The organism is Bartonella eidoli (genome assembly GCF_036576145.1).
Classification (GTDB): domain Bacteria; phylum Pseudomonadota; class Alphaproteobacteria; order Rhizobiales; family Rhizobiaceae; genus Bartonella.
On the sequence record NZ_JBAFWX010000003.1, the window covers coordinates 17501 to 75171 of the forward strand.

Below are 57671 nucleotides of genomic sequence, written 5' to 3' on the forward strand. Positions count from 1 at the left end.
AAAGTGTGTAGAAAAGTAATGCCTTTTATAATTACGTAACTTACATACCGAATCCTAGGTTACATCACTGTATTTTTTCTTGAAAAACTCTTATAGCTTCTGTTAAAAGTACTAGTTTGTGTAGTTTTGAACAATATCAATTTATTCTTTGTAATTTATACCTTGAATTGAAAGTATAAAATCCATGTCCATATCTGAAACGACTGTTTCATCAAAAAATCGCTTTAAAAAGGTAAAGCGAGAAAAAATAATTGCTGTTCTTCTTATTATTCTGACCATTTTTATCTTATGGTTCAGTTATAAATGGTTAACACAATGGCGGTATATAGTCACAACCGACGATGCTTATGTACAAGGAGATATTGCAGCTATTGCCCCTAAATTAGCTGGATATATTGAAAAAGTTTCTGTTCAAGCAAACCAAGTTGTTAAAAAAGGTGATATCCTATTTCATTTAGAAAGTGGAGATTACCAAATCGCATTAAATCAAACAAAAGCACGCCTAAATACACAACAAAAAACTCTCATCCGTGTAAATGCACAAATTATCGCAGCCAAAAGTGCTCTAGATGATGCTCAAGCACAAAAAGCCGCTGCTGCAGCAATAGCAAAAAATGCACAACTCACTTTAAAACGGACAACAGAGCTGAAAGCTGACCGTTACGCTTCTCAATCCAACCTTGACAATGCTAAATCGGCATATGAACAAGCTGTCGCCAATGTCACTCGTGCAGATGCACAAATAGCCACAGCACAAGCTAACATTCACGTCCTAGAGGCACAAAGAAGTGAAGTAGAAAGCCAAACAAAAAGTCTTGAACTCGCGCGCGATAAAGCAGAACGTGATCTTGATGCAACTATTCTACGCGCCCCATTTGACGGAGTTATTGGAAATTTAACCGCAAAAACTGGCGATTTTGTTGCCAATGGGCAACGTCTTGCAGCGTTGGTTCCTATTAATACACTTTATATCGAAGCAAATTATAAAGAAACACAGTTACAAAATATTTATAGCGGGCAAAAAGCCTATATTTCTATCGATGCTTTCAAAGAAAATGTTTTTGAAGGTGTGGTACTTTCTGTTTCTCCTGCAACTGGATCTGTTTTTTCTCTTCTGCCTCCGCAAAACGCTACCGGAAACTTTACAAAAATCACGCAACGTATTCCTGTGAGGATTTCTATTCCAGAATATGCATTAAAAAGCGGGCGCATCAAAGCAGGAATGAGTGTTTCCGTAAAAATTGATACCCGTGAAAAACCACATGATAGAGATCTCTTATAACATATAGCCTTGCCATGAAAAATCCCATACCAGAATCTGACAATCAAAACAAAAACATAGGAATACGAGAAATCGTTGTTTTCGTTGCTATGGCTTTTGGTATGTTCATGGCTATTTTAGATATTCAAATCGTTTCTTCATCTTTAGCTGAAATTCAGGCTGGTTTATCTGCTAGTTCTACCGAAATTTCGTGGGTTCAAACTTCTTATCTCATTGCTGAAGTTATTATGTTACCTCTTTCAGGATTTTTGGGACGTTTACTCTCAACACGGATTTTCTTTAGCTTATCAGCTGCTGGGTTCACTATAACCTCCATCCTTTGTGCAACTGCAACATCTATTGAAGAAATGATGGTATATCGAGCCCTTCAAGGTTTTATTGGTGGTGGTATTATTCCTAGTGTCTTTGTTGCCTCTTATACACTTTTCCCTCCTTCTAAACAGCCAATTATTTCACCAGTTATTGGATTAGTGGCAACTTTAGCGCCTACCATTGGCCCAACAGTGGGAGGATATCTTAGCAACATTTTATCATGGCATTGGCTTTTTCTTATTAATGTACCTTTTGGAGTTATTATTTCAATTATATCTTGGAAGCTAATCGATTTTGACAAAGCTGATCTATCTTTAATGACAAAATTTGACTGGTTTGGCCTTATTTCTATGGCAGTTTTCTTGGGATCTTTAGAATATGTTTTAGAAGAAGGAGCGCGTAATGATTGGTTAAAAGACGACTTAATTTTAAGCTTTTTTATTGTTATGGTCCTATCTGCTGGTCTCTTTTTCTGGCGTATTTTTACTGCAAAAGAGCCTATTGTTGATCTTTCTGCTTTCACCGATAGTAATTTTGCAATTGCATCCATTTTTTCTTTTATACTTGGAATAGGCCTATTTGGACTGACTTACCTTTACCCTGTTTATTTAAGTCAAGTTCGCCATTATAACGCGCTGATGATTGGAGAAACACTGTTTATTTCAGGCTTAACCATGTTTCTGACGGCTCCTCTTGCTGGATTCCTTTCAACAAAAATCGACGCACGATTCATAATAGCATTAGGATTCGCGGGCTTTGCATACGGAACATGGCTTGCGACTTACATTACAGATGATTGGGGGTTTTGGGAGCTATTAGAACCTCAAATCTTTCGTGGTATTTCTATTATATTATGCATGGTTCCTATTAGCAATATTGCATTTGGATCCCTCCCAAAAGAGCGGCTAAAAAATGCCTCTGGACTTTTTAATTTGACACGCAACCTCGGTGGTGCGGTAGGGCTTGCTATTATTAACACTCTTATAACGCGACGAACAGATTTTCATTATGGGCAATTAGCAGAAACAGTTCACTGGGGAAATGCACAAGCAACTGAAACGCTTGCAAAGCTTTCCATATATTTTAATTCTTCCACCTTTGATCCACACAATCTCGCCCTATTACAACTTTCTAACATGGTGCGCAAACAGGCAACAGTTATAGCTTTAAGCGATATCTTTTTTATAATAACTACTCTCTTTGTTATTTTAACTTGTTTATCCATTTTTCTGAAAAAAATACCACCATCAACCAATACTCCTACGCACTAAAAAATTCCTCTAAGCACAAAAAGTATTGTTTCCCTTGTGTGATGTTGTACTTAGTTCATATTTGAAGAATTATAACGCCAAGATTCGTTATTATTACATAAATGTACCTCTTGGATCCCCCCAATGAAGTTTTTGTTCTTCTAATTTCTCATAAATGCTCGAGCCATAATATCCTTTTTAAAATTTAATATAATTTTGTTATTGTAGAATTATCTAGATAATCTCCCACTCATTTTTAAAATTTAAGATGCATATCTTTCATAAAATAGCCTCTCCTTTCTTGATATCCGTATTATTATAAATAACACTATAACCACTTTAAAATTTTTCTTACCCCTGAAAAATTCAATAAAGAAAGCTCCTCTATAACTCTTAAAAAATAAAGAAAATTAAAATCTGAGCAGCAAAAACACTTTATCATCACCCCTCCCCCTCACACGCATTTGAATTATAAAAGATTCTCAATGATAGAATTCCCTATAACAGAGAAAGATTTATCTAAAAAAATAATCTTGATAATTTGAACCTTCATTATGGATCATATATCTGAAAGAAGGAAACAGAAAAAAAGCATAAATGATTTTTAGATTTAGTAGTTTATTTTAAAAAAGCTCATTATAAATCAAGTATCAATATTTAATGAAATATTTAAGCAGCATAATAGTAAACTATCCGCATTTTCAACAATGGTGATGTTAACTATTTAATTTTTCTTAAAAGATGAATCGTATTTTTATCAAAACATTTATATCTTTTATATTTTCCTACTCATCATATAAGCTCTTTTGTGAATATTCACTGTTATAAAAAATAATATCCAAAGCAGTCACTAAAAAATAAACTTACACTACAAAATTTAAGCCAATATTTTCAGATAATATTTTTTAATTTTTAGAATATTTGATATATAAAGATAGTTTTTTATCAATTAATTTTTAAAAAAGAAAATATTAATCAAAATAAAATGTATATTTTTATATTCACACTTATAGAATAACAGTATCTATTAAACTAGAAAGAAAATGAGTTGGTGATAAAGAAGAAAGCGACAACAAAACGAATAAGCTATTTAAGCAACTTTATGATTCTGGAAAGAGCTCCACTCTTCTAACTCCCCGCTTGGTGCTAAAATGCCATGACATGCAGTAAGATACTTTGGAATTAACTCCAATGCTTGAAAGCGGTGTTTTTCATAAGGACCTGGCATCGCTAAATCTTTCGTAAGACTATTTGAAAAACCAAAACGCTGATAAAATTCAAAATCTCCTACCAAAAAAATAGCCCCGTATCCTAATTTTTTTGCCACGTCAATCGCATGCCGCATGAGAATAGACCCAATTCCCATACCGGAACATTTCGATGAAACAGCAAGAGGCCCCAAAAGCAAAGCATTCTGGATCCCATCCTGCCCTTTATTACAATGAACATGCCAAAGGCGTACACTTCCCACAAGTTCTCCTGGCACATTTTTAACGACAAAAGAAAGACCCTGTGCAGCCAAACGGCCACGACGTAAAATTTCTGACGATTTACGCTTGCGTCCCTTTCCTAGAGTCAAGTCCAGCAAACTCTCCCGGTGAAGTTTATCAGCATCTTTCTCAGATTCCAATGTAAACAATACACCATTTTTTGCTTGAATATTAATCACATCACTCATCTTTATCCTACGCCCCACTAAAATTTTCGTCATTACACATGAAAAACTTAAATCACATAAGATCTCAAAGGTTCAAAACCATTAAATGCAACAGACGCATAAGTCGCTGTATAAGCACCAGTTCCATGAATTAATAACTCATCTCCCACTGTAAGAGCTAAAGGTAACAGATAAGGTGTTCTCTCATATAAAACATCCGCTGAATCACATGTTGGACCAGCTAAAATACATGGCTCCATAATCTTATCATTATGAGGTGTTTCTATAGAATAACGAATGGCTTCATCCATTGTTTCAATAAGACCGTTAAATTTTCCAACATCAAGATAAACCCAGCGGACATTATCATTATCAGCTTTTTTAGATATAAGAACAACTTCTGCACGAATAACACCAGCATTGCCCACCATTCCGCGACCTGGTTCAATAATTGTTTCAGGAATACGATTACCAAAATATTTTTTTAATGAATCAAAGACAGCAGTACCATACGCCTGTGCTGTAGGAACATCTTTTAAATAACGAGTTGGGAAACCGCCCCCCATATTGACCAACTTCAAAGAAATTCCTTCTTTCTCTAAACATTTGAAAACTGTCGCTGCATCCGACAAAGCGCGATCCCATGCACTAATATCTGTCTGCTGTGACCCCACATGAAAAGAAACCCCATATGCCTGTAGACCCAATTGATGCGCTCGACATAACACATCAACAGCCATAGAGGGAACACAACCAAATTTACGTGATAATGGCCATTCTGCACCTTTTCCATCCGTAAGAACCCGACAAAAAACGCGAGCTCCTGGAGCAGCACGAGCAATTTTTTCCACCTCTTCAACACAATCAACCGCATAAAGAGAAATGCCAAGTGCATACGCACGCGCAATATCCCGCTCCTTTTTTATAGTATTCCCAAAAGAAATACGTTCAGGCGTTGCTCCTGCTCGTAAAACCATTTCAATTTCTGGTATGGAAGCTGCATCAAAAGAAGACCCTAAAGAAACAAGCAAACTCAAAATTTCAGGCGCAGGATTCGCCTTTACCGCATAAAAAATACGAGACTGTGGAAGAGCTTTTTCAAAGTTTAAATAATTTTCACGAACAACATCAAGATCAACAATTAAACATGGACCCTCAGTACGATGTGTTGCAAGAAAATTACGAATGCGTTGTGTTGCCATCTGCATATTCTCCCAAAAAATATTCCCACACTTGGACAGCGTACAGCCGCCAATAACCAAAAGACAAAATACACACAACACATATCCTGACTTGTTTAATATCAAGAAATCAGCATTGCATGCGACGAAAAAACAGCGCGAAAACGCGTTGTTCCACTTTAATCTGCCTTTTTGATTGGAGTTGAGAAAACCACTTCCGCACTGAAGGCAATGAGGTGTGCCTCTATAGTTATCCCAGCATTTCTATAGCTGGAAGACACCAGAAAGGCCCGCACCGTCGTTGCTTCAAGATGTCCTCATTCTTTCAGTTGGCCGAAAAAATGACTGGAGCGGTTAGTTCCAGGTACCGTACCGGTTTATCTCACCATTTGAGAACCAGCGGACACCCACAGGCACGCGCGACTTTGGGCAAAATTGTTTATAGGACAAAGCTTTATTTATTTCAATCACTTTTTTATTATTTATTTATTATTCAAAAGAATAATGATGAAAAACACCAAAGCATCCCAAAACAAAAAAGCCCCTCATCCTTTTATGCATCAAAAAAAGATCAAACAACATTCAGCTTTAGAAATATTTGCCCACCTAATAAACTCTAAATGTTGCCTTCATAATAATAAAAGAGAAAGCTTTAAACAAAAAACAAGAAATATTTACTGCTCTTGACAAGAAGAAAGAGCACGTGATTTTAATAATTGAAACTGCTTATGACGTTCTCGAAAACGCTGTCTATCAGTTTCACTCCGTACGCTATAACAAGAATCACACGAAACACCCTCTTCATAATGAGGTGATAATTTGCTTTCAGCATTCAGAGGGCTGCGACATCCATGGCATAACTCTCGCCCACATTCTTCAAGACCATGTCTAACAGAAACACGCTCATCAAAAACAAAACATTCGCCCCGCCACAAACTATCTTCTTCTGAAACTGTTTCTAAATATTTCAGAATACCTCCTTTTAAATGATAAACTTGATCATAGCCGAGCTCACGCACATAAGCAGTTGATTTTTCACATCGAATACCACCTGTGCAAAACATAGCAATTTTCTTTTTCTTTTTTAAATCAGCTTCATGCTCAGCAACCCATGCAGGAAATTCACGAAATGTTTTAATCTGCGGATCAACCGCCCCTTGAAAACTTCCAATCGCATATTCATAATCATTACGCGTATCGATCAAAAGTGTATCTTCATCTTGGATAAGAGCATTCCAATCCTCAGGTGCTACATAAGTACCAACAACCTTTAATGGATCAATACCCTCAACCCCCATTGTAACAATTTCTTTTTTCAACCGCACTTTCATACGGTGAAAAGGCATTTTTGATGCCCATGAATATTTAATTTCCGGCATTTGAAACGCTGGTTCAGCTGTAATAAAATCTATCAGCGCCTCAATCGAAGTACAAGAACCAGCAACAGTTCCATTAATCCCCTCTTTTGCTAAAAGCAAAGTACCTTTAATATCCTTTGCTTGACATAAATCTTGCAAAGGCTTCTGTAATTGACGATAATGCTTCAAATCTGCAAAGCAATAAACAGCAGCAACTTTAATTTTCTTTTCCATAATTTTGCCATAACGCGCGTTTCATTCAATTTCAATATTTATTCATCTATTCTCTACATAATATGCTTTATCAAAGCTATAACTTGTAACGCTATCTCCAAGAGAAAGTGCATAAAACAACAAACAGAAATATGCCCTCAAAACAGATTACTTTGCCAAAAACAAACCACCTATTAGTTCTGTTAACTTGTTCATTTACACAAGGTCTTCCTGTTAATACAAGCCATGATCTCAAGAAAAGTTGAAAATAATTGACATTATACTGTAAACGCTAAATACATTTAACATTAAGTTAAAGCCACTTCAAAAAATACCTAAATCAATTTTTGAATTAAATACTCATTCACAAATTAATTCAACAGATAGAAAAATGAATTGTAAGGTAAAAATTTTTTACTTTTAAAATGAATGGGTAAAATTAAAAAATAGCAGATATTCTTGGCTCTCCCATACTTATTACTTGGATAAAAATACTGAAAAATAATTATTCATAGCTTACACTTTTCTTACTAAGAAAATCAGTGATATTGCCTCTCGACAAACTCCGACATCCATTTTAACAAAAACCAAATTGTCACAATAATGACTTATAAAAATAACTTATAAATAAGGCAATCTACAGATTTTAGGCTACCCAATTTTTTCTACGTGCATAAGCCCTAGATACCCTTTTAAGGGCTTAATCACAAAAAATAAAAAGACGAAACAACATTAGCCATGCACAGCAATAAGGTCGCTCCCCATTCACCCAACAAAAGCACGCTCTACAACATAAGTAGCAGGTGCATTATTTGCACCCTCAATAAGACCAAAAGCTTCACACATCCTTGCACAATCTTTTAGCATCGCCATAGAACCACATATCATCACACGATCTTCATCAGGATTAATTGGGGGTAAACCGGTCATTTCAAAAAAAGAACCGCTCTCCATAATAGTAGTAATACGCCCCATATACTCAGAAGGTTCACGAGTCGTCATAGGGTAAAACTTTAACTGCTGTGCATATTCACCAATCAATAAATCTTGTTGTAAAGAAGCAACAAGATCCTTTGCATAAATGAGTTCATCTTTCTTACGGGTAGTTTGAATGAGCACTACCTCTGAAAATTTTTCATATGTTTCAGGATCACGTATAAGACTTGCAAAGGGAGCGACACCTGTACCCGTTGAAAGAAGATAAAGACGCTTTCCAGGAATAACAGCATCAAGAACGAGTGTTCCTGTAGATTTTTTACGCATTAAAACTGTATCACCAATTTTTATCTTTTGGAGATGCTCAGTTAACGGACCACCAGGAACTTTTATTGAAAAAAATTCAAGTTTCTCATCCCATAAGGGACTCGCAATTGAGTATGCGCGGTAAATTGGTTTTTCTGAATTTGGCAAACCGATCATGACAAATTCACCTGAACGAAAACGAAAACTTTCTGGACGATTCAGGCAAAATTTAAACAAATGATCCGTGTAATGACGAACCTCCTGAACAGTAAGGGCGAACACATTTTCAGGAATCTTAAAATTTGATGCAATGTTACTGACATTTGATTGAATGCTGGGAGCAGAAGAATTCATACAACTTTTCCTTATATCTTTATTAAACATTGTATCTTATATTTTAAAAATGATATGTGATAACCTATCAATATTTTTCTTTAAACATAAATTTCTTAATGAAGTTTTTTCATCACAATGAACCAAAATAAGACGTACTATACAAAATCAGAACAAAAATATCTTAAGAATAAGCATGTTCAATATTATTTTCAGTATTAAAACGTAAACAATGATATACACTCTTCTGCCATTACCGAGCATTTTTTCACTTTACGACCTTTACAAAAGACGACATTAAAATAAAAGAAATATTTTTCTGTTTAATAAAGGTAAACTTGTCATTTCTCAACAATATATACCTCTCTTCATAAAACTTCATGCTACTCCATAACAGTTAACTATATATTTTCTTATAATAAATATTTTCAAAATAAATTATAGATACATAGAAATAATATTTTGTCATTATTCTATATACTTAAATTATGATAAAATTTATATTTGCGTATAACAATTATTATCAAATATAAATTTAAAATTATCTATTTATACTATTTATAGTACTCATTTTTCATTAAAGCATTGCCTTCATAGTGCATATTTCTGTATAAGTATAAAATAAAAGCTTTTGAAAGTAATCAGCAATACTCATGTCACATAACATAAAACACATATGCAATAAGCCAAGAAAACTCCATATCTCAATCTCATCAACACAAACAGAATTTTAAAATGAATAAATCCATGAATAATGAAAAAAGTGCATTATTAACCTATACAGCTATAGCAACCATTAATTTGGGTGCTCTTGTTGCTAATTATAAATCTTTAGCCCAACGCGTTGCCCCAGCAGAATGCTCAGCTGTAGTAAAAGCAAACGCCTACGGGCTAGGCGCTGACAAAATTGCTCCTGCACTTTATCAAGCTGGCTGCCGAACTTTTTTTGTGGCCCACATTGAAGAAGCTCTCCAACTAAAAGCCATTTTACCATCAGATGCCACACTTGCTCTTCTTAACGGCCTTCCATACGCTGCTGAAGAATTTGTGGCTCAATCAAATATTGTTCCTGTTTTAAACTCTTGGAGTGCAATCGAAAGCTGGCAAAATATTTGCCAAAAAAAGGATAAAAAGTTCCCAGCAATTATTCAAATTGATACAAATATGAACCGATTAGGGCTTGACAAAAAAGAATTGCAACAGCTGATTAAACAGCCTACTCTTTTCGAAAAGGCAGAGATAAAATATATTATTAGCCATCTTTCTAACGGCAATGATGAAACAAACACTTCTAATTATGCTCAATTAACTTCTCTCAAAACTGCACTTACACAACTTCCCCCTTCTAAAGTCTCACTCGCTAACTCTGGGGGTATTTTCCTTGGTCCAGATTTTTATTTTGATCTTGTTCGCCCAGGTATTGCAATTTACGGAGTAGATCCCCACGGGAAGCACCCAACCCCTCTTAAACCCGTTTTAAAACTTGAAGCCCACGTCATTCAAAACCGCAACGTTGGTGCGGGAGAACCAGTCGGTTACGAAGCCAGTTTCATTACGCGCAGACCAAGCACTCTCGTAACCCTTTCTATTGGCTATGCAGATGGCTTACTACGCGCTCTTTCTAATAAAGGAACCGTTTATTTTAATGGACACAAACTGCCCATCATTGGACGCATTTCTATGGATTCCACCATTGTTGACGCTACCGATCTTAAATGCAAAAAACCTCAAAGAGGCGATTGGATGGAACTCATCGGAACACATCAAACCATTGAACAAATATCCGCAGATGCAAACACCATTCCTCATGAAATTTTAACTTCTCTCAGTTCTCGCTGTAAACGCATTTACATTTAGCGACACTATTATACTATTCGAGAAATGATGTACTGAAAATTTCAACCTTTTAAACGGCCCTTAAGGACTTATCACCGCACTCATCTCTCTAAAGAATAACGGTTTAGAAATAACACTCAAAACGAATTTGCCGCGAATAAATTAATCTCTCGATAAAAAATATTTCTATCATGCAGAATAATGAAATTCGCTTAACCCGTTGTTCATAACTTATTTGCTTATCAATCTTATGGAGCAACGCCAACTAAGATAATCGGTACAGCTGGAATACCGCGTCCCTGCCTCATTAAATTAAATAAATCACGTTCGTAGTAAGGAACGCCAGAAGACATATGCTTTTCCATAGACTTCATAGGCACTACCTCAATGCCAACATCAATATCATTCGAAATAAAAAATGACATGTGCTTTACAAATAAATCATGCGCAACAAAAGAATATTTTCCAAACTGAATTTCAACCGCAACTCGATCCTTTACAAAATCAGTTTGGTTATAGGTCATGATCGGTTCTAACCCTTTTTCCTCAATCGTTTTCTTCTGTTCTTCTGCATTCAAATGCACAATCTCACGAAGCAGAGTGATATCATCAGAAATCCAATTATTCACCCTTTTCTCAGACCAATTATACTTATTGAAAAGACGCCTAAATTCTTTATTCATATCAATAGGAGAATAAAGCATATAACCTTCTTTACGAGCTTCAGAAGATCTTTTAATTCGAAACTTCTCAGCATTCAACTCACCAACGACTTTGTTTAATTCTTCCCAAATATGCGGACGATGGTATTGAATATATTCAAAACCATTCAAATGAGAATAAAATTTAGCGATCTTCATCCCTGTCCACCTCTAGGTAAGGAAGGATCATAAATGGGTCTATTCATCGGCCTAGTTTCAAGTTTCCCCGCTCGCAAAGCATGAACTCGCTCCCACGCAATATCTACATACTCTTTAACCACATCACACCCATAACCAATACGCTGATGCTTTAAGGCCGCAATCACCGAAGAGCCAACCCCCATATAAGGATCCAAAACACTATTCCCAGGATTCGTAAGAGAAAGAACCAATCGTTCCACAAGCTCTACTGGAAATTGACAGGGATGTATTGTTTTTTCAACGTGATTACTTTTTACGTTTGGAATCATCCACATATCACCAGGATTCTTTCCTAATGGATTGCTAGACAATTTTCCAGCATTTGGTCCCTTGTAATACTTTTTATTTGGATATTTTGAAGGAACGCGGATCGGATCTAAATTAAAAATATAGTTATCACTTTTAGTAAACCACATAATGGTTTCATAACGCCCGGACATACGCTTTCTAGAATGCAGCCCATGTTCAAAATGCCAAATAATCCTGTTTCTCAACTTAAGACCATGATCCTTAAAGATATGATAAAGCACAATATCGAGAGGAAAAATTTCACCATTTTGAATGTGATTACCAACCTGCCAACAAATAGAACCATCTTCATCCAATAAACGTACGCATTCCGCAATAACCTGAGCTTGATTACGCACATATTTTTCAAGAGATGTACGTTTTTCATAAGATTTCCCAATATTGTATGGCGGTGAAGTAACTATCAGCTTCATCGAACTACTTTTCATCGAACGCATGAACTCTAGGTTATCCTGAACAACCATTACTGCATTACTATCTTGTTCAAACCTTAATATTTTTTTTGTTGTCGTCATTTTCTACCTCTCGATTCTACCGCATCAGATTAGAGAGATACAGCTTCATATTTAGGCTACATTGGATTTTTCTATGACGATAGTAACAATATATTATTCATCAATATCATCCATGCAAATATCTAACAAAACAACGTTAATGGAAATCACCAACTTTTTAAAAGCATTGTCTACAAAATGAAAAATATGAGCCAGCAAAAAATAAAATAATACCCCTGATGCAATTCAAAAAGCCCACACATTATGCGTAGGCTTTTTCTTTTAATATGGAACAAATAAATTTAATATGTGTTCCCTAACGGTGGACAAGAACAAATTAACATTCTATCTCCTGCCACATTATCAATGCGAGAAACAGGAGGCCAATATTTATTCTCTGGCTTGAGAGAAGAATGCGGAAAAGCAGCCTCTTGTCGCAAATAAGGCCGTTCCCAAGCATCATTGACAGTATCAACCAAAGTATGTGGTGCATTGACCAATGGGTTATCTTCTTTGGGCCAAACACCAGCACCAACTTTTTTGGCTTCCTCAGCAATTGAAAGCAAAGCATCGCAAAAACGATCAATCTCTTCTTTGGGCTCTGATTCAGTTGGTTCAATCATCAAAGTTCCAGGAACCGGAAAAGACATAGTCGGCGCATGAAACCCATAATCAATTAAACGTTTTGCTACATCATCAACACTAATGCCATATTTTTCTTTTAATAGTCGTGTATCTACAATACACTCGTGAGCAACACGCCCACACTTACCTCTATAAAGGATAGAATAAGCCCGAGAAAGCCGCTCAGCAATATAGTTTGCGTTCAAAACTGCTATTTGTGTAGCATATTTTAAACCATCAGCCCCCATCATCCGAATATACATCCACGTAATAACAAGAATAGATGCGCTTCCATAAGGAGCTGCTGAAACAGCATATGTTGTCTTCTCTTGTTCGTGACCTGGTAGAAATGGCTTTAAATGCTCGGCCACCCCAATCGGTCCAGCACCAGGACCTCCGCCTCCATGAGGAATTGCAAATGTTTTATGAAGGTTCATATGACAAACATCTGCTCCAATATCCGCCGGACGAGCAAGTCCAACAAGTGCATTAAGATTAGCACCATCAAAATAAACTTGCCCGCCATTTTCATGAATAATAGAGCATATGTCCTTAATACTTTCTTCATAAACACCATGTGTTGAAGGATAGGTAATCATCAAAGCTGCTAAACGATTATTATATAATTGTGCTTTTTCTTTCAGATCATTAATATCAACATTTCCGTCGCTTAAGCATTTTACCACAACAACTTCCATACCCGCCATATGGGCTGAAGCTGGGTTCGTACCATGCGCTGACGCAGGAACAAGACAAACTGTGCGCTGATAATCTCCACGCGATTGATAATACCGACGTATCGCCAAAAGCCCGGCATACTCACCTTGAGCACCAGAATTTGGTTGAAAAGATACCTGCGCAAACCCTGTAATTTCACACAACCACTCGTTGAGCTGACTAATCATTTCCTGATAGCCCATAGTATCCTCTTTAGGAGAAAAAGGATGTATATTAGCAACTGTAGGCCAACTTATAGGCATTAATTCAGCTGCCGCATTCAATTTCATCGTACATGATCCAAGCGGTATCATGGCTCGATCTAATGCCAAATCTTTATCTGATAAACGACGTAAAAAACGCATCATGTCTGTTTCTGAATGCACCGCATGAAAAAAAGGCTGTGAAAGAAAAGCAACATCACGCTCTTTCCCAAAAAGTCGGGAAGAAACATGATCCACTAACTGTGCTCCAAAAAGCTGAGCCAACGCACAAGCATCCTCTTCTGTTGACAGTTCATCAAAATTGATTGCAATTCTATCATCATCAAGAATACGTATAAGATACCCGTTCATTTTTGCTTTTTGAGCAATTTCTTGAGCTTTTCCTTTCACAAAAATGCTTACACAATCAAAAAAGCTCTCACCTTCACAATGAATACCTGCAGCCTCTAAACCACCGACAAAACGACACGTTAAATTATGAACTCGCCGAGCAATTTCCTGCAAACCTTGTGGTCCATGCCAAACAGCATAAGCTGTTGCCATATTTGCTAACAAAGCCTGTGCTGTACAAATATTGGATGTTGCTTTATCACGCCGAATATGTTGTTCACGCGTTTGCAAAGCTAAACGAAAACTAACACGTCCTTTCGTATCCACTGACTGACCAACTATGCGCCCTGGGATTAAACGCGTTAAAGCATCACTAACTGCAAGATAACCTGCATGAGGGCCACCAAATCCCATTGGGACTCCATAACGCTGCATAGATCCAACGACAATATCAGCTCCCCATTTAGCTGGCGCTTCCATTAAGGTAAGTGCCAACGGATCTGCAACAACGATCACCAAAGCTCCTTTTGCCTTTGCTTGCCTAATGACTTCAGTGTAATCATTAAAATTACCTTTAGTATCTGGCCAAGACAACACAATTGCGGCTGTATCAGCGCAAATTTCACTATTTTCGCCAATATGAATACCTTGTGTTTCAGCACGTGTTTTTGCAACATTTAAGGTCTGGGGATGTAGAAAACTCTGTACAGAAATCTTTGTTTTTTTTTCACGAGAAAAACGCACAGCTATCGCATTAGCCTCAGCTAAAGCTGTTGCTTCATCAAGAAGCGAAGCAGCAGCAACAGGTAGCCCTGTTAATTCACTAACCAATGTCTGAAAATAAAACAAAAGCTCCAAGCGTCCTTGGCTAATTTCAGCTTGATAAGGAGTATAAGCGGTATACCAAGCGGGATTTTCAAAAAGATTTCTTAAAATAACGGGAGGAACAAATGTTCCATGATAACCTTGCCCAATAAAGCTTTTATATACGTGATTACGCCCCATTATTTTAGATAATTCTTCCAAAGCTTGCTCTTCGCTTATGGCTTTTGGCAAACGAAGAGAACGTCCCAAATAAATAGACTGTGGAACAGCTTGAGAAATTAACGTATCAACTGAATCAATACTCAAAACATCAAGCATTTTTTGTATTTCATCAGAACGTATACCAATATGTCTAGAAGAAAAAGAACGTTCTTGCATAGCACTCATCCAATCAGTGCTTTATAAGAAGCTTCATCCAACAACCCCTCAAGTTGCATTTCATCTTGTAATTTCATTTTCCACAACCAACCTTCTTTTTCGGCTTTTTGGTTTACCAATTCAGGATGATCAGCCAACGCTTCATTAATTTCAATGACTTCCCCATCAAGAGGTGCATAAACGTCTGAAGCAGCCTTAACCGATTCCACAACAGCCGCAGAATCTCCTTTAGAAAGGAGCGTTCCACTTTGCGGCAAATCAACAAACACTAAATCACCTAATTGTTCTTGAGCATAATGAGTGATACCAACAGTTACCACCTGCCCTTCAACGTTGAGCCACTCATGATCTTGTGTAAAATAAATTTTAGACATAAAAATTATCCTTTGAAATAACGTTGTTCAACAAAAGGAAGTGAATGAACGGACAACGCAATCTGTTTGCCACGCAACTCAGTAAAAACTTCTGTTCCTTGTTTTTTCCAATCAATAGGAACATACCCCATCGCCACAGGACCATCAAAAGAAGGGCCAAAACCACCTGATGTAACCTCTCCAATTTGATTCCCCTGATCATCTAGCAGCAATGCTCCTGCGCGAATAGGTTGACGCGTTTGCGGTTTTAAACCAACTCGACAACGAGAAGGACCTTTTTTGAGAGCGTCAAGGAAAGCCTCCGCTCCGTAAAATTGTGCTTTTTCTCGAACACTTTTAGAAACGGCCCATGTCAGTGCAGCATCAACAGGTGTAGTCTCAGGTGTAATATCATTTCCATGAAGACACAACCCTGCCTCCAACCGAAGACTGTCACGCGCAGCAAGCCCAATCCATTCAACACGAGAATCACTCAGCAGTTTTTCAGCCAAGGAGTGAGCTTGATCTTCTGGAAGAGCGATCTCAAAACCGTCTTCCCCTGTATAACCAGAACGCGTCACAAACCAATCTTGTTGAGGTTCAAATCCTTGCATAAAAAACAATTCATTACCTGCCAAACCTGCATCAGCTATAACAGCCGCAGCTTCTGGCCCTTGAAGAGCAAGCAGTACTCTTTCAAGAGCAGTTATTTGACACTCAAAGCCAAGAGCACGTTTTTTAAGTTCAGCAAGATCAGATTGTGCATTACCGGCATTAGCAACCAGCATAAAACGGCATTCGCCTAAACGGGTAAGAATAAGATCATCCAAAATACCCGCTTTCTCATTGAGTAAATAGCTATACCGTGATTGACCTATCTTTAACAACGATGCATCAACAGGCAGAGCATATGATAAAAATTCAACAGCTTGTGCACCTTCAATAGCAATCAATTTCATATGAGAAATATCAAAAAGTCCTGCGTGAGCACGCGTATGAAGATGCTCTTTTAAAACGCCTAAAGGATAGGTTAAAGGCATCTGCCAACCAGCAAAAGCACCAAACTTTGCCCCAGCCTGTTCATGCAATTTATGTAGAGGAAGTATTTTAAAAGAAGAAGATGTTTCTTGTAATGTGCCCATAATATCTCCAAGGTTGCGCTAATGCCTACAAAATATAGTCATCTCTGCACCCTTCTGTCACAAACCTGAGAGACTCACGAAAGATTTCGTTTACACCTTCGGCGCGGAACCCCCGACTTTCCAGATATGTCTTCTTCCTTTTACGGTCCTTCAAGCCTGAGAGATTATGGGTTGCTTTCCCCTTCGGCGACAGATCGAAAAATCACAACCTGCACTCTCCCGCAAAAGAATAAAAGAAACAATAACGCTCTTTTCGACACGTTGTGATATATAAACTATCTTTTTCATACTGTCATCTTCAAAATGAATACAAAGTTTTGATTTTTAGACTTGCATAGGTTGTTTGTAAAAGATTATAATGTCCACTACTTAAACGTTAAAAATTTGAGTGGTCACAATTGAGTGTACAAGGAGAAAAAAATTGTAATAGCCACAAACTAAGATACCACTAGAGAGTAAGGCAAGATTGCGCAGATAGACAGAGAATTAGAAGAAGAATATGCTCTCTTACAATCCGATCACAAATACAGTTGACCATCTTCTAGAATACTTTAGGTAGTTTTTTCATATGCAATTGTTTTTTACTACTGGGTAGTATGAAACTGTTACTATGTGCAATAAAACCTCATCGGACAAAGGCTAAAAAACACTGATGAAAGCTGGCAATGCTCATTATAACGATAAAAATGATCTACCAGAGCAAATTGCTCTCTTCCCTTTAGAGGGTGCACTTTTGCTTCCAGGGGGAATTTTATCGCTCAACATTTTCGAACCAGCAGCACTCGAAATGGTTGAGGACGCGATGCTATCTAACCGCTTGTTAGGTATCATTCAACCACTTGTCTCAAATACAGATTGCTTATCTACAGAACTTTATAAGACGGGCTGCATAGGTCGTATCACGAACTACAATGAAACAGGAAATGGAAGGCTTTTTATAATATTACAGGGCATTTGCCGCTTCACATTAGAAAAAGAACTTGTGAGCCCAAAATCCTATCGGATTGCTCTCATAAAATTAAATACGAAAGACCTGCAAGAACCAAATGTTTCAGAAACCATTAATCGAGAAAATTTATTAAATATCGTTGAAAAATATCTAACAACTCATGAAATAGAATATAATTGGAGCAGTATCATACAAACGCCTACACCTATCTTAGTTAATGCTTTTTCAACGCTTATCCCTTTTACACCCGCAGAAAAGCAAGCCTTATTAGAAGCCCCAGATATTGGAAGCCGCGCTCAAACTCTTCTTGCCTTAACTGAACGTTCTCTTATGAAACAAACAGGAACGCACTATCATTTAAATTAATGAACTTATAACAAATGAAAAAAATAACTACTGATCCTAAAATGCTTGAACTGCTTGTCTGCCCAATCACCAAGGGGATGCTCTCTTTAGACCGAAAAACTCAAGAGCTCATTTCATCTAAAGCAAAAATTGCTTATCCTATTCGCAATGGCATCCCCATCATGCTTCCCTCAGAAGCACGTCCTTTGCAAAAACAAACAATAAAAAAATAACATAAAGAGTTTTCTAAAATTTTTTAACGGTCAACTATATTATTAATCAATTCCATATCAGTCAATTTTTTATGACCAATCTTTTTTAACCTGTATTTTGCAATAAACAGACCCATAAAATAAGAAAAAAATCCCCATATTAAGCCAATTTCTTCTTTCAATCTTAATTAAATTGAAATCATGGAACGGATATAAAAATTAATCCTCTATCTTAAAGAAAAAACCCAATTTTGTTTTTAATAGAGTAAAAAACAAAATTAAATCATATTAGAAAAAATCATACCACCACTCTCTCATATTAATCTGCTCGTCAAAACGCTAGAATATAATAGAATACAAAATGTCATCGACACGATAAATTATACAATCATTACAAATTTTATACCTATGAAGGGAAAGAATTGACAGAAGATAAGCGATTCACTAGATTGAAAAGTTGTCAAGAAGATGCTTAAAAAATTTGACACCTAATGATTCAAGCTTTCTCAGCTTTCAAAAAACCATAAGGACGATGCATTCAAAATAAGCCGGCTTATTGTGCTGAAAATTATGGTTAATATAAGCTAAGATTGAACCTAATAAAACCAACGATTATTTAATACTCCTTAGCCTCCTCCCTCTCCTGGGTATAGCTTAGGAAAGAAAAATGGAGAGGGATAGGAGTATAAAAAATGAGTTTTAAAGTTGTAGTTGTCGGTGCAACTGGGAATGTTGGTCGTGAAATGTTAACAATTTTAGAAGAACGAAATTTTCCTGCTCGTGAAGTTGTTCCATTGGCGTCACGGCGTTCATTGGGACAAAATATTCCTTATGGCGACAAAACTTTAAAAGTAAAAGCTCTTGATACTTACGATTTTTCTGACACAGACCTGTGCCTCATGTCTGCTGGGGGAAGCATTTCACAAAAATATGCACCCAAAATCGCTGCTGCAGGCTGTGTAGTAATCGACAATTCATCTACTTGGCGTTATGATGCCAATATCCCTCTGATTGTACCTGAAGTTAATGCAGAGGCCATTCGTGGATTTACCAAGCACAATATTATAGCAAACCCAAATTGCTCAACAATTCAACTTGTTACAGCTTTAAAGCCTCTCCATGATGCAGCAATCATTAAACGCGTTGTTGTATCCACTTATCAATCAGTTTCTGGAGCTGGAAAAGATGGAATGGATGAATTATTTGAACAATCGCGAGCAGTTTTTGTTGCAGATCCAATCACGTCAAAAAAATTTACAAAACGAATTGCCTTTAATGTCATTCCTCATATCGATGTTTTCATGGAAGACGGATATACAAAAGAGGAGTGGAAAATGGTAGCTGAAACAAAAAAAATTCTTGATCCTAAGATTAAATTAACAGCTACTGCCGTTCGTGTCCCTGTCTTTATAGGACATGCTGAGGCCGTTAATGTTGAATTTGAGAAACCAATAAGCGCTCATGAAGCAAAAAATCTTTTGCGCGATGCACCTGGCTGCCAGCTAATCGATAAACACGAAGATGGCGGCTATATAACTCCTTATGAATGTACCGGAGAGGATGACACCTTTATCAGCCGTGTTCGAGAAGATATCACTGTAGAAAATGGCCTAACTTTCTGGGTTGTTGCTGATAATTTAAGAAAAGGTGCAGCATTAAATGCAATTCAAATTGCCGAATTACTTCTCTCTCATAACTTGGTAACTCCTAAGTCATCGCTCTAAATAAAAATGGCAGTATGAGACATTTTGTTCGTGCTGCCATATTTTTTTACCATTTTAACCGGTTACTTTACCTTTATGGAATAGGATATGTTACAACACGGTAACGCGTTTCATTGCGTTCAAAATTTTTGAAATTAACATCATCAATAAACATTGGATTATAAGCAGTAACATGCTTTACAGATATATTTTGCGCTTTTGTATTCGGTAACGGATTCAAAATCGTTCTTTCATCCCCTTTTTTTACACCTGTAGGATCAACATTTGCATTTCTTCTGTATCTTTTTTGCATTTGTTTGTGTATTCTTTTAGGAACTTTAATAATTTGAATACTAGAAACAGGCTGCTTTACTCCTTCCTGTGTGGATATTTGCATCATAGGGTTTTTATTCACATAATGCATAGGTTGTTTGAAAAAAACTGTAGGAATATTATTAACATTTAAATAGCGTGCGGACGTCCAACCAACTCTTCCATTATATTGAAGTGAACACCAACTCTTATTGGGTAAACAACCGTTAATTTTTACTTTTGCTCCAACTGGCGCTATTGCTATAATTTTATAAGTTTTAGCTGGTCCTGTACGTAAAACCGCCTGACCCGCCGCTACATGAGCAACTGTTCTAGCATTCACATAAGACACAGATCCCCCTAATCCAAATCCTATCAAAGACGATATGATCACTGTAGTTGATAAAAAATTTTTATTTGACATTATTTCTTCTCCCTCTCCATAAAGTGTGTAAGACAACGTATTGCAAAGATTTTCCGTGTTTTAATAAAGTGATTGATGTCCAGTTTTCTGTCTCTTAAAAGAGTTCACATATTTCGAGATAATTTTTTTCTTATTCTCTACAGACCCTTATAAACACGACAAATTTTCTTCTTGCAGTGTTCATGTTTTGATACACTGCTATCAGTCATACAATCTGATTACCTGCTTATTCAGCTAATCATTACTTAAAGAAGTTTTGAAACTGCTATTTGTTCCCCAAGGCAGATTATTACTACATAAAATTTTATGTTCTGAATTTGAAAAATAGCTTTTTTTCAATATATGCTGCTATACTCGAGGGTCCAAACAATGTAGGAGAAAATGATATTAAAATAAAAATGATTGAATATTCAATTTAGCTTTTATACTCTTTATTCTCCTCAAAAATAATACAAAATATACTAGATGTTCCCTAAAAATCTATTGGAAAAGAAAGACCAGCGCATATGATATCAAAAAAATTATTGAATGCTAATATTGGATTACTTCTCTTTCTCTCTGCATTTTTTTTATCAGCAGCTCTTTCTGTGGCAGCAGATAAATCAAGCATCAAACTCGGTGTTATGGAAGGAGAAGAAGCTACTATTTGGGAAGTAGCTGTTAAAGAAGCAAAAAAAGAAGGTTTAAACATAAAACTTATTTACTTTTCTGATTACACTTTACCCAATGATGCTGTTCATACAGGAGATATTGATGCAAATGCTTTTCAGCATACGCCTTATCTTAATAATCAAATTGAACAACATGGTTACAAACTTTCAATTGTCGGGGACACATTTATTACCCCAATGGGTATTTATTCACACAAGATAAAAGATATAAAAGAACTAAAGAATGGGGCAAATGTTGGTATTCCTAATGATCCATCAAATGGTGCAAGAGCCTTATCTCTTCTTAACTCTTTAAACCTCATAAAACTAAAAGATCCTCACGATATTCTTGCATCTCCGCTTGATATCATTGAAAATACTAAGAATTTAAAAATCCGTGAATTAGATGCCGGTATTTTAGGCCGTGCAATTAATGATTTTGATATCGTCATTGTAAATACAAACTGGGCCTTGACAACTAAATTAAATTTACAAAAAGATGTCATTGCATGGGAAAAAATAGAAAATAATCCTTATAATAATGTTATCGTTGTACGTAGCTCTGACAAAGACAAGCCATGGGTGAAAAAATTGGTAGCTGCCTATAATAGCGAACCTGTTCGTGCAAAAATTAAAGAAATTTTCGGCACAGCAGCCCAAACATCATGGTAGTTGCCAATGGAAAATTCCGCTCTTATTTCTTTAAAAAATGTTAGCTGCCGTTTTAAAAAAACAGAAGATATTCCAGCAATAAATCAACTTTCTCTCGATATCCATGCTGGTGAAATTCTTGGTGTTATCGGGCGTAGTGGAGCAGGAAAATCTACGCTCATACGTTGTTTAAATGGATTAAAACGCATCGATGAAGGGTCAATTTTTTTTGAAGGTACTAATATTTCAAATCTTTCAGAAAGAGAATGGGCATTTTATCGTCAACGCATTGGTATGATTTTTCAACATTTTAATCTTTTATCATCGCAAAATGTTCTTGATAATGTTGAATTACCACTAAAGTTGGCGGGTATAAGCAAAAAACAGCGTCGTAAGCGTGCCTTTGAACTCATTGAATTAGTGGGATTACGCGATAAAGAATATCGCTATCCTGCAGAACTGTCAGGAGGACAAAAACAACGTGTTGGTATTGCACGCTCTCTTGCAGCTAATCCTAAAATATTGTTATCAGATGAAGCGACATCTGCTCTTGATCCAGAAACAACACAATCTATTTTAGATCTTCTTGCTGATATTAATCGTCATCTCAATCTTACTATTGTGCTTATTACTCATGAAATGGAAGTTGTGCGCGCCATTGCACACCGCGTTGTCGTTTTAAATCAAGGACGTATTATAGAAGAAGGATGCGTGAAAGATATTTTCACATCACCGCAAGAAGAAACAACCATTGCTATGCTCAAACTTGTTACTCCACAACTTCCTGAAAAATTTGCAAAAAAACTAAAACCTATGGGTCAAGAAGCCATCATTGAAATTAATATTGCGGGTGAAATTGCTCAACAACCTTTTCTCAATATTCTTGAAGATGAAATCGGCTTGAGAGCGCGTATTCTCCACGGAGGTATTGATACAATTCAAGGAGAAACTATTGGACGTTTATTCCTCGGTCTTCCTGGACAAGATAAAGAAGCCTTTAAAAAAGCTATCAAATGGTTAAGCGAAAAAAGTCAATATTGCGAGGTTTTAGGCTATGTTTAATATTCTATCTCATGAACTTCCTATTGCAATCTTTGATACATTATTGATGACAACCTGTTCTTCTTTGATAGCGCTTATTATCGGACTGCCACTTGGACTCCTGCTCTATACAACAGCACATGGAGGACTTTTGGCATCGCGCCTTATAAATCGCCCTTTGAGTATTATTATTGATAGTATTCGCGCTATCCCTTTTATTATTCTTGCGTTTTATCTTTTACCTATCACCCGTATAATTGTGGGAAGTGGTGTAGGGATATCTTCAGTTATTTTTGTTCTTACCATTTCAGCCATCCCCTTTTATGCACGCATGGCTGAACTTTCTTTTAAAGCGGTTGACAATGGCTTAATAGAAGCTGTTCGTTCCATGGGAGCCAATTACCTTCAAATTATCAGGTATGTTCTTATCCCTGAAGCACTGCCTCACTTAATAACAGGCTTCACGATCATGATTATTTCTCTTATTGGAGCAACTTCACTTGCTGGGTATCTCGGCGGAGGTGGTTTGGGGGATATGGCGATCCGCTATGGCTACCAGCGCTACAATACATCCATCATGACAATAGTTATTATCCTATTGATCGTTTTAAATGTTATTATCCAATGGTCTTCTGATAAAATTGTGCAAAAATTTGATAAAACAAAGCATTAAAAAACTCACCAGCTTTATTCTTCCTTCTTAACCATAGCAATGATAAGCCACTGGGCAGTAAGAGCTGGCTTTTTAAACTGTTCAATTTCCATACTAACTTCATAATGAAAAACAACCCGACCTGAAGGACGTATCTCAGCATCATTTAAAAAAAAACGAGCACGCACCCGTGTTCCTGTCTTTACAGGGCTCATAAAACGTACTTTATCAAAGCCATAATTGATCCCCATTGTGGCACCTTCCAATTCTGGAAGTGCTTCATAAGCCAGTGTAGATAAAAGAGATAACGTCAAAAAACCATGTGCAATGGTGCCACCAAAAGCTGTTTTTTTTGCTTTCTCTTCATCCACATGGATCCATTGATGATCATCTGTTGCACACGCAAATTGATTAATCATATCTTGTGTAATAAGACGCCACTGCGATACACCTATTTCTTTCCCGATGAAACTCTCCACATCTTGTACTGCTATTCTTCTCCGCATAATATCATCCCTGTTTAATGTGATAAAAGCTTATACACCCTCTTGCTTTTATAAAGTTCATTGATTAGAGCATCAATCATAAAAGGTTAACAGTCTCAAGAATAAACGCATTTCTCAAATAGGAAAGAACCCTTTTACTAACATAATTTTTAAATGGGAAAAAACAATGGCAAGCAATGTCAGCCTCACAGGTTTAGCACGTGACTTGAAGCAACGAACAGAAAACAACAAGCCTATCCGTATTGGATTGGTTGGCTGTGGTGAAATGGGAACTGATTTATTATCAAGCGTTGCACATATGGACGGTATAACAGTTGCAGCTGTAGCCACTAGAACACCATCACGCATTTTTGATGCTGCCACCTTAGCCTATGGTGAAGATGGTCATGCAGAAGAAGTGGAAAATATCAATGCTTTAACAAAAACGATTGAAAAAGGTTTGATAGCAGCCACAGACGATATTGACCTCATTTTATGCCACGAACAAATTGATATTATCGTTGATGCAACAGGATATCCTGAAGCTGGTGCGGAAATTGGATTCAAAGCACTTGAAAATAATAAACATCTTGTCATGATGAATGTTGAAGCAGATGTTACGATTGGTGCTTATTTAAAATATGAAGCAGAAAAAAGAGGCCTTATTTATACGCTTGGTGCCGGTGATGAACCTTCTGCCTGTATGGAGCTTATCGAATTTGTTTCAGCCCTTGGACACAAAATTGTTTCTGCTGGTAAAGGAAAAAATAATCCACTTATCTTTGATGCAACGCCTGATGCTTATGAAGAAGAAGCATTACGACGTAATATGAATGTTCGTATGTTAGTGGAATTTATAGATGGTTCCAAAACGATGGTTGAAATGGCAGCAATTGCCAATGCAACCGGACTTCTACCCGATTGCCCTGGAATGCATGGCCCACAAGCAACGCTGAAAAATTTAAATAAAGTACTTATCCCAAAACGAGATGGAGGTATTTTAGACAAATATGGTGTTGTAGATTATTCAATAGGTCAAGGGGTTTCCCCCGGTGTTTTTGTAATCGCAGAAATAGCACATCCACGTCTACGCGAACGTATGGAAGATTTAAAAATTGGTGAGGGCCCTTACTTTACCTTTCATCGCCCCTATCACTTAACAGCCATGGAAGTTCCATTAACCTGTGCTCGTGTAATGCTTTATGGAAAAAAAGATATGGTCCCACTCAGCCAACCAGTAGCAGAAGTTTGTGCTGTTGCTAAAAAAGACTTATATCCCGGTGATCAATTAGACTTTATCGGCCTTTACAGCTACCGCGCTTGGTTAATGAGCACTACTGAAGCACGTTCTTACCAAGCCATTCCTTGTGGTCTTCTAGAAAAAGCAACGGTTACAGCTAAAATTAAGAAAAACGAGCTTATCACAGCGCATAATACCGCTATTCGAGAAAATCAATGGATTGCGCGACTTCGAGCCCAACAAGATATTTTGCTAAACCATACTCTTCCCGCTAATATATAAAGAGAATTTTATCACCTTCTTCACAAGAGGCTATAATAGAAAATTTAAAACCACATCTCTTTAAAAAAGGTATATACTGAAGAGCCCCAAACATATATCAGTATATACCCAATTTAGCTGCAAAACTACTTTATCTTTTTCCAGGAACCTCCTTCCCCCCCCCGTCATTAATACCTTCCCCTCAAGATATTAATTCACTTACGCAATAAATAATTATTGAAATTTACCAATAAATGTACTTTATCATATTACTGTGAAAAGTAATGCCACAACAGTTATGGCAGCTCCAGTTACATTCCCCACAGCGAGAGAAATCAACAACGATACAACACCTACTCCGCCCCAAAACAATTGAAATGAAGACATATCTTAACCCCTCAAAAAGAAAAATTCACATTGTTTTTAATAGTTATACTGTTGTTATTTTGTCACTGTAATTTTCCCCATCTTCCTGCTCATAATTGTATTTTTCCCTAGAAAGTAATTTTTTATAAAATTTGCATTACTTTCTACAATTCGTAAAAAATAAAGAGTAAACAGTGTAAAATTTTGTAAACATATACAATCTTTAAGTATTAAAAACATAACTTTCTTTGCTCCTCTTTTTCTTCACTGAAAAAGTTAAAGAATATTTTCATATAAAAATCATAATCTGTGTTAATTTAACATATAATACATTTTGTATACAATGTAAAGACATAAAAAAAACATAATCAAAACTTTTTACAAAAAATACAGATTCTAAAAGAGAAAAAATATTTATAGCTAAAGAATGCATTTATGAATTTCTCACACTAAAAAAGTTAAATTAGCAAAAAATCCAATGTTGTTGAAAAATCATCAAGCGACAAGAACACCCCAACCCTCACCGTACTATGTCTATTGCTTAAGTATGAAAAGTAATATTTTTTCTCAATTGAAGCTCAATAAATAATGAGTAATTGACCTATTGTAATGAAGAATATTCAATAATTTTAAAAAGCTAAAAATAAAAACGCTAATCAGAAATTTGAAAAACACTGAAATTTTAACATCCAAGAATGCAATATTGCATTTTCATGATCATGACATCATCTTGAATAAAACTTCTTCTCATCCTTGGTATATATATTTGATTGAAATAATATCATTATTTGCGTTTTTTCTACATATATATTAAAATTTTCAATGATCCTACATTTATTTAACTTTCTTTTGAGCAATAATTTAAAATGTCTGATATACCTTTCCTTGCTTTATTGCCCTTAGGTGCACATGAGTATCATGGGGATCACCTTCCCTTTGAAACTGATTGGATTATTGCCGAAGCTTTTGCAAAAGCACTCGCTCTACGAGTGAAAAGTAAATTCCATATCGAGCTCTTACCAGTTGAAAAGATTGGCTATTCAGTTGAACATATGGATGTTACTGGTACGCAAACACTCACATTTTCTAACGCTATAGATCGATGGATAAATATTGGTGAAAAAGCCTACCATAAAGGAATTCAGCGTCTTCTTCTTCTAAATGCCCACGGAGGTAATTCGCCTTTAATGAGTATTGTCATTACCGAACTACGACGGCGTTTTGCAATGCTGGCAGTTGCAACCAGCTGGAGCCGTTTTGGTTTACCAGAAGGTTTAATGAGCCTATCTCAACAGCATCTTGATATCCATGGTGGTTTTATTGAAACCTCCTTAATGCGTTACTTAGCACCGGAAAAAGTACAGATGAAGAAAACAAAAAATTTTCATAATAAGCAAGAAGATATGATTGCTAATTATAAATACTTACGCGCTTATGGTCCTCATGCCTTTGGATGGACGATGCGCGATCTTAATCCGCAAGGAGCAGTAGGAAATGCAAACGAAGCAACACCACAAGCAGGAGCAGCAATTTTTTCTCATGTCCTTCATGGGCTCTGTGGTTTATTTGATGATATTAGCCAATTTAAAATAGATTCATTACAATAAAATACGCCTAATAAACTCCTACAACTCTTGCAAATCCCTTGAATTAGAAAAGACTATTCTTATCATTGCATTTTCAAAAAAATTATAACAAATTTTAAATGACTAATATCAATGAATTTAACAGCAATAATAACTTTACTGTTAAACTAAAACAGGAAGTCTAAATTCAGCGACGAATTATATTCTCTTATCTATACTGTGTGCAGAAACTTTATTTGTGCTTTGGACACTCTAGTACAACACTCTTATAGGCTTTATACATCATTATGAAATAATACGTCTTTCTCAACCTCACTCATATTGTACAAACCTTTTAAAAACAATACGTCCTATAAAGTTGTCCTTGGTCATATCAAAAACCCATTGATGTAAAGCGTCTAACGCCTTAGCTTTAAAAGAACTGAAAAGAGAACTATATATCCTCACATTGCTTTATCAAATTTTTTTAACCATCTTTGTCATTCCAAAATGATACGTAGAAACTCTCTTTTTTTTGCGTTTATCCCCTGATCTATATTTTATACTATAGAGAATATACAAACATATATCTTTCGATAAACTCCTTATTCATAATATATTTAACACTCAATGTTTTTTTAAATATCATCTTTATTTTTTTAACACCAAGATTTATTCCTGTATATCGTTTTAATTTCCAATAATAAGCACAAACATCCCCCTATATTCACGCTATCCGTGGCATTATGACGACCATTGCAAATTTTAAATGATACTTTTCAAGTAAAAATATCTTTTTTATGATAAAAAGCACACAGAAATGAAAAATTTTGATATCGACTTTTTAACCACAATCCCCTCCAATCACGCTTACTTCTGTATTTGAAGGACGATTTGACATAAAATTCTGTACTAATTTAAAAATAAATCATTTCTCTAAAAAAGCATTTTATCAAACAAAATTTTGACACCAGAAATTCAAAAAAATAAGAAAAATAAATAAAACCCCCTTAATAAACTATTTATCCTTAGAACTTTTCTAAAAATGGCTTTCCATGATATTTTCTAACACGCTCTATTTAAAATAATCCCCTGAGAAATCTATATCTCGATATAATCTCCTGAGAAATTTACATCAATAAGATGCTCAAAATATCTCACAGCGCTTATGACCATTCCTCTAATAAATGTCCAAACTTCACTCACTCTGTCTTTCACCTTGCTCATCATACCGTCATTTACCTGCCCCACTCTTTCAATTACAAATCTTTCTTTCTCAAAAGTTTTATTTCTAGCCCCTTCTTGTTCAATGCGTTTATCCCTAACACTGATAATTGCTGCATTCATTGCTCTACTATCTTGTATTGCTACAGAAACAAAAATGCCTTGCTGATCACTTTCTAAATTTGCATTAGCGCTTATAATTTGCAAAAAAAAACCAACAACTATTAAAAAAGCATATAAAAAAACATTTTCAAATTTGACCATAATCTTACCTCAAATTCTCTTCTTTTCTTTTTAATTAAAAAGCGAAAACAAACATATTTTTTTGGAAAGCCACAATCATAAGTTGTATATTATAAATAGGTCAAAAACACGGATGAAAATAGCAACATCACTTTCCCCCGATTAATCTATCCCTAAAAAATCTAGAAAATTAAACTTGAAAATATCTGCTAAACAAACGCCCCTCCCTCATTTCTAGAGACAATGTAAAAGAGATAAACCTATAAATGATAAGCCATTTTTTCAAAAAAGTCTAGCTAAAAACGGCTTATCATAATCATCAATATATTTTAATACATGCCATTCAAACTATCCGTAAGATGAAAATTCAACGCTATTGTTCTAAAATCATCTTGGCAACGCCTGATAAATACTGCAAAAGGATTGAAAATAAACCACTAAAAATACTTCAATATCCTTTTCCACAGCAGCTTATTCACATTAACATAATCTACTTTTTCCATCCTTCTGATTTTAAATTACTCATTTTTATAAAAGTCTTCATCTAAAATATAAACAATCATTGTCCTCATAGTGCCAATATCCTGTATTGTTGTACAATAGGAAAAGCATATTGAAGTTTATTTTTGCAAAATCTGCATTAGCACCTACAACTTGAAAAACAGGGAGACACTGCAAAAACATACACAGCATATTTTTTTTAAGCATTGTAGTCATCATTTTACCTCACAGTCTTTTTTCTTTTTAAAAAATCAAAGAACATCCAAAGAAATAGGCTCATTTGTATATTGGACTGCATAAATATAATACATTTATAAATCGCATTTATTTGAAATAACACTAAAAGCGATAACTTAAACCACCAGAAAAAGTTGTTCCCATAAAACCAGCCTTTGTTAACTTATGCTGATAAGCTAAATCACCATAAAGCGTAAGCTTAGGAAGTAACTGAGCGTTAAAGCCCAAACCAGCTTCTAAAGAAGAACCAGAAGCGCCTAACTGAAAAGCATCTTTAAAATAAACAGAGTGTTTATTTTCAAAATTATGCGTCAAGTGAAGTTTTCCGTAAAAAGAAATAATATGCGCTTCTTTAGTTACAGAAAGCGTCTTAGTTAAATGTCCACCAACACGCATCGTCAATTGATCAGGTTTGCCCATATTAATATCAAAACCATCAATATCGCGCGCTTTATTAAACTGAAAAAGTTGATAAATAAACTGAACTTGTGGATCAAAAACAATGCTTGCGTCCTCTGTCGTAAACGCTCTACCAGCAGTCAATGACGTACTCAACGGGTTTCCCTTTAATGATGCCGTCTTATTACGTGCAAGAGTGAAAACATCACCTTTAAACAAACCATAGGATAAAAGACCGTCTACATAAAAGCCTGTGTCACATTCTAAGCTACCATATGCAGTAACTGACCATTTATCAAATATACTCTTCTGACTTTGTTTAACATTCAAAGGCTGCAAAGAGAATTTTCCATAGTTCCCCATCACTCCAAAAGATATAATACCATATATGTTTTCAATTGTTTTCAACACAGCACCCGCCTCTACAGCATTATAATCAAGATCACCGCTATACCCATACTCTAGTAAAGATAAATCTGAATTATAACGGTGATGGCCACCATACCCGTGTATAAATAGAGCGGGATTTTTATCAATTTTCAACAATCGGCTAGAAATAGTGCGCATAGTTTCTAACTGCTTGTTTTGATTATTAATATCCATCAAACCAGAATGAAGTAAAAAATTTGGCAAAAGAAGATAGGTTGGAATTTGTGGAACAACGGCCCGCACATTATTATCTAAAGACGCAACATGTTGCAAAACTGATATAAGGCTAGGCCTTACCGGGGAAATGGCGGGAGAATTAGGCTCAGATACGGCAGGAACGGAGGCAGAAGATGTAACAGGAATAGTATCAAACTCAGATACAGTGGGAGCAGTAGGTCTAACAAGAACGGAATCAGTATTAGACGTAGAAGAGTCAGTAGGTCTAATAGGAAATTCGTCAGACTCAGGTTTAACAAGAACAGTAGATGTAACAACAGTGGCATGAGGATCAGATGATGTAGGAGGAACATCAGGCGTCATAAAAGTGGAACCAGTATCAGGGACAGTAGAAGGAGGAGCTATAGGGTCCGATGATGTGGAAGGAACATCAGGCGTCATAAAGGTGGAACCAGTATCAGGGACAGTAGAAGGAGGAGTTATAGGATCAAATGATGTAGGGGGAAAATCAGGCGTCATAAAAGTGGAACCAGTATCAGGTATAGAAGGAGGAATTATAGGAATATCAATTATAGTCGGATGTATAGACGAAACATTGATATTGGGATCCGATTCCGTAGAAGAAGAACCAACATCAGATCCAGTATCATCAGGATTGACATTTGTTACAGAGTTAAGAACATCATCAATAAAAGTATTGTTAGACTCATCTGGATCAACAACAGGAGGGACATAAGGTAAAACAGCCTTACTTTCGAGGCGAAAATCCCAAAATGGTTTAGTGCCTTCAACCAATCTCTGATCAGAATTTGCTAGTCCCAAAGTAGAACTTGGACCGTAGGCAACAAGATGATATTGATAAGGTGATCCTACGAATACAGTATAACCACCAGCAAGCTTAAAAGAGTCCTTAGTAGCATTTCCAGAAACTTGAATCAATGAAATGCCTTTATTATTACCTTTACCAGTACTTTTTCCTGGGTGTCCTAATCTAATTGGAACACCTTGCACATATACTGTTGTTTCTCCTGCAACATCCCCATGAATTAAAAGCCTGTCAGTTTTTTGGCGTTGGATATCCCCTCCCTCCCCCAAGCATGTATTAAGATAAAGACGGGCTTTACCTTTCGCAGTGTAAACAGTACCAACCCCTTTTCCGATACGAAGTGTTTGATAATCACTGGCTTTGTTAGATTCTATTTTATCAAAATGAACAGAGCTATTATCAAGATATATTGATGAAATATGCATAGAATTCAAATTCTTAGACAATAATTCTTGAATTTCTCTGCCTGCTGGCCTAGATAGCACCCATTTCGAGTTATTAGTTAATGTAATTTCTGCGGTAGAACTATCATCAATATAAGCTTTACCTACAAGTATAGAAGCATCAGCATTAATCTTCACAGATGACGTATCTTCAGCCTTTAACAATAAATCTCCAAAAACCGTTGAACCTTCTGAGAGTTGAACAGTACTACCAAATTTTCTGCTATAAATAGCTATACCACTTGGAGCTATAAACATTGTCTTCTTTAAATTAACAGAGCCTCGTCCAGCTTGAAATGTTTTGTTCCCGTTAAATGCTGTCTCCCAAAAAAAACCCATCCCATACAGTGAGGTATTCCCCTTCACTATAAAAGCAGAGTTTTTAATATCAGCATGGTTCGCAATACCCTCTAATAAAAGGCCATGAGCATTAACAGCATCAACTGTACTTTTATAAAGATTAATACGACTATTGCCTTGAAGCATATGCAAAGCTGCATTTTTGTCACTCCCATCTGGACTTCTCATTTGATTACTTTTTTCAGTAACCAAAACTTTATTTAAAGTGATCTCCCCAGATCCTGCCGCTTGCGCCCCTATACCGTCGGTAACATCAATGCTTCCCCCTTCCATTTTAACTTTCGCATTATTATGACTAAAGAGACCTATAGCATTCGTACCCATCTCAATTTTTGAATTGGTTAAAGTAATAAGAGATTGACGACCACCGACACTGACGCCTCTTCTTGTTGCTTCTATCAACCCAATATCCATCTCAAATGTTCCATAATCAACATCTACCCCAATTGATACACCCTTCAATTTTGATTTTTTTAAAGAAACCTTTCCTTCCTCAAATATCCTGACACCATACCGCAACCCGCTTTCTTCTGAATTTAGATTACTGCTTATATTTACACCATCAATGGTTACATTTTCTGCATTAATCGATGTATTTTTTTTCGATGCAGTTATAGCTCCATAAATATCTTTTCCAGGGTTATAGGTTCTATGGCTAATGTCATGCTTTTTACCATCATTACATCGATACGATGGAGCATTCTCATTACATGTAAATATATCCTCTCTGGGAGGTTTTACATTACTGTTAGCAGCATTGGTGTGAGCGACATTAGTATTAGCGGCATTGGTGTTAGCGGTATTGCTGTTAGCATTATGTGTGAAGAAAAGAAACGCCGTCGTAAAAGTACATAAAGATAATTGATTTTTAGACATTTTGATCATTATTTTTCTACAAACTTTCTTCCCCTTCTCATGAAAAACAAAACACGCCTTCTGCTTAATAACCTTCATTGCGTGCGGTTAATATAATACATTTTGTGTTCTATTAATACGTTTTGTGTTTTATGTAAAGATGAAATCAAAAAAATACTCAAATGTCATAGTTCCAAATATATAGCTCTTTTGTACATCATCAGTCGAAAAATAAACAAAAACAGTAAACTATCACCCTCACAACAATTACAAAAAGCACTGAATTTATAAATCGTTACGAAATGTGTACATCAAAAAATAATGCGCATAAAAACCAAACTATTTTCTAAGAAGAACAAAAAATGCACCTTTGAATAAAAATATATCTTCAAAATTTTTGAACAAATAAAACTTATATAATATAAAAAAAGCCACAAGAAAAACTCATGGCTTTTTACCTAAAATGATTAATCAAAATACAATCAAATTAGAAATGATAGCGCAGTCCACCTGAAAAAGTAGTCCCTAAGAAACCCGCCTTTGTAAGCTTATGCTGATAAGCTAAATCACCATAAAGAGCAAGTTTAGGAAACAACTGAGCATTAAAGCCTAGCCCAGCTTCCAGAGAAGAACCAAAAGAACCCAACTGAAAAGCATCCTTGAAATGCACTAAATGTTTCTTTCCAAAACTGTGGGCCAAATTAAGCTTTCCGTAGAAAGAAATCACATGCCCTTCTTCATTAGAGGTAAGAACTTTAGTTAAACGCCCACCAACACGTGCTACCCACTGATCAAGCTTTCCCATTTGAACATCAAAGCCGTCAATATCACGCGCCTTATCAAAATTGAGATACTGATAGACAATCTGAGCCTGCGGATCCAAAAAAAGGCCTTCACAATTTGTCATAAACATTTTACCAGCAGTCACTGAAGCATTTAAAAGATCACCCTTCAATGTCGCTGTCTTTCCCCTTGCAAGCGTTACAATATCACCTTTAAATATACCGTAAGATAACAGACCATCGATATAGAAGCCCTCATCATGTTGAATGCCACCATATGCTGTAATTGACCATTTATCAAATGTACTCTTCCGACTTTGTTTAACATCCAGAGGTTGCAAAGAAAGCTTTCCATAAGTCCCTATGATACCCAAAGACGCTGTGCTTTCCTCATTCTCAATTGTTTGCAATAAAATACCCGCTTCTCCGGCACCATAACTTAGATCACCTTTATAACCATATTTTGATGCAGATAAATCAGGAACATAACGCTGATTACTCCCATAACCGCGTATAAAAAATGCAGGAATTTCATCATCTTTCAGTAATCCGCCAAAATTATTCCTCACAGCTTCTAAACGCTTATTTTGATTGCTTACATCAACTAAACCAGCGTGAAACAAAGCATTCGATAAAATTAAATAAGTCGGAACCTGTGGTACAACTTCTCTTACTCCTGGCTCTGGGATCGGACGCGGTCCTGGCCCTGGCTCTGGTCCTGGCCCTGGCTCTGGTCTTGGTCCTGGCTCTGGTTTTGGCCCTGGCTCTGGTTTTGGCCCTGGCTCTGGACTTGGTTTAACATATGCACTATGAAGACGGAAATCCCAAAAATCCTTTTTACTTTCTTCTTCTGGATTTTCTCCTTCAGGGGCAACCGCTGCAACCTGACCCTCTGGTAAACCTTCTTCACCGTGCATTATTTTAATTTTCTGATTAGGATCAGCTTTCCCTAAAAAAGAATCTGGACCATAAGCGTGAAGCCTATATTGGTAAGGCGCATTCTCCAAAGTAACATACTCACCATATAACTTAAAAGAATCCTGCTTAGCTTTCCCAGAAACTTGAATAATTGAAATCCCTTTATCATTACCCTGCCCCGTGCTTCCTCCTGGACTTCCTTCAGCAGCGCGCACATAAACCATAGTTGGCCCACCCGAAACATGACCACGAATTATAACACGATCCGTCTTTTGATTCTCTAAGGAACCACCTTCATTCAAATATGTGCGAAGACTAATCTTTGCACTATCTTGAGCTATGTAAGCAACACCCCCCCCATGTCCAATAAAAAGTGCTTGATAATCATTATTTAAAGGGGATTCAAAAAAATAAACAGAACTATCATCAAGAAGTAAACGTGAAACAAATGAATTATTTGAACCATTTTTCCTAAATTTACGCTGTAAAATCCATTGCGACTGCCCACTCAAAACCACATTAGTATACGACATACCATCGAGATAACTTCCCCCCACAAGAAAAGATCTCTCAGAAGCAAAAACATCAATAGAAGCGCCGTTCTCAGCTTTTAAAAATAAATCATTTGAATCTATAATACTTCGCTTCAGTTCAATAATACCATCTATAGAATCATTTCCATAAATAGCTGTATCTTCAACAAAAAATCTCGTATCGTTTAAGTGGATGAAACTTAATTGAGGTAAAGTATTCTCACTCTCTTCAATGGCAGGGATATACCCTTTTGCCTCATGTAGTTTTTCTTTTTTAAAATATATACCATAGGATTCACTACCTTTCACATAAAAAGTAGATCCCAGCATACCAACTTCTGCTGCAAAATATTCCTCTCCCTCATATGCTTCTGTTCCTTTTCCGTTCGAATAAGACATACGAATAGAAGTATCTTTCATCACTATACCATGGGTATTAATAGCGATAACTTCTCCATATTTAGAATCAACATAACCACCCGCTTCTAAAAGAAAAGCCGCGTAATTTTTCTTATTGTCTCGTGCACCATCCCTTTGAACTAAAACATTTTCAAGAAACACAGCCCCATCCCACGACGCAAAAACCCCATGATTCTTTTGAAAATCAATTAGCCCCCTTTCAATTACAACATATGCACCACCGACACTAGAAATAGTTGCGAGATCACGTTCCTTAACACTAAAATTACCGCCTGTCTTAATTGTTACATCGCTTAAAGTAACCAACGTGGGCACTCCGACTGCCTGAACCGCAGTCTCGACTTCCTCAATAAGCCCCCCACTAACAGAAACTGATCCATTACTCACATGAATCCCTACCTCGGCATTTTTAATAGTAGAATTAATCAAATCAACATGTCCACCCTCTGATACAGATACACCACGTTGAAAAAACACTTCTGGGTCTCTACTGAATATAAATACACCCTCCCCTTTTACCACTGTTGGTGTAACTGCTGGCCTAATAACTCCTGGTTTTTTATCTTCTTCACTAGACCCTTTAACAGTTATAGCAACACGTCCTAACCCCGAAGGAAAATGGGTCATCTTTTCTTTTGTTATCATATATATATTATTATTAAGTACAGTCTTATCTCCACAGTTTTTGCACGAATAATGCAAAGTAGTGTTTGTATCATCAAAATGATGCGGACTAGGGATTACACCATAATAATCAGCATCATCTTCATCAAATACCTCTTCAACTTTCACACGACCAGAATTATCCCCTTTTAAAACGCTATCACCAGAAATATTATGATTATCAGAAACATCTGGAGAAAGACTATGAAAGGACGAAGAAGAGCCATAGGCCTCATTAGGGAGGTGAAGGGAAGCATAAATGGAATTGGGATCAAAATCAGGATGAAGAGAATTGCTATCCTTAGAAAGCACAGTAATGTTATACCTAGGATTTTCAGCAACTCCTACTGGTACTGAAAATGGAATTGTATCAACTCTTACTGGCACTGAATCTAGAGTTACAGCAGCTGGAGTTACACCAGTTGGAGTTACAGTAATTTTTATTCCGTTAGCATAATGAACACTCCCAACAGAAGAATCAAGACTACTGTCAACGATACCGTGCATTGCTCTACCAGTTGCTTCTTCCGCATTTGCGTATCCCCATATACCATTTTGTAACACAGAAAGAATAGCCGTTGTCAGAGTACATAAACGTACATGCTTTTTAAACACTTTAATCATAGCTAATCATAGCTCCATCGAAACTTCCTTTCCCCTCTCATTAGAAAATAAAAGAACCCCTTAAACGCATCTCAAAAGAAACTAAAAGATGCATTTAGTGCTCATTTGACACGTGCAATAAGCTATCCAAATCGATTGGGCAGAATATCTACCTGCAGCGAACAACTACCTATAAGCGAACAGTTACTTAAAGCACTTAATAGGTGTATAATACATTATATATTAAGTGTAAAGAAAAAATAAAACCATTGCGTGTAATTTAAATGATTTATTTACCCTTATGCTCTGCAAAATATTGACACCAGATAAGTAAAGAGTGAAAAAATTTTAAAACGCATTTTTTACAATATGGTTTTGAGAGTTAGTTAATTAATAATAAAGTGAAATAAGACATTGAGGCGGATATAGAACTTCCCATCATTAAATATCTTCTCAAGTAAAATAATCTAAATATATCGTGTTATTATCACTGATAATTTTAAAAAATTCTTTATTTACAAAGAAATAGTAAGATTATCCAACAAGCCTTCTTCTCTTGTATGCAAACTAAAGAGAGAAAAGTTAAGCTCTTTACACAAATATCAAAAAAACATTTTGGAGACAAATAAGATATAAAAAGGCGGCATAATATGCCGCCTTTTTGTTTATAAGATGCCTATTATGTTCTTATTTAAAACTGATAGCGCAATCCACCAGAGAAACTAGCTCCAGAAAAACCAGCTTTATTCAGCTTATGTTGGTACACAAAATCACCATGAAGCGCAAAATGGGAGTAAAACTTGATATTAACACCCAACCCAGCTTCTATAGATGAACCATAAGAGCCTAACTGGAAAGAATCTTTGAAATGAACAGATTGTTTTTTCCCAAAATTATGCGTCAGATGAAGCTTACCATAAACAAAAACAGCGCGCTCATCTTCAAACTCAACAGGGTTCTTGGTTAAACGTCCACCAACACGGACCACCCATTGATTTAGTTTTCCCATGTCGATATCAAAATTATCTATATCACGCGTTTTATTAAATCCAAGATGTTGATACACAACCTGAACCTGAGGATCCCAAACAAAACCTTCATATCCTATATCAAAGGCCTTACCACCAGTTAATGAAGCACTGAGAGGATTACCCTTTAATGTTGCTGTTGTTCCTCGTGCAAGAGTGGAAACATCACCTTTAAATATACCATATGATAAAAGACCATCAGCATAAAAACCTTCATCGTTCTGCACACTGCTATATGCTGTAACTGACCATTTATCAAATTCACTTTTTTGGCTTTGTTCAACATCTAAAGGATGTACAGAAAACCTTCCATAAGAGCCTATAACCCCAAAAGACACAGTACTGTACGCATTTTCAATTGTGTACAACGAAGCACCTGCCTCTATAGCATGATAGCCAAAATCACCTGCATATCCATATTCAGCTGCAGATAAGTCTGAATTATAACGGTAGCTACCACCATAGCCGCGCAAAAATACAGTAGGATTCTCATAAACTTCCAACAAACCATTCTTGGTATTTCTTATAGTTTCCAACTGCCTGTTTTGATTATTTATATCCATTAATCCAGTGTGGAATAAGGTATTTGGCAAGAGCAAATAAGTTGGAACTTGCGGGACAACAGACTTCACAACGTTTTCAGAATCAGAAGTAGAAAGAGTGTCTATTGGAGAAGTACGTTTAGGAGCAGTAGAAACATATGCAGAATCAGTTAATGCAACATACTGATTTTCTAAGCGAAATTCCCAAAAGTCTTTTCCGCTTTCAGCCAATGTAGGATCAAAATAAACGACATCCGTCCCTGCACGAGCCGTAGGACCGTAAGAACGAAGGGTATATTTGTAAGGCGAATTGTCTAACGTAACATATTCACCATCTAACTGGAAAGAATCCTTCTGCGCATGTCCATGAACTTGAATGAGTGAAACACCATGAACAATTTTATCATTCTTCCCATCTGTCCCTGCAACAGCCCTCACATGCACTGTAGTTTTTCCGTCAACATCCCCATGAATTAAAAGCCGATCGGTGACTTGATCATCACCCCTACCACTAGGATCTAAATACGCATTAAAGTAAATCCGCGCATCATCAAGTGCATGATACACAACACCATCACCTGTTCCAATACGAAGTGTCTGATATGAATGAGAATCAGATTCTGACGGCACAAATCGAATAGCACTATCTGAAAGTTTTACAAACGAAACACATGAATCTGAACAGAGAAAGTTGAAATTTCTGTAATGCTCATTCTTACTCTTACTCAATAGCCACTCTGATCTATTTAACAGCTCAATTTTTGCACGAGAACTCTTATCAATCCGAGCATCACCTGTAATCATAGAGTCGTTAACCACAACAGATACATCAGAACTACTTTTAGCTCTCAATAATGCATCACCGACAAGAGCAGATTTATCCTTTAAAGCAATACGCCCTATAGAATTCATACTGTAAACAGCAACACCGTTTGGAACTGTAAATTTTGTTCTTGGCAAAAAGACTTCTGACAACGATTTTGTACGGGAATTTTCCTTTTGTGATGATGCAGTTAATGTAGCTGCATTAGCATTCTTCTCTTGTGACTCCACAGTATGGCGCTTCATCCGTATTGATTGAATATTACCACTGCTACTTCTATCACCTACATTAAGTCCTCTACTAGGTGCCCTTGATATCTCATGCACATTTCTTTGACCAGAATCTTCGGGCAACATGTTAAGTGCACCTCCATCATCTGATGGTTTTGCTGATTCTTTACCCAAAAGCAATTCAACAGCTTTTTCTCTATCTACTTTATTTTCTGTCCCATCAAAATATATACCTAAAGATCCATTACCATTCACCGTAACGACCGAATTTTCGATTTTAGCTATATTATGAGCGTTTGTAAAATTATCTCTAAACCATACACCAGCACCATCAGTAATAACAGTCCCACGATCAAAGCTAACAACACCACCATCGCTCAACAGAAAAGCCGTCCTATGAAGAGTCGCCGGAGCATCCAAAATTACATCTCTGGGCTTTCCAATAAGGTTAACGTTTTCTAATTTAACACGTCCACCCAATTCAGCGATAACGGCCACACCTTTCTCTACACGGATAGATCCATAATCCATGGAGATCATACCATTATTATTACTACTTAAACCAGCGCTAGCAAAAAACCCTTTCACATTAATTTTTGTGTTATGCAAACGAATAGTTGATCCTCCAGAAGCAATAACACCTGCATAAAGAACATCTATCATTCCATCAGCCATCTTAATCTGTCCACCAGATCGAGCTTCAATTCCAATTGGGAAATCATAAATCCTTGAATCTCCAGAGGAAATTTCTGCACCTTTTTCTGCAAGCACAGCGCTCACAAAATCAGTATAATAAATTTGGTTTAAATTTTTTTGAAAACCTACACCTCTAATCACAACCTCATCCATGTTAACCGTGGTTTTTTTACGAGCCTCCCCTTGTCCTCCTACACGCACTGCATACACACTCGGAGTTCCCATTTTGAAAATACGCCCTTTCATTTTATGGATAGAACCATCATGACAGCGATAGGGAACCAGAACATCCTCCCTCCGATCGTTATTGTTATCAGAACACGTAATAACGTTACCAACTGAAGCAGTATTTTCAGCATCATCAAGAGTAGGAAATACAATAGAAGTGTCACCAATACTTAAAGACAAATCTTTTACAAAGTCAGACATAGATGCAGAAGACAAAACACGACCGACAGGCTTTGTAATAACCGATGCCGCATCTTCTTTAGTAAGCTGACTGGACAAGAGACCAACAATCGTTTCTGCATTTTCATCAGTAAGTTGGCTGGAAATAATCTCATCAGTTGCAAAAATATGAGGATTTAAAACAGGAGAACCACCTTGAAAAATAACAGCTGTAACATCAGTAGAAGTCGAAGGAACAAACACTTCAGAAGAACCTACACCACTTCCATCTTGGTAGTGTGGAGTAGTGCTACCTGCACCAACACCTACACTAGAAACATTTACTTCAGAACCAACTACCGAAGAGCCCCCTACTCCAGGAACACCTGCTGTAGAACCAATGACTGAAGGATGGCCTGCTTCTGTTCTAGGAATATCTGCCTCAGGAACAGGGCGACCTGTTGCACTATCATACAATAAACCATCTCTGCCAACATATATATACGAATGCGTTAAGTTTTGACCATTAGATAAATCTATTCCGGTATCATGACCATCAATATTATCATGATCCACATAATAACTATCATCAGAATGATCTTCTGTAGTCCCATCTCCTGTAGTCAATAAGGTATCTAAGTTTGTATGACTTTGAGAGGAAGGAACTGCAGATGAAGTAGATGAAAGAACTGACTCAGATAAAGATGTTCCGCTCCCTGCCGTACTTAACACAGGTGAAAGTATACCAGAAGATGCAGACCTTAAAACAGATGAAGACGCATTAGATGATAAAACATGTTCAGTAGTTGTACCGGGTGCAGCAGAACCAACTGTAGGAATTGTCTGTGTTTCAGTTAACTCAACAGAACCTGTCCCATCCGACGTAGTACTATCCTGAGAAGTAGCAGGAACCGGAGAGGTCGAATCCTGAGAGCCAGAAGTTTGAGAGGGAGCAGAAGTCCGAGAGGTCGAACTCTGAGAGCCAGAAGAAGAAGTCCGGGAAGAAGTGCTCTGAGGGGCGGGAACCAGAGTAATAAGACCCCCAGATGCGGAATGAGGAGAAGTCGTATGGGCATTAGCATTAGCAGTACCCGCAGCAGAATTCATAACAGAATTTATAAAAACACCGTCAGGAATAATATCAAAAGATGGAGCTTCAACAGTGACTAAAGAATCATCTTCGATAGCATCTAAAGAAGCACCATTACGACGAAGAGCAGGTATCGCTCCAACAGGCTTAGGAGCAGAATTTGAACGTTCAGGTTGAGAAGGTTGGTTTTCTAATCGAAAATCCCAAAACTGTTTTCCATTTTCAGATACACTCTGACCAGAATGCGATACATGCACAATATTAAATGGACCATGAGCGTTTAAAACATATTTATAAGGCGAATTGTTTAACGTAGTATAGCCGCCAGACAATTGAAAAGAATCCCGCTCTACACCCCCTCCATACACTTGAATGAGTGAAACACTCCGACCTTTAGTATTATCTTCTCTAAAATCTGAATGTTGTAAACCAGACGATGAATCATCTTGTACATATACTGTAGTTTTTCCAAAAACATCTCCATGAATCAAAAGACGATCAGCCACTCGATTATTGCTCAAATTACCAAAATCTTGGCTGACATTAAAATAAATCTTAGACCCCCCTCTTTCCAACCCTGCTTTATAAACTTCTCCACTCCCATGACCAATACGAAGTGTTTGATATTTATCAGAACTATTCTTTGGAGATACAAATCTAATTGCACTATTTTTAAGCTCTACCAATGAAACACAAGAATCCAAACAATTTCTTATATCATTCCGATTGCTGTGCGGAGCTTTTACTAAAGACCACTCTGAATTTTGATACAGGTAAATTTTGGCCTGTGATGTAGGAGCCATCCAAACGCCACCGACAATTGAGGAATCTATAACAGAGATTGTAGTTTGAGATCTATTATTAGCCTGTAATAATAAATCACCGGAAAGTCGCGAACCCTTGTTTAAAATAACATTAGCTACACCATTGCCACGATTGTAAATAGCCGTACCATTTTTAACATCAAAAATTGTTTTTGTTAATGTAATCTCTTTACGATCCAGAAAACCTGCCCCCTTGGTTCTCATTTGTAGGGGCGATATCGCAGGTTGAGCTGCCATACTTCTCGAACTGAAAATACCTGCATTTACATCTTTCACCATTTTCGCAGTTTTTTGCAGCTCCAAGGGCCGAACATGGACCAAAAAAGTATCTTTATTTAAACGAAGGTCCCTATTTGAACGAAGACCACTAAAATACATACCATATGCCGCTTGACTCGCCACTTCAATAACTGAATTGTGAAGCGCAATATTCCCATTACCAAAAACCTGTAACCCGTTTTGAGTATTAACTTTCACAGTACCATCACGAAACTCAATAGAGCCACCATTTTCTACTAAAAAAGCCGTACTATAAAAATGTGGTGTTCCAGTATTTATGCTATCAATTTGAACTTTATTTAAATTAACGCGCCCACCATCTCCTGATTGAACCCCTATTCCATTTCTCAATGTGATCGACCCCGACCCCATCGTGATAGTTCCATTCTGACTAACGAGACCTGCCGCATTTGGACCTCTATCGAGAACAATCCTCGTATCCTTTAAATGAATAGATGCCCCAGAACCAGCCACTGCCCCTACATGGAAAACATCAATTCGTCCACCTGTCATAGATATTTTTCCACCCCAGTATGCCTCAAGCCCAATCGGAAATGCCTTAATAGTTGTCTCCTTCTGTTTTCCCGCCCCTAAAGAAATGATCGCATTTTGTCCTGCTAATACAGCACTCACCACCTCGGAATTTTTATGAGATTTTTCATTATAAGAAAAATTTATGGTAACAGTATCGCTATTTAATTCAAAATGTTCATCTCCAACGATAGTTATGCCTTTTCCATTAATAGTTATATCCCCTGTCTTTACAACTCCAGCATCATACGTATTTATACTGGTCCCATAACCACTTTTTCTCTTATTTATCGCATCAAAATCCACTATTGTATTGCCATAATTAGCAATAGCATCATCGGTTACACCATAAAACTCAACCATACCGGAAAGATCACTCCCCGGAATCCCTGCACGCAAAGCGTTCTTACCACCCTTTTCCATCTTAAAGGCATATCCATTAATTTCATGTATGGACGAATTACCCGCCCCGTCACGCTTACAAATATAAGGAGGAGAAAGAGGAGAAGGAGGAGGGGAAAGAGGGGAAAGAGGGGGAAGAGCAGAAGGAGGAACAAAAAGAACAGAAGAAGTACCACTTTTTGATCTTATGTGAGAAGGAGAAACAACACTTCCCTTTCTCGAAGAACTTGAATCAATAGGACATGGAAGAACCACACCTGCGCCACTATAACTTCCTACACAAGTATCCATACCCTGTAAAAATAAAAAAACACTTGTTGTAATAGCGCACAAATGCGTATGTTTTTTAAACACATTAATCATATTAAAACTTTCTAAAGTAAGTAGTTTTGCAAAAGCATTAATTCGTAAGTACAAAATGAGGCATGAGTCCAATTTGTAACATATGCAAAACAACATTACAACATAATGTTCTTTATAATTTTATTGCATTACGCATAAAAAAGTCTAAATTGATATCTTAAGTGGGAAAAACCCTTTAATTTTTTAAAAAGGATAAAATGAAATGATCAAACATCTAAAATGGGCAGCTTCTATCTTAGTTGTTGCTATGAGCTTTACAGCATTTACATTGGAAAATGTAAGTGCTAATTCAACTGTAACTATTAATCATGTTTCAGGCACTACTCCTGTTCCCACCTCTCCTAAAAAAGTTGTTGTATTCGATTTAGCAACACTTGATAATATGAAACGCCTTGGCATAAGCGCTGTCGCGGGTGTTCCTGAAGGGAAAAAACCTGAATATTTACAAGAATTTGATGATGCAAAATATGAAAAAATTGGCACTATTTTCGAACCAGATTATGAAAAAATTGCTGCCCTTCAACCCGATTTAATTGTTATTTCTTCGCGGACTCAAACCAAGTATAAAGACTTATCTAAGATTGCTCCAACTATTGATTTAACAGTAAGGAATCAAGACTCCCTTGAAGATATAAAGAATAATGTGTCTATTCTTGGGAAAATTTTTGGCAAAGAAGAGGAAGCAAAAAAAGAGATTGCACAACTCAACGAAAATCTAGAAAAAGTTCGTAAAAGCACTAAAGGAAAAGGTACAGGCCTCATATTGATGACCTCTGGTGGAAAAATAAGTGCTCTTGGTCCTCAATCGCGTTTTGATATTATCCATTCCCAATTTGGAATCGCTGCTGCTACAGATAAATTAACAGTACAGAAACATGGACAGCTTATTTCTCCAGAATTTATTCTTGAAACCAATCCTGATTGGTTATTGGTTATCGATCGTGATGCAGCAATCGGGAGAGAAGGACAATCAGCAGCACAATTACTCAATAATGAACTTGTCCACCGCACAGTAGCAGGAAAACAAAACCAAATTATTTATTTAGATTCTTGGAATTGGTATCGAGCTAGTGGTGGTCTAACTGGTCTTAACGAAGCAGCTGAACAAATCAGTAAAGCATTTACAAAAAGTAAATAAGTATACAAATAACTTGCCTACTATAAAAATAAAATTTAAGGGTAGAGGTTTTTAATATCCTCTGCTCTTTTTTCTAGGAAGTGATTCATTGTGAAAAATTATTGGATAGCCATAACAATCATTATTTTGCTTTCCATTTTTAGCATTTTTGTTGGTTATTCTGATGTAACACCTTCTGATTTATTATCAAGAGACCCACATGCATGGCTGATTTTTTGGCAAACGCGTCTCCCTCGTACAATTGCAGTAATTTTAGTAGGCGCAGCGCTTGCTCTTTCTGGCATGATCATGCAGCTGCTTGCACGTAATCGATTTGTAGAACCATCGACTGCTGGAACTGTTGAATCCGCATCTCTTGGTATTCTTTTCATTATGATTTTTTTCCCTGACATTCCTGTTTTGGGAAGAATGGTTGTTGCTACAATTTTTGCCATGCTTGGCTCATTATTCTTTATGTTTTTATTGCGTCAAATTTCTCTTAAATCTATCCTCATTGTACCACTCACGGGAATTATGCTGGGTTATGTTTTAGGGTCTCTCACCAACGCTATTGCCGATCATGAAATGCTTCTTCCTTCTCTTCAATCGTATTTATTTGGTAGTTTTTCAATGATTCTTGAGGGAAAATATGAACTTTTATGGCTATCTCTTCCACTATGCATTCTTGCCTATTTTGCCGCTGACCGTTTTACAGTAGCTGGTTTGGGAGAAGACTTAACAGATAATCTTGGACTGAATTACCGCACCGTCATGTTCTTCGGTCTTTTTATTGTTTCCTTGATCACCGCTGTTGTGGTTTGCACAGTAGGTAGAGTTCCTTTTGTAGGACTTATTATTCCAAACATTGTTTCAAATTTCATGGGCGATAATATGCGCTATACGACTCCTTGGGTAGCAATTAGCGGTGCAGGACTGGTACTAATTTGTGATCTTTTAGGACGAATAATTCATCCTTCTCTTGAAATTCCTATAAGTACCATGATGGGAATTATTGGTAGCTTTATTTTTATTATAATTCTTTTACGCTGGAGAAAACATATTGAGTAAACGAAAAGAAACAGCACTTATACTGATAATACTTCTCATAACAGCATGTGCCGTAGTAAGCCTTTATATGACTTGGAATATCAGCATTTATACGTGGACATTCCGTTTAACAAAATTATCTTCCCTCCTTCTTATTGCCTATACAATTGCTGTTTCTACCGTTTTATTTCAAACAGTCGTTAACAATCGTCTTTTAACCCCTTCTATTATGGGATTTGACCAGCTTTATATTTTAATCAAAACCATCACGATTTATTTTCTCGGCTCTCTTTCTTTACCCTTTTTAAATGAAGAGGGACAATTAATCCTTGAAGCCCTTATTCTCATTACCTTTTCGATAAGTCTTTTTCGCTGGCTATTTTCCGATAGCTTAAAGGAGCTTCATTTAACACTCTTGATTGGTATCATCTTGGGTGGTTTTTTTTTCAGCTTACGCATGTTTATGCAGCTGCAGCTCAATCCAGATCAAATGATGAATTTAACCGATATCATGTTTGCGAATTTTAATAAATTTAATACATCATTAATAGGATTTTCTGCAATCATTGTTTTTATCATTAGTTTGGTTGGTTGGCGCCTACGCCACGTACTTGATATTCTTGCTATGGGGCGTGAAACTGCCCTCAACCTTGGGGTTAATTATCACAAAAGTGCTACAGCTATTCTTATTTTTGTTTCTATCCTTGTATCCATTTCCACAGCACTCGTTGGACCCGTCACCTTTTTTGGGCTATTAGTTGCTAATCTTTCTTATGAACTATCTCCTCAAGCAAAGCATAGTGTTACCGTGCCAATTGCAATATTATTAGCCATTATTTGTCTTGTTGGTGGACAATTTATTTTAGAGCAAATTTTTAATATGGCAGGACGATTAAGTTTTATTATTGAATTTTGTGGTGGAACTTTTTTCTTAATTTTACTAATGAAGGGAAAACTAAAATGATTGAAATCAATCACCTTTCCAAAGCTTATGGATCTAGGTTGATCATTGATAATTTATCCCTTCAATTACCAAAAGGAGGAATTATTTCCCTCATTGGTCCCAATGGCTCTGGAAAATCAACGCTTTTAATGATGATAAGACGCCTTTTACCACGTCATAAGGGCACGATTAACATTGATGGTTTAGATATTTATACAACCCCGCATGATGTTTTGGCTCAAAAACTTTCACTCCTGCGTCAAGATAACCCACTATCTATCCGTTTAACTGTATATGATTTAGTGAGTTTTGGACGCTATCCTTATTCTAAAGGCCGATATAACAATGAAGATAAACAGTTTATTGATAGTGCTCTCCGGTATCTTGGTTTACAGGATATGAAAGACCGCTTTTTGGATGAACTTTCTGGAGGACAACGCCAACGAGCTTTTATCGCAATGGTTCTCTGCCAAGATACAGATTATCTTTTATTAGATGAGCCATTAAACAATCTTGATATGAAACATTCTGTTTCCATGATGAAGCAATTACGCCGTACAGCTGATGAACTAAAAAAGACCATCCTTATTATTATGCATGATATTAATTTTGCATCATCATATTCAGATATGATCGTTGCACTAAAAAATGGAAAAGCGGCTTATTGTGGAACACCACAAGAAATCATGCAACCCCAAATTCTTAAAGAAATTTATGATATAGATATTCATATCCAAACAATAAATGGTACACCCATTGCTCTTTATTACCAATAAATTCTTATTCTATGATTGCAAAGATTTTTTGAGTTGCGTACGCTGTAAAATCTGCTAAAACTGAGGATAATTGGTGCTTACTGGGGAATAGTTTAATGGTAGAACAGCGGACTCTGACTCCGTTAATCTTGGTTCGAATCCAGGTTCCCCAGCCAATTTTTGATATAATGAATAATAGCATTTTTAATGCAGCTGTTTTCATACAATAATCGTAGATATTTTTAAAAGTTTGGCACTTCATCGCCAAATGATTTTTATCATTTATATAAATTTGAAAAGAGTTTTGTCTGTTTTAATTTAATCAAAAATTATTCTATATATGAATATAGTTTAAATATCTATTTTGGCGATAACTTAATAACAAGAGTTTAAATACTCAACCTCTTTAAATCAATTTTCCTTGTTTCATTAAATCAATTTTCCTTGTTTCATTGCAAAATAAAACGTGGATAATGAGCATCATTTATTATGTCAAAAGGTCAAATATTACAGAGAAATTTGATTCTAGGAGTATATAAAGAAACTAACTTTCTCCTTACGCCAATCATTGCTCTTTCAATATAAAAAATTTTTAAGAATATACCTGATAAACAGCCATCTACCTTATCCAATATAAGGCATATTTTAATGCGTTCTTTTAAAGACATATTATCACCAATATCAATATAATGAAAATTGATATAAATAGTGTGCATATTTACAAATAAATAATCCATAATGGATTTATATTAAAGAAAATTTTCTCATTTCCTTGTATGATAAATTAAATATTCTTACAATTTTTGAAACGAGAATATAAAAAAATTAATAAGACTCTTTCCCCTCATTTTATGAAGCTTTTGACTTAAAATAACTTTGAAATATCAGTCAGAAATTATTTCAAAAATATATCAACGTACCGATTAATATAAAGAAAATGATATAGGCTTTTTGAAGTGAATATATTCAGAATTTAATATTTTTATTAAAAAACAAAACACAAAAAACGATAAATAATAATCTGTTTTGGTATTTACAAAAAGCACATAATGAAATAGAAGTCGCTTTGTTTTTTTCTCCAAAAAAAATAAAAAAGTCATTAAGCATATCAACCATTAAGGGCCTACTTATGTATAAGAAAAAATTTTTATTATGTACAATTGCTGGAACTTTAATTCTCTCTCACCTTAGTGCAGCTTGTGCAAGTACTGCTACGCTTATTGAAACTCCTAAGGTTGATGTGAATGAAGGAGAAAAGGTTTTAAATAACGTCAGTATCCGTGATAGAATCGTTGGGGTAAATGTCAGTGGAGAACAATCATCTGTCAAAATTAAAGGGGGATCCATCACATCGGAACTTCTTTTATTTAGTGCAACAAAAGGTGCACATATTCATGCTAAAGCAATTACTGCCAAAACAATGACAACTGGATTGCAAATTGGAAACTCGACAATCAACCTTGAAGATTCTATCGTAACTGTCAAAGGAAACCACGAGGCTTATGGTATAGTTTTTCAAACAGGGACAGTAGAAAATAAAAGTGAAGCAATTCTCACTAAGACAAAACTTTCTGTTAAAGATGGAATTGGTATTTTTGGAGCATCAGCAGGTGGTAACGTTAAAATAAAGGATTCAGAAATTCATGCTGATTTATTATTGAAGAATGTAAGCATGATGCTGATGCCCCTTCCCTCTACCCTTACGGTAGTTGCTGATCATTCAATTTTAAAAGGTAAAGCAAGAACATCACAAGAAAAAACAACAATTCTTACTTTGAATAATAACAGCAAATGGATTGTAACAATTGGTGAAGGTGAAACAGATAACGATACCAATTTATTTAGCTATTCACTACGTAGCCTTAATGATAGGGCACATTCTAACGTTTCAACACTGAATCTTAACAACAGTACTATTTTTTTTAACGAGCCGATAAATGGTCAATATCAAACATTGAGTGTGGGACAACAACCAGGAGCTGATGATGCCCTTCAAAGAAATGAAAATAAACTTCCTACTGTAGGTGCCGTTTATACCGCAACCGGTGATGCGAAAATTTATACCAACCTTAAATGGAGCGATGGTGCTGCGAAAACAGAACAAAAAGCTGACCGATTGCTTGTTTATGGGGATGTATCTGGCACCACAACAATCTACTTAAATGACATTTCAAAGAATGAAGACATAAAAACAAAAGATACTGTGCCTCTAAATGCCCGCGGTATCTCTCTTGTGCAGGTGTCTGGCACAGCAAGTGAGAATGCCTTTAAATTAGCAAACGGTTATACTACAATAAATGGTTATCCTTATAAATATGTATTAAATGCTTATGGACCAACGTCAAAGCAAGGTAAAGGTAAAGCAAATGCAGAGCAAAATGTCTTAGGAGAAGGCGAGGGTTTTTGGGATTTCCGCTTGCAAAATGCCTATCTTGATCCTGAAGCAAAAATCAAAGCTCTTGTACCGCAAGCAGCAAGCTATTTGGTAATGCCTCATGCTTTATTTTCTGCTGGATTTTCTGATATTAGTAATCAAAACATATTGTTAGACAGAATAAAAGAAGCTGCATCTGAGCCTAAAAATGATAAAAAACAAGGAATAGAGATAATACTATCTTCTTATGGTGATAAGGTTACATTATCTTCCCAACGTAATCCAAACCAGTATGGGTATGGCGCTGATATTAATTACGCCGCATTGCAAGCAGGTGCTACATTGGTTTCTTTAGAAAATCAAAGTTTCTCGACAAGCTTCGGTCTTTTAGGCACATACGGAAAGCTAGATTTCACTCCCAAAGACATGGAAGAGTCAGGAAAGAGTACGCTTGATAAATGGTCATTTACAGCATATAGCCGCATTGAACATAACAATGGTATGTATATTAACGCCCTCTTTTCTTATGGAGTTCTAAACGGAAACATTACTACAAATATTATCAAAGATACCGCAAAAATAAGCGATGCTAAAGCATTAAGTGTATCTGCCACTCTTGGACAGAGATTAGAAACTGGAGCTTCAGGATTGATATTTGAACCACAGGCTCAGCTTATTTATCAAAACCTCCTGTTTGATACCATTAAAGACGTTGATAATTTTGTGGTTGATATGGGTAAACCACATCAGTGGTTAGTTCGTGCCGGTGGACGTTTAGTGCAAAATGTTCTAAATGATGAAAAAGACGGTACTGTTTCTTTCTATGCTAAACTAAATGTTATCAAAGCTTTTGGTGATGATTCTGCCATAAAAATCGGTGACTCTCTGCATCTTGATTCTAGAGGAGCTTCGATTCAGGGTGGTATTGGTGTTGATGCACAATTACTTCAAAATGTTGAGCTGCGTGGTGATGTAAGCTATCAATATAGGCTTCAAAAATCTGGTATATCCGGGGTCAGTTTCTCTGGTGGAATACGTTACCGTTTTTAAATATTCTTTAAATCGAATTTTAAAAATAAAAAAATGCCCCTTAATAACTTGTTTTGAAATTTAGAAGAATATATAATGGGTTAAAAGCATTAGTTTTATAGGGGGGGGTAGTATTTAGGGATATTTATATGAAAAAACGCCTCTTCCTATGCACAGTTTCTGGGATATTGTTTTATTCTTATGCAGATTTGTCTTACGCTTCCGCTGATAACAGTCATCTAAATGAGACTATTATTCAGTCTAAAGATGAGCCTACGCTTAAAGATGTTACGTTTAAGGATATTACAACGCAATATCCTGGAAGAACTATAGTTCTTTCTAACGAAAAGGTAGATGAAAAACTCAAGCCTCAAAATTCCGAAAATGGAAAATCTGAAAAAATGAAAAAATTGAGGACTGCAAGCGATAGCGCTTATCATATCCCACCACAATCTGCTCCTTATGGAAATGGTTACGCAGATTTTCCAAGGACAAGTGGTAAAGAAGAGACGACTAAACCGAGAAGGCGCCCATCTCTAGAGCCTACTACTTCTGGGAGAAATCCTGCACCTAACGGACCAGAAGCTGCTGCTCCTGAACAAAAAGTGCCGATACCAAAACCCTCTGAACAGGCGAAGCCGGAGATCTCGCATCCTGAACAAATGGGAAATGCACAGCATCGGTATCATGCTAAAGTTGAAGCTAAAGATGGTAAAACTGTGACACATCGTGATGTTGCAATTTACGATAGATTTTTTTCTGTAAGTGCACAAGGAGAAAGGTCGCTGGTATCATTAATAGGAGGAAGTGTTAATTCAAATTTTGTTGCAATAAATGCAGAAAAGGGAGGAACTGTTGATGGTGCTAATATCACTGTGACGGCGGTATCAGCTGGTTTATTAAATCTAGGCGGGACTATTAAACTTGAGGATTCAACTGTCACTGTTACGGGTAATCGCGACGCTTATGGTATTTTTTTCAAAACTCAACCTTCTGCTGCAAACCGTCAAAATGTACCCGGAGAAAGAAATAGCATACCACCAATCTCTTTAGGAAATATTCCTAATACAGTGTTATTGTTTAACACTACACTTTCTGTTGAAAATGGTATTGGTATTTATGCAGAACCATTCACAAATGGTATTGTGAAGCTTGACAATTCAAATATTGTTGCTGATGTTTTATTAAAAAGTGAGCATAGTGATAAGAATTCTCCACATACTTTAGTATTAACGGCGAGCCAGTCTACTTTAGAAGGTCCTGCAAAAATGCTAGGGAAGAGTCAAGCAATGTTTGATCTTCATAATGGAACAAAGTGGATTTTAACAAGTCCTCAGGGAAAGCATTATGATCGCTACCCTGGTTCTGATTTACCGTTTGACATTAATGACGCAGCATATTCTAATCTTTTCATGCTGAGCCTCCAAAATAGTTCCATTGTATTCAGTAAACCAAAAGATGGTCATTATAAGACCTTGTATGTAGGATACAGTCCATTGCAAGCCAATCAGCAAGGAATGAATGGAGATAATAAGGAAACTTATAGCGCAGAGGATCATGCAGAAATTTACTTTAACTCAAAATGGAGCAATGATTCTACAATCCAAGAACAACAAACTGACCGTTTTTTAGTCTCTGGTGGTGTATTAGGCACGACCATAATTCATGTTGATCTTTCTGAGGATGAAAAACAAGCTCGTAAGAATTCTTCTTTGGAAAAGGATGTGGTTTCTATTCCTGTTGCAAGGCGCGGAATTTCATTGGTTCAAGTTTTAGGAAATGCTAAAGAGGACTCGTTTAAGCTAAAGAGTGATTATATTGTACAAAAAGGCTCCCCTTATAAATATGTTTTAACTGCCTATAAGCCTGGTACATCTGATGCGAGCCAAAATTTGTTTGGTATGGATGGAAATGATTTCTGGGACTTCCGATTGCAGAATGAATATATCGATGGTGATAAAAAAGTAAGAGCAGTCTTGCCACAGGTCGCAAATTATTTGGTCATGCCAAGTGCTGTATTTGCTTCTGGTTTATCTGATATTAACAACCAGAATATGTTGATTGATAATATACGAATGAAAATGTCTGGGCCAGAGGATGAGAACAATAACAATAAAGGGATTTTTCTATCTTCTTATGGTAATAAACTAACATTTTTTTCTAGTCGCGATCCAAATCAATACGGTTATGGTGCTGATATAAATTACACAGCTTTACAAGCAGGTGGTATATTGACCGCACTCGAAGGAGAAAATATCACAACTGATTTTGGTCTTTTAGGGACATTTGGAAAGCTAACTTTCTCCCCAAAGGGTATGAAGGATTCTGAAAAAACAATGCTTGATAAATGGTCGCTCACGGCATACAGTGGTGTCCAACATAGCAGTGGTTTATATGTTAATGCTTTCCTCTCTTATGGGGTATTAAAAGGAAATATTGCTGCACCTCTGATTAAAAGTACAACAAAGTTGAAGAATGCAGATACATTAAGTGCATCTGCTACGGTTGGACAAAAATTAGAAACCAATATTAAAGAGTTAGTCTTTGAACCACAAGCTCAACTTACTTATCAAAACCTTATGCTCAATACCATTTCAGATGCTGAGGGTTTTGAAGTGGATATGAAAAATCCTCATCAGTGGCTGATACGTATCGGTGGACGTTTAACACAAAGTATATTTAATGCTGAAGAAGGACGTGGTGTTTCTTTTTACGGTAAATTGAATGTTCTTAGAGCTTTTGGTGATAATGGAACAATACGGATTTCTAACAATTTCCACACTGACTCCATAGGATCATCAATTGAAGGTGGTATTGGTGTTGATGCGCATTTATCTCAAAATATTGCACTTTATGGTAATGTGAGCTATCAGCATAAACTTCAAAAAGCTGGTGTATCTGGAGCGAGTTTTTCTGGAGGAATACGCTATAATTTCTAAAAGAAAGCAAAATATTAACAACATAGGAGACAGCACAATGTGCTGTCTTTTCATTTAATCAAAGCTTGTACTTTAAATTAAAACTTTTTTATAAAAAGCGCTGTAAAAATTATTATACGATAATCAATAAAGTAATTACACGAGATGCAATAACCAAAAAAATATTTGTTCCTTTAATTGAATAAAAATCACAAGATCATCGTGTCGCTTTCTCCAAATAGGTAACATTGTATATTTTTTTAGTTCTTCTTTTGGTCTCCCATCTTTATCATTTTAATTGACCATATCTGAGATATTTCTTCCTTTTATTGTTCACGCGCAATTTTTTCATTTTATGTTAATGCCCCAAAATACTAAAAAACTCTCTCTAATCTGTATAAAATGCAATATCATCCATCACCTTATATGAAATTTTTAAAATGCAAATAAGCTCTCCCCCCGACCTTCCATCAATTTGCGTAAAATAAAAGGTCCCCTGCTACCCTCAAAGATTCCTCTTAGAAATAATCCTTGTTCAATATGAAATCAGAACCTTACTCCAGTGTTTTATTTTTAATAAAACCAGTCCCCTCAAACAAGCCGAGCTTTTGCACAACCACGTAATCTAAATCATTCACTTAGAGAAACTGAGATCAATTGGATCACATGCTCCATCCGTTTCTTTTGTGCGCGCAGACACTTGCAAAGCTTGCGAAAGATCATTCACTGCACCCAAATGCACCTGAAGACATTCACTATTACGATTCACTTTTTCCTGTAAATCTGATAACAGGCTCTCTATCTCACACTCAATATCTTGATTCATGTAACGCTTTACATCACTCATAGATTTATTAAGATCACGTAATCCACGTATTTTACATAAATTTATTTCTTCATAATCTGGAATACCATGACTCTCTAACATAGAGCTTTCGTAATCAATGACTTGCGATAACCCCTTAACTGCAGCCACAAATTTCGTCATCGCCCATTCGCGACAAATGTGGTCATTATCAAGAACTTTTGCTTTTGATGCAGTCATTTTTATTTCCCCTTCAACAGTATTATTTAATTGGTCTTGAAACTGAGAATAATCCAAGTAGCCTCTCTCAATATTGACGCACTAAATTAAATCTATTGTATAGATAACCACACCTAAAACAGCACACGAATACTTTAAGAGCTCAAGTTTGTTTTCACCTCCAACGTACTAAATGAAAACATATTTCTTTTCTTTGCTAAAAAACAAGACTGGTAACACATAAAATTTGTATTAAAAACCATTATTATCTACAGCAGTGGCTTTTGCCTCACCTGCACTTCAGCGTTATATAGCCAACGTATCTTAAAAGCTAACTTTACGACAATCCCAAAATATCCATCTCTTCTATGCACCATCTAGACATATGCACCCCCTCCTATACACAACAATTGCTCAAAAAGAGCAGCATTTAAGTGGATCCGCCGTATCCTTTTCTTTTCACATTATTATTCGCTTTTCTTTGCAACTAAAGAGCAATGGTACAGGATTTTTTTTACCATTTCAAGGACTCATTCAAAAAGCGAGAAGCCTATAACTCCTTATGATAAAAAGCTTTTTATTTTCATGAGAAAGTACATTAACCCAATAAACAATGCACAAGAACAGCATGATTTATATACTAATATCAGACTACCTAATATTAATCCCAGCTTCACTCAATCCAAAACTTATAAAATATGCAAATAAACAGAAAAATATTTGTTATATGATCATACACAACACAAAGATTTATCTTATCTGTATTCCATTTATATCTTCTTTTGAGATAAAATAAGCTATCCCAATTTAAATTTGTGGCAACATGTCATTTTCTACATTTTTCCATATTTTTGTGAAAGCAATTCACGCACCTCATCGGCTATTTTTGTCCCACGACTTGCGCAACTCGTTTTAATTAAACGATGTAAACTTTCTGGCACATCAATCGTAAGACGCTTCATCCGTTCATCTTTAGACCCTTCACGGCTTTCCACCCACGCATCCGCTGTTGCAGGAATTGATTTATTAGTCGGCTTTGTCCCAATCTTAATTTTTTTGCTCATCGTGCTAATTCCTTTACCTCAGTAGCAACAGCTTCAATCTCTTCTGCAGCGGGCCCTTTTTGATCAATTTCATAAACTGCTTTTCCCTGCGCAGCAGCTTCAGCAAACACCACGCGTTGAGCAACACTAGAAGAAAGGACACGCATCGGGTACACGGAAAGGGCTTCCCCTACATCGCGCCCTATTGCTGTATTTACTATTCTACGATTAATAACAAAAAAAGATTTCAGACTTTCCTTATATACACGCGCCTCATCAATCAGCTGTACAATCCCATCAGCCGCCCAAATATCATAGGGGCTAGGCTGTACCGGAATCAGCACTAAATCAGAAGCCATAATAGCGCTGCGCGCAAGATCAGTTACGCGTGGAGGACCATCAATAAAAACATGATCATATCCAGCACCAATCTGTACAATTTCTTTATGAACTGTTGCGCGCGGCAAACCAACAACCGGAAATAAGGGATCACCTTCACGAGCAGCAGCCCAATCTAATGCACTCCCTTGTGGATCTGTATCGATAAATAACACACGTTCGCCAACACGTGCAAAACTGGCTGCAAGATTGACACTCAACGTGGTTTTTCCAACACCACCCTTTTGATTTAATAATCCAATTATCATTAATTACGCCTTCCAGCTTTATCGTTTTTACGTTTATACAGAAAACAACAAAGCATACAAGCATTTTACAAACAAAAAACCATCTTCTCTTCTATTTTTCAAAAAAACTTCTACTGATGAACTGTATAAACTCTAATTAATATACTTA

Annotated in this window: 37 protein-coding genes, 1 tRNA gene and 2 riboswitches (1 of these 40 cut by a window edge); of the genes, 19 read left to right on the plus strand and 19 right to left on the minus strand. The window is 36.3% G+C overall.

The features are described from left to right. The 3 genes from V5N68_RS02675 to V5N68_RS02685 all read left to right on the plus strand — a co-directional run. Nucleotides 1–19, plus strand: the final stretch of a protein-coding gene (locus tag V5N68_RS02675; RefSeq protein ID WP_332065645.1) for a Fur family transcriptional regulator. It extends 374 nt beyond the left edge of the window; 19 of the gene's 393 nt are visible here — the last part of the coding sequence; its start codon lies beyond the left edge, outside the window; the stop codon is at nt 17–19. Between the two features lie 165 nt (nt 20–184). Beyond that, a complete protein-coding gene (locus V5N68_RS02680; RefSeq protein WP_332065646.1) occupies nt 185–1282 on the plus strand; it encodes an HlyD family secretion protein in 1098 nt (365 codons plus the stop codon). A 14-nt stretch (nt 1283–1296) separates the two neighbouring features. After that, entirely contained in the window at nt 1297–2865 is a 1569-nt protein-coding gene (locus V5N68_RS02685) for a DHA2 family efflux MFS transporter permease subunit (protein ID WP_332065647.1), read from the plus strand. A gap of 1069 nt (nt 2866–3934) precedes the next feature. Here V5N68_RS02685 and V5N68_RS02690 read toward each other — a convergent pair. From V5N68_RS02690 to V5N68_RS02705, 4 genes are all read right to left on the minus strand, one after another. Further along, the gene (locus tag V5N68_RS02690) at nt 3935–4522 is read right to left on the minus strand and encodes a GNAT family N-acetyltransferase (RefSeq protein WP_332065648.1); all 588 of its coding nucleotides are present in this window, start codon (nt 4520–4522) and stop codon (nt 3935–3937) included. 47 nt (nt 4523–4569) lie between these two features. After that, nucleotides 4570–5703, minus strand: coding sequence for a type III PLP-dependent enzyme (locus V5N68_RS02695; protein WP_332065649.1), 1134 nt, complete (start codon nt 5701–5703; stop codon nt 4570–4572). Between the two features lie 653 nt (nt 5704–6356). Further along, nucleotides 6357–7274, minus strand: coding sequence for an oxygen-dependent tRNA uridine(34) hydroxylase TrhO (trhO, locus tag V5N68_RS02700; protein ID WP_332065650.1), 918 nt, complete (start codon nt 7272–7274; stop codon nt 6357–6359). 744 nt (nt 7275–8018) lie between these two features. Then, a complete protein-coding gene (locus V5N68_RS02705) occupies nt 8019–8849 on the minus strand; it encodes a ferredoxin--NADP reductase (protein WP_332065651.1) in 831 nt (276 codons plus the stop codon). Nucleotides 8850–9563: 714 nt separating this feature from the next. Between V5N68_RS02705 and alr the strand changes: the two genes are divergently transcribed. Beyond that, nucleotides 9564–10685, plus strand: coding sequence for an alanine racemase (gene alr / locus V5N68_RS02710; protein ID WP_332065652.1), 1122 nt, complete (start codon nt 9564–9566; stop codon nt 10683–10685). A gap of 227 nt (nt 10686–10912) precedes the next feature. Here the strand turns inward: alr and V5N68_RS02715 are convergent, their stop codons facing one another. The 5 genes from V5N68_RS02715 to gcvT all read right to left on the minus strand — a co-directional run bounded on the left by V5N68_RS02715 (nt 10913) and on the right by gcvT (nt 16962). Further along, complete coding sequence (locus V5N68_RS02715; protein ID WP_332065653.1) at nt 10913–11524, minus strand: BglII/BstYI family type II restriction endonuclease; 612 nt, start codon at nt 11522–11524, stop codon at nt 10913–10915. Then, on the minus strand, nt 11521–12390 hold the full coding sequence (locus V5N68_RS02720) for a DNA-methyltransferase (RefSeq protein ID WP_332065654.1): 870 nt from the start codon (nt 12388–12390) through the stop codon (nt 11521–11523). The genes V5N68_RS02715 and V5N68_RS02720 overlap by 4 nt, the downstream gene beginning before the upstream one ends. 281 nt (nt 12391–12671) lie before the next feature. Further along, nucleotides 12672–15467 (minus strand): aminomethyl-transferring glycine dehydrogenase, encoded by a 2796-nt coding sequence (gcvP, locus tag V5N68_RS02725; protein ID WP_332065817.1) that lies wholly within the window; start codon nt 15465–15467, stop codon nt 12672–12674. A 5-nt stretch (nt 15468–15472) separates the two neighbouring features. Next, a complete protein-coding gene (gene gcvH, locus V5N68_RS02730; RefSeq protein WP_332065655.1) occupies nt 15473–15841 on the minus strand; it encodes a glycine cleavage system protein GcvH in 369 nt (122 codons plus the stop codon). Nucleotides 15842–15846: 5 nt separating this feature from the next. Beyond that, complete coding sequence (gene gcvT / locus V5N68_RS02735) at nt 15847–16962, minus strand: glycine cleavage system aminomethyltransferase GcvT (protein ID WP_332065656.1); 1116 nt, start codon at nt 16960–16962, stop codon at nt 15847–15849. A 44-nt stretch (nt 16963–17006) separates the two neighbouring features. Beyond that, nucleotides 17007–17094, minus strand: a riboswitch (glycine riboswitch). 1 nt (nt 17095) lies between these two features. Then, nucleotides 17096–17194: riboswitch (glycine riboswitch) on the minus strand. 420 nt (nt 17195–17614) lie between these two features. On the opposite strand from gcvT, the gene V5N68_RS02740 reads away from it, so the two are divergent. The 3 genes from V5N68_RS02740 to V5N68_RS02750 all read left to right on the plus strand — a co-directional run bounded on the left by V5N68_RS02740 (nt 17615) and on the right by V5N68_RS02750 (nt 20192). After that, a complete protein-coding gene (locus V5N68_RS02740) occupies nt 17615–18277 on the plus strand; it encodes an LON peptidase substrate-binding domain-containing protein (protein ID WP_332065657.1) in 663 nt (220 codons plus the stop codon). 14 nt (nt 18278–18291) lie between these two features. Then, on the plus strand, nt 18292–18489 hold the full coding sequence (locus V5N68_RS02745; RefSeq protein WP_332065658.1) for a Trm112 family protein: 198 nt from the start codon (nt 18292–18294) through the stop codon (nt 18487–18489). A 671-nt stretch (nt 18490–19160) separates the two neighbouring features. Beyond that, on the plus strand, nt 19161–20192 hold the full coding sequence (locus tag V5N68_RS02750; RefSeq protein ID WP_332065659.1) for an aspartate-semialdehyde dehydrogenase: 1032 nt from the start codon (nt 19161–19163) through the stop codon (nt 20190–20192). A 73-nt stretch (nt 20193–20265) separates the two neighbouring features. On the opposite strand, the gene V5N68_RS02755 is transcribed toward V5N68_RS02750, so the two are convergent. Further along, entirely contained in the window at nt 20266–20907 is a 642-nt protein-coding gene (locus V5N68_RS02755; RefSeq protein WP_332065660.1) for an SH3 domain-containing protein, read from the minus strand. 506 nt (nt 20908–21413) lie between these two features. On the opposite strand from V5N68_RS02755, the gene V5N68_RS02760 reads away from it, so the two are divergent. From V5N68_RS02760 to V5N68_RS02770, 3 genes are read left to right on the plus strand one after another with little or no spacing between them, the layout of a single operon-like run. Continuing rightward, nucleotides 21414–22229, plus strand: coding sequence for a MetQ/NlpA family ABC transporter substrate-binding protein (locus tag V5N68_RS02760; protein WP_332065661.1), 816 nt, complete (start codon nt 21414–21416; stop codon nt 22227–22229). Between the two features lie 6 nt (nt 22230–22235). Beyond that, nucleotides 22236–23270 carry a methionine ABC transporter ATP-binding protein gene (locus V5N68_RS02765; RefSeq protein ID WP_332065662.1) on the plus strand — a complete coding sequence of 345 codons (1035 nt, stop codon included), beginning with the start codon at nt 22236–22238 and terminating at the stop codon, nt 23268–23270. Beyond that, complete coding sequence (locus V5N68_RS02770) at nt 23263–23922, plus strand: methionine ABC transporter permease (protein WP_332065663.1); 660 nt, start codon at nt 23263–23265, stop codon at nt 23920–23922. The genes V5N68_RS02765 and V5N68_RS02770 overlap by 8 nt, the downstream gene beginning before the upstream one ends. Before the next feature lie 14 nt (nt 23923–23936). On the opposite strand, the gene V5N68_RS02775 is transcribed toward V5N68_RS02770, so the two are convergent. Next, a complete protein-coding gene (locus V5N68_RS02775; protein WP_332065664.1) occupies nt 23937–24407 on the minus strand; it encodes a MaoC family dehydratase in 471 nt (156 codons plus the stop codon). Between the two features lie 166 nt (nt 24408–24573). Between V5N68_RS02775 and V5N68_RS02780 the strand changes: the two genes are divergently transcribed. Next, nucleotides 24574–25908 carry an NAD(P)H-dependent oxidoreductase gene (locus tag V5N68_RS02780; protein WP_332065665.1) on the plus strand — a complete coding sequence of 445 codons (1335 nt, stop codon included), beginning with the start codon at nt 24574–24576 and terminating at the stop codon, nt 25906–25908. Nucleotides 25909–26151: 243 nt separating this feature from the next. Here the strand turns inward: V5N68_RS02780 and V5N68_RS02785 are convergent, their stop codons facing one another. After that, nucleotides 26152–26274 carry a hypothetical protein gene (locus V5N68_RS02785; RefSeq protein WP_332065666.1) on the minus strand — a complete coding sequence of 41 codons (123 nt, stop codon included), beginning with the start codon at nt 26272–26274 and terminating at the stop codon, nt 26152–26154. A gap of 845 nt (nt 26275–27119) precedes the next feature. Between V5N68_RS02785 and V5N68_RS02790 the strand changes: the two genes are divergently transcribed. Continuing rightward, nucleotides 27120–27860, plus strand: a complete 741-nt coding sequence (locus V5N68_RS02790; protein WP_332065667.1) for a creatininase family protein — start codon at nt 27120–27122, stop codon at nt 27858–27860. 1059 nt (nt 27861–28919) lie between these two features. Here V5N68_RS02790 and V5N68_RS02795 read toward each other — a convergent pair. From V5N68_RS02795 to V5N68_RS02810, 4 genes are all read right to left on the minus strand, one after another. Beyond that, nucleotides 28920–29306 carry a hypothetical protein gene (locus V5N68_RS02795; protein WP_332065668.1) on the minus strand — a complete coding sequence of 129 codons (387 nt, stop codon included), beginning with the start codon at nt 29304–29306 and terminating at the stop codon, nt 28920–28922. An 819-nt stretch (nt 29307–30125) separates the two neighbouring features. Continuing rightward, a complete protein-coding gene (locus V5N68_RS02800; RefSeq protein WP_332065669.1) occupies nt 30126–33533 on the minus strand; it encodes an autotransporter outer membrane beta-barrel domain-containing protein in 3408 nt (1135 codons plus the stop codon). A 466-nt stretch (nt 33534–33999) separates the two neighbouring features. After that, nucleotides 34000–37452, minus strand: a complete 3453-nt coding sequence (locus V5N68_RS02805; RefSeq protein ID WP_332065670.1) for an autotransporter outer membrane beta-barrel domain-containing protein — start codon at nt 37450–37452, stop codon at nt 34000–34002. Nucleotides 37453–38122: 670 nt separating this feature from the next. After that, nucleotides 38123–44626, minus strand: a complete 6504-nt coding sequence (locus V5N68_RS02810) for an autotransporter outer membrane beta-barrel domain-containing protein (protein WP_332065671.1) — start codon at nt 44624–44626, stop codon at nt 38123–38125. A 202-nt stretch (nt 44627–44828) separates the two neighbouring features. Between V5N68_RS02810 and V5N68_RS02815 the strand changes: the two genes are divergently transcribed. From V5N68_RS02815 to V5N68_RS02845, 7 genes are all read left to right on the plus strand, one after another. Beyond that, nucleotides 44829–45764, plus strand: a complete 936-nt coding sequence (locus V5N68_RS02815) for a siderophore ABC transporter substrate-binding protein (protein ID WP_332065672.1) — start codon at nt 44829–44831, stop codon at nt 45762–45764. Between the two features lie 90 nt (nt 45765–45854). Continuing rightward, nucleotides 45855–46811, plus strand: coding sequence for an ABC transporter permease (locus V5N68_RS02820; RefSeq protein ID WP_332065673.1), 957 nt, complete (start codon nt 45855–45857; stop codon nt 46809–46811). Then, nucleotides 46804–47754, plus strand: a complete 951-nt coding sequence (locus V5N68_RS02825; protein WP_332065674.1) for an iron chelate uptake ABC transporter family permease subunit — start codon at nt 46804–46806, stop codon at nt 47752–47754. Before V5N68_RS02820 ends, V5N68_RS02825 begins: the two co-directional genes overlap by 8 nt. After that, the gene (locus V5N68_RS02830; RefSeq protein ID WP_332065675.1) at nt 47751–48509 is read left to right on the plus strand and encodes an iron ABC transporter ATP-binding protein; all 759 of its coding nucleotides are present in this window, start codon (nt 47751–47753) and stop codon (nt 48507–48509) included. Before V5N68_RS02825 ends, V5N68_RS02830 begins: the two co-directional genes overlap by 4 nt. Before the next feature lie 81 nt (nt 48510–48590). Further along, nucleotides 48591–48664 (plus strand) — tRNA-Gln (locus V5N68_RS02835). Between the two features lie 953 nt (nt 48665–49617). Further along, nucleotides 49618–51912, plus strand: a complete 2295-nt coding sequence (locus V5N68_RS02840; RefSeq protein WP_332065676.1) for an autotransporter outer membrane beta-barrel domain-containing protein — start codon at nt 49618–49620, stop codon at nt 51910–51912. Nucleotides 51913–52040: 128 nt separating this feature from the next. Beyond that, nucleotides 52041–54830 (plus strand): autotransporter outer membrane beta-barrel domain-containing protein, encoded by a 2790-nt coding sequence (locus V5N68_RS02845; RefSeq protein ID WP_332065677.1) that lies wholly within the window; start codon nt 52041–52043, stop codon nt 54828–54830. Between the two features lie 613 nt (nt 54831–55443). Here the strand turns inward: V5N68_RS02845 and V5N68_RS02850 are convergent. From V5N68_RS02850 to parA, 3 genes are all read right to left on the minus strand, one after another. Continuing rightward, complete coding sequence (locus V5N68_RS02850; RefSeq protein WP_332065678.1) at nt 55444–55854, minus strand: flagellar protein FlgN; 411 nt, start codon at nt 55852–55854, stop codon at nt 55444–55446. Between the two features lie 812 nt (nt 55855–56666). Continuing rightward, nucleotides 56667–56897 carry a hypothetical protein gene (locus tag V5N68_RS02855; protein WP_332065679.1) on the minus strand — a complete coding sequence of 77 codons (231 nt, stop codon included), beginning with the start codon at nt 56895–56897 and terminating at the stop codon, nt 56667–56669. Continuing rightward, nucleotides 56894–57523, minus strand: coding sequence for a ParA family partition ATPase (parA, locus tag V5N68_RS02860; protein ID WP_332065680.1), 630 nt, complete (start codon nt 57521–57523; stop codon nt 56894–56896). The genes V5N68_RS02855 and parA overlap by 4 nt, the downstream gene beginning before the upstream one ends. Between the last annotated feature and the right edge of the window lie 148 nt (nt 57524–57671).

What these genes read in the sequence shown, in the direction of transcription:
- V5N68_RS02680 (WP_332065646.1), top strand. Translation starts at nt 185, where the DNA reads ATGTCCATATCTGAAACGACTGTTTCATCAAAAAATCGCTTTAAAAAG.
- V5N68_RS02685 (WP_332065647.1), top strand. Translation starts at nt 1,297, where the DNA reads ATGAAAAATCCCATACCAGAATCTGACAATCAAAACAAAAACATAGGA.
- V5N68_RS02690 (WP_332065648.1), bottom strand. Translation starts at nt 4,522, where the DNA reads ATGAGTGATGTGATTAATATTCAAGCAAAAAATGGTGTATTGTTTACA.
- V5N68_RS02695 (WP_332065649.1), bottom strand. Translation starts at nt 5,703, where the DNA reads ATGGCAACACAACGCATTCGTAATTTTCTTGCAACACATCGTACTGAG.
- trhO (WP_332065650.1), bottom strand. Translation starts at nt 7,274, where the DNA reads ATGGAAAAGAAAATTAAAGTTGCTGCTGTTTATTGCTTTGCAGATTTG.
- V5N68_RS02705 (WP_332065651.1), bottom strand. Translation starts at nt 8,849, where the DNA reads ATGAATTCTTCTGCTCCCAGCATTCAATCAAATGTCAGTAACATTGCA.
- alr (WP_332065652.1), top strand. Translation starts at nt 9,564, where the DNA reads ATGAATAAATCCATGAATAATGAAAAAAGTGCATTATTAACCTATACA.
- V5N68_RS02715 (WP_332065653.1), bottom strand. Translation starts at nt 11,524, where the DNA reads ATGAAGATCGCTAAATTTTATTCTCATTTGAATGGTTTTGAATATATT.
- V5N68_RS02720 (WP_332065654.1), bottom strand. Translation starts at nt 12,390, where the DNA reads ATGACGACAACAAAAAAAATATTAAGGTTTGAACAAGATAGTAATGCA.
- gcvP (WP_332065817.1), bottom strand. Translation starts at nt 15,467, where the DNA reads ATGCAAGAACGTTCTTTTTCTTCTAGACATATTGGTATACGTTCTGAT.
- gcvH (WP_332065655.1), bottom strand. Translation starts at nt 15,841, where the DNA reads ATGTCTAAAATTTATTTTACACAAGATCATGAGTGGCTCAACGTTGAA.
- gcvT (WP_332065656.1), bottom strand. Translation starts at nt 16,962, where the DNA reads ATGGGCACATTACAAGAAACATCTTCTTCTTTTAAAATACTTCCTCTA.
- V5N68_RS02740 (WP_332065657.1), top strand. Translation starts at nt 17,615, where the DNA reads ATGAAAGCTGGCAATGCTCATTATAACGATAAAAATGATCTACCAGAG.
- V5N68_RS02745 (WP_332065658.1), top strand. Translation starts at nt 18,292, where the DNA reads ATGAAAAAAATAACTACTGATCCTAAAATGCTTGAACTGCTTGTCTGC.
- V5N68_RS02750 (WP_332065659.1), top strand. Translation starts at nt 19,161, where the DNA reads ATGAGTTTTAAAGTTGTAGTTGTCGGTGCAACTGGGAATGTTGGTCGT.
- V5N68_RS02755 (WP_332065660.1), bottom strand. Translation starts at nt 20,907, where the DNA reads ATGTCAAATAAAAATTTTTTATCAACTACAGTGATCATATCGTCTTTG.
- V5N68_RS02760 (WP_332065661.1), top strand. Translation starts at nt 21,414, where the DNA reads ATGATATCAAAAAAATTATTGAATGCTAATATTGGATTACTTCTCTTT.
- V5N68_RS02765 (WP_332065662.1), top strand. Translation starts at nt 22,236, where the DNA reads ATGGAAAATTCCGCTCTTATTTCTTTAAAAAATGTTAGCTGCCGTTTT.
- V5N68_RS02770 (WP_332065663.1), top strand. Translation starts at nt 23,263, where the DNA reads ATGTTTAATATTCTATCTCATGAACTTCCTATTGCAATCTTTGATACA.
- V5N68_RS02775 (WP_332065664.1), bottom strand. Translation starts at nt 24,407, where the DNA reads ATGCGGAGAAGAATAGCAGTACAAGATGTGGAGAGTTTCATCGGGAAA.
- V5N68_RS02780 (WP_332065665.1), top strand. Translation starts at nt 24,574, where the DNA reads ATGGCAAGCAATGTCAGCCTCACAGGTTTAGCACGTGACTTGAAGCAA.
- V5N68_RS02785 (WP_332065666.1), bottom strand. Translation starts at nt 26,274, where the DNA reads ATGTCTTCATTTCAATTGTTTTGGGGCGGAGTAGGTGTTGTATCGTTG.
- V5N68_RS02790 (WP_332065667.1), top strand. Translation starts at nt 27,120, where the DNA reads ATGTCTGATATACCTTTCCTTGCTTTATTGCCCTTAGGTGCACATGAG.
- V5N68_RS02795 (WP_332065668.1), bottom strand. Translation starts at nt 29,306, where the DNA reads ATGGTCAAATTTGAAAATGTTTTTTTATATGCTTTTTTAATAGTTGTT.
- V5N68_RS02800 (WP_332065669.1), bottom strand. Translation starts at nt 33,533, where the DNA reads ATGTCTAAAAATCAATTATCTTTATGTACTTTTACGACGGCGTTTCTT.
- V5N68_RS02805 (WP_332065670.1), bottom strand. Translation starts at nt 37,452, where the DNA reads ATGATTAAAGTGTTTAAAAAGCATGTACGTTTATGTACTCTGACAACG.
- V5N68_RS02810 (WP_332065671.1), bottom strand. Translation starts at nt 44,626, where the DNA reads ATGATTAATGTGTTTAAAAAACATACGCATTTGTGCGCTATTACAACA.
- V5N68_RS02815 (WP_332065672.1), top strand. Translation starts at nt 44,829, where the DNA reads ATGATCAAACATCTAAAATGGGCAGCTTCTATCTTAGTTGTTGCTATG.
- V5N68_RS02830 (WP_332065675.1), top strand. Translation starts at nt 47,751, where the DNA reads ATGATTGAAATCAATCACCTTTCCAAAGCTTATGGATCTAGGTTGATC.
- V5N68_RS02840 (WP_332065676.1), top strand. Translation starts at nt 49,618, where the DNA reads ATGTATAAGAAAAAATTTTTATTATGTACAATTGCTGGAACTTTAATT.
- V5N68_RS02845 (WP_332065677.1), top strand. Translation starts at nt 52,041, where the DNA reads ATGAAAAAACGCCTCTTCCTATGCACAGTTTCTGGGATATTGTTTTAT.
- V5N68_RS02850 (WP_332065678.1), bottom strand. Translation starts at nt 55,854, where the DNA reads ATGACTGCATCAAAAGCAAAAGTTCTTGATAATGACCACATTTGTCGC.
- V5N68_RS02855 (WP_332065679.1), bottom strand. Translation starts at nt 56,897, where the DNA reads ATGAGCAAAAAAATTAAGATTGGGACAAAGCCGACTAATAAATCAATT.
- parA (WP_332065680.1), bottom strand. Translation starts at nt 57,523, where the DNA reads ATGATAATTGGATTATTAAATCAAAAGGGTGGTGTTGGAAAAACCACG.